The sequence below is a fragment of the Cupriavidus sp. GA3-3 genome (assembly GCF_000389805.1).
GTDB lineage: Bacteria > Pseudomonadota > Gammaproteobacteria > Burkholderiales > Burkholderiaceae > Cupriavidus > Cupriavidus necator_D.
On sequence record NZ_KB944465.1, the window covers coordinates 1 to 55,069 of the forward strand.

The window sequence follows — 55,069 nt, forward strand, 5'->3', positions numbered from 1 at the left end:
GCGATGGAAGAAATCAGCCGCGCCTCGGCGTCGGTCGGCCTGTCGTACGGCGCGCATTCCAACCTGTGCGTGAACCAGATCCACCGCAACGGCACGCCGGCGCAGAAGGCGAAGTACCTGCCCAAGCTGGTCTCGGGCGAATGGATCGGCGCGCTGGCCATGAGCGAGCCCAATGCCGGCTCCGACGTGGTCAGCATGAAGCTGCGCGCCGAGTTCAAGGGCGACCGCTACGTGCTCAACGGCACCAAGATGTGGATCACCAACGGCCCGGACTGCGACGTGCTGGTGGTCTATGCCAAGACCGAGCCTGAGCTGGGCGCGCGCGGCATGACCGCCTTTATCGTCGAAAAGGGCATGAAGGGCTTCTCGGTGGCGCAGAAGCTGGACAAGCTGGGCATGCGCGGCTCGCACACCGGCGAACTGGTGTTCCAGGACGTGGAAGTGCCGGTCGAGAACATCCTTGGCGCCGAGAACGGCGGCGCCAAGGTGCTGATGAGCGGGCTGGACTACGAGCGCGCGGTGCTGTCCGGCGGCCCGGTCGGGATCATGCAGGCGTGCATGGACGTGGTCACGCCGTATATCCACGACCGCAAGCAGTTCGGCCAGAGCATCGGCGAATTCCAGCTGATCCAGGGCAAGGTGGCCGATATGTACACCACGCTGCAGGCCGCGCGCAGCTACCTGTACACGGTCGGCAAGAACCTGGACGCGCTGGGCAGCGGGCACGTGCGCCAGGTGCGCAAGGACTGCGCCGCGGTGATCCTGTACACCGCCGAGAAGGCCACCTGGATGGCGGGCGAGACCGTGCAGATCCTGGGCGGCAACGGCTATATCAATGAATACCCGGCCGGCCGCCTGTGGCGCGACGCCAAGCTGTACGAGATCGGCGCCGGCACCTCGGAAATCCGCCGCATGCTGATCGGCCGCGAGCTGTTCGCCGAAACCATGTAAAGCGCAAGGGGGGCGCCGAAATCACCCGGAGCCCCCGCCCGAACCCCATTACAATCTCAGTACCCGTCGCAAGACCGCTCGCCGCACATTTCTCCCGGCCCCCGTCGACCCATGTCCCACTTCCCCAAACTGCTCTCCTCGCAGATTGCCTTCGATGTGGCGAGAACGATGCTCGACGGGTTCGACAAGCATTACCGCCTGTTCCGCGAGGTCAGCCACCAGGCCAAGCTCAAGTTCGAGGCCGGCGACTGGCACGGGCTGCAGCAGATCCAGCGCGACCGCATTGCGTTCTACAACGAGCGCGTGCGCGAATCGAGCGTGATCCTGGAAGACGAGTACGACGCCGAGAACATCGAGGACGAGATCTGGCAGCAGATCAAGCTGCACTACATCGGCCTGCTGACCAACCACCACCAGCCCGAGCTGGCCGAGACCTTCTTCAACTCGGTCTGCACGCGCATCCTGCACCGCTCGTACTTCAACAACGATTTCATCTTCGTGCGCCCGGCGATCTCGACCGAGTACATCGAGAACGAGGAATCGCCCACGCGCCCCACCTTCCGCGCCTACTACCCGGGCAGCCGCGAGGGCATGGCCGCGTGCTTCGAGCGCATCGTGCACAACTTCCAGCTGGAGAGCCCGTTCGAGGACCTGCAGCGCGACATCGGCTACGTGGTGCGCGCGGTCAGCGAGCATTTCGGCGACCTGCGCATCGCGCCGAATTTCCAGGTCCATACGCTGTCGTCGCTGTTCTTCCGCAACAAGTCGGCCTTTATCATCGGCCGCATCCTGAACGGCGACCGCACTTTCCCGCTGGCGATCCCGATCGTGCACGGCCCCTCGGGCAAGCTGACGCTGGACACCGTGCTGCTGAAGAAGGAACAGTTGCTGATCCTGTTCTCGTTCACGCACTCCTATTTCATGGTCGACATGGAGATCCCGTCGGCCTACGTGACCTTCCTGCGCGACATCATGCCGCGCAAGCCGCGCGCCGAGATCTATACCTCGCTGGGCCTGCAGAAGCAGGGCAAGAACCTGTTCTACCGCGACTTCCTGCACCACCTGCAGCATTCGTCGGACAAGTTCATCGTCGCGCCCGGCATCCGCGGGCTGGTGATGCTGGTGTTCACGCTGCCGTCGTACCCGTACGTGTTCAAGGTCATCAAGGACTTTTTCCCGGCGCCCAAGGAAACCACGCGCGAGCTGGTCAAGTCCAAGTACCAGCTGGTCAAGCAGCACGACCGCGTCGGCCGCATGGCCGATACGCTGGAGTATTCCGACGTGGCCTTCCCGCTCTCGCGCTTCGACGAGGCGCTGGTGCGCGAGTTCGAGCAGCACGCGCCGTCGATGATCGAGTACCAGCGCGGCAAGGATGGCGGCGAAGAGATCGTGGTGCGCCACGTCTATATCGAGCGCCGCATGACGCCGCTGAACATCTACCTGACGGAGGGCACTGACGAGCAGGTCGAGCACGGCGTGATTGAATACGGCAACGCCGTCAAGGAGCTGATCGCTGCGAACATCTTTCCGGGAGACATGCTGTACAAGAACTTCGGCGTCACGCGCCACGGGCGCGTGGTGTTCTACGACTACGACGAGATCGAGTACCTGACCGACTGCAACATCCGCGACGTGCCGCAGCCGCGCAACGAGGAAGAGGAGATGTCGGGCGAGGTCTGGTACACGGTGCGTCCGCACGACATCTTTCCCGAGACCTTCCGCACCTTCCTGCTGGGCGACACGCGCGTGCGCGCGGCGTTCCTGCGCCACCATGCGGACTTTTTCGACCCTGCCATGTGGCAGAGCCACAAGGACCGGCTGCTGGCCGGACATGTTCATGACTTCTTTGCCTATCACAGTTCAGAGCGATTCATTCACCGCTACAGCGAAGCTGGCAGCGCGCAGGGTACCGCTGCCGTTCCCGATCCTGGTCCTGCAAGGAGGGTCGCATGACTGACGCCATCGCCCAGCTGTTCCGCAACAACCGCGAGTGGGTCGACCGCGTCAACGCCGAAGACCCCACCTTCTTCATGCGCCTGGCCAACCAGCAGGCGCCCGAGTACCTGTGGATCGGCTGCTCCGATTCGCGCGTGCCGGCCAACCAGATTCTGGGCCTGGCCCCGGGCGAGGTGTTCGTCCACCGCAATATCGCCAACGTGATCGCGCACAGCGACCTGAACGCGCTGGCGGTGATCCAGTTCGCGGTAGAGGTGCTCAAGGTGCGCCATATCACCGTGGTGGGCCACTACGGCTGCGGCGGTGTCAAGGTCGCGCTCAAGCGCGAGCGCATCGGCCTGGCCGACAACTGGCTGCGCCATGTGCGCGACGTGGCCGACAAGCACGAGGCCTATCTCGGCACGCTGCTGCGCGAAGACGATGCCCATACCCGGCTGTGCGAGCTCAATGTGATCGAGCAGGTCAACAACGTCTGCCAGACCACCGTGCTCCAGGACGCCTGGAGCCGCGGCCAGGCGGTGACCGTGCATGGCTGGGTCTACGGCGTGTCCGACGGCCTGCTGCGCGACCTGGGCATGGCCGCCAGCAGCAACGACGAACTGCGCGAGCAACTGGCCGCGGCCTACCGCCAGTACGGCGATCCGCCGCAGGCGTCGATCCGCTGACCGGACGCACACACCGCTTCTTCATCCACCGATCCAGGAGACCCGACATGGAAGAGATCGTCATCGTTTCAGCCGCCCGCACGCCGATGGCTGCGTTCCAGGGCGAATTCGCCAGCGTCACCGCGCCGCAGCTGGGCGCCGTGGCCATCCGCGCCGCCGTAGAGCGCGCCGGCCTGAAGCCCGAGCAGGTGGAAGAGGTGGTGTTCGGCTGCGTGCTGCCGGCCGGCCAGGGCCAGGCCCCGGCGCGCCAGGCCGCGCTGGGCGCGGGCCTGCCGCTGGGCGTGGGCTGCACCACCGTCAACAAGATGTGCGGCTCGGGCATGCGCGCGGCCATGACCGTCCACGACGGGCTGATCGCGGGCTCGTTCGATATCGCCATTGCCGGCGGCATGGAGAGCATGACCAATGCGCCGTACCTGGTGCCGAAGGGCCGCGGCGGCTACCGCATCGGCCACGGCATGATCTACGACCACATGATGCTGGACGGCCTGGAAGACGCGTATGACAAGGGCCGCGCCATGGGCACCTTCGGTGAGGACTGCGCCGCCAAGTACGGCTTTACGCGCGAGCAGCAGGACGAATTCGCGATGGAAAGCGTGCGCCGCGCCCAGCAGGCCACCGAGAACGGCGACTTCCGCTGGGAGATCGCGCCGGTGACGGTGTCCGGCAGGGGCGGCGACACCGTGATCGACACCGACGAAGGCCCGCGCCGCATCAAGCTGGACAAGATCCCCTCGCTCAAGCCCGCGTTTGCCAAGGACGGCACCATCACGGCGGCCTCGTCGTCGTCCATCAACGACGGCGCCTCGGCGCTGGTGATGATGCGCGCCTCCACCGCGAAGAAGCTGGGCCTGCAGCCGATCGCGCGCATGCTCGGCCACACCACCCACGCGCAGGCGCCGGGCTGGTTCACCACCGCGCCGGTGGAAGCGATTTCCAAGCTGTACCGCAAGCTGGACTGGACCACCGACAGCGTCGACCTGTTCGAGATCAACGAGGCCTTCGCCGTGGTGCCGATGGCGGCCATGCACGACCTCAAGATCCCGCGTGACAAGGTCAATATCCATGGTGGCGCCTGCGCACTGGGCCACCCGATCGGCGCTTCGGGCGCACGCATCATGACCACGCTGATCGGCGCGCTGCGCAAGACCGGGGGCAAGCGTGGGGTGGCGAGCCTGTGCATTGGTGGTGGCGAGGCGACTGCGGTGGGGATCGAGATCCTGTAACGCGTTCCTTCCCGCTTGTTTTCTCCCCTCTCCCGCTTGCGGGAGAGGGAGCAAGACAGAGGCAGTTTGCTGAACCCGTGGCCGGGCGAGCCGTTTCGCGCTCCGGCCAGCCCGACAAAGGAGCACAGCCTTGCCAACCGTCCTGATCCTCGGTGCCTCGCGCGGCATCGGCCTTGAATTCGTGCGCCAGTACCGTGCCGACGGCTGGCGCGTCATTGCGGCGGCGCGTACGCCTGAAGGCGTCGGCGCATTGCAGGCGCTGGGCGCCGAAGCCCATCAGGTCGACCTGTCCGATGCCGGCGCGGTCGCGGGCCTGGGCTGGAAGCTCGACGGCGAAGCCCTCGACGTGGCGATCTACAACGCCGGCGTGCTGGGACCCCGCACCGAAGGCGCGCAACCGGTCACGCCGCAGGAATTCGACCGGGTGATGCATGTCAACGTGCTGGGCCCGATGATGGCGCTGCCGCTGCTGCTGCCCTACGTCGAAGCGGGCCAGTCCGGCCACGGCGGCGTGCTGGCGGTGCTGTCCTCGCGCATGGGCAGCATCACCGCGATGGAGCACAGCACCAGCTGGCTGTACCGCGTCAGCAAGGCCGGCGCCAATGCGGCGCTGCGCGCGGTCTCGCTCGATGCGCGCCACGCCACCTGCGTCGCGCTGCACCCGGGCTGGGTCAAGACCGACATGGGCGGCCAGGAAGCCGACCTGACCGTGCAGCAGAGCGTCAAGGGCATGCGCCAGTTGCTCGCCGGCGTCAAGCGGCGCGACAACGGCACCTTCCACAATTACGACGGCACGCCCATCCCCTGGTAAGCGCGCACGCACACTGAGCATCGAACCGACATGCTGCTGACCCCCGAACAGGAAATGATCCGCGACGCCGTGCGCCAGTTCGCGCAGGAAGTGATCGCGCCGCAGGCCGCGCAGTGGGACCGCGACAAGACCTTCCCCAAGGACGTGCACCGCGAACTGGCGGCGCTGGGCGCCTACGGCGTGGCGGTGCCGGAGGCATACGGCGGCGCCGGACTGGACTACCTGTCGCTGGCGCTGATCCTGGAAGAGATCGCGGCCGGCGATGGCGGCACCTCCACCGTCATCAGCGTCAATAACTGCCCGGTGTGCAGCATGCTGATGTCGTTCGCCGGCGAGGCGCAGAAGCAGCAGTGGCTGGTGCCGCTGGCGCGCGGCGAGATGCTGGGCGCGTTCTGCCTGACCGAGCCGCACGTGGGCTCGGATGCGTCGGCGCTGCGTACCACTGCGGTACGCGATGGCGACCACTACGTGCTCAACGGCGTCAAGCAGTTCATCACCAGCGGCCAGAACGCCGACGTGGCGATCGTGCTGGCCGTGACCGACAAGGCCGCAGGCAAGCGCGGCATCAGCGCCTTTATCGTGCCGACTTCGACCCCGGGCTACGTGGTGGCGCGGCTGGAGGACAAGCTCGGCCAGCATTCGTCGGACACCGCGCAGATCCTGTTCGAGGACTGCCGCGTGCCGGCGGCCAACCTGCTCGGCGACGAGGGCGGCGGCTACAAGATGGCGCTGTCGGGACTGGAAGGCGGGCGCATCGGCATCGCCTCGCAGAGCATCGGCATGGCGCGCGCCGCGTTCGAGGCGGCGCTGGCCTATGCCAAGGAGCGCGAGAGCTTCGGCCAGCCGCTGTTCCAGCACCAGGCGGTGCAGTTCCGCCTGGCCGAGATGGCCACCCGCATCGACGTGGCGCGCCAGATGGTGTGGCACGCCGCCGCGCTGCGCGACGCCGGCCGCCCGTGCCTGAAGGAAGCGGCCATGGCCAAGCTCTTTGCCAGCGAGATGGCCGAGCGGGTGTGCTCGGATGCGATCCAGGTGTTCGGCGGCTACGGCTACGTCAGCGACTTCCCGGTGGAGCGCATCTACCGCGACGTGCGCGTGTGCCAGATCTACGAGGGCACCAGCGATATCCAGAAGATCCTGATCGCGCGCGCGCTGGCCTAGCGATGCGCGTACGATGGGGTGTGTGCCGCGAAGGCGGCGCGCTTCCCTGATCCCCGTACCGGCAACCACAACAAGAAGGGCCCCGACATGACCGCAGCGATCGACTTCTACTTTGATTTCTCTTCGCCCTACGGCTACTTTGCCAGTACCCGCATCGACGACCTGGCGCAGAAGTACGGGCGCATCGTCGCCTGGCATCCCATCCTGCTGGGCGTGGTGTTCAAGACCACCGGCGCCTCGCCGCTGCCGCAGCTGCCGCTCAAGGGCGATTATTCGTGGCGCGATTTCGAGCGCACCGCGCGCTTCCACGGCATCGAGTACAAGCGCCCCACGCATTTCCCGCTGCCCACCACGCACGCCGCGCGTGCCATGCTGTGGCTGCAGAACCACCACGGCGATGACATCGCCGCGGCCTTTGCCAAGTCGGTGTACCGCGCGCTGTTCGTCGACGACATCAATATCGCCGAGCCGGCCGAGATCATGAAGCTGGCCGAGCCGCTGGGCGTGGACGTGCAGGCGCTGGATGCCGGCGCCACCAGCTACCAGATCAAGGACCAGCTCAAGGCCGAGATCGACGTGGCGATGGCCAAGGGCGTGTTCGGCTCGCCCTTCGTCATCATCGATGGCGAGCCGTTCTGGGGCTTCGACCGCTTCGACCAGGTCGAGGCCCACCTGAAGAGCCGCCGCCAGACTGAACTCCGGGCTGTGCCGAGCCTGGACACCAAGGAAAAGAAACCCGCATGACTGCAGCAACCCGTGGCCATTCCGGCCGATTCGATTGCGTGATCTTCGACTGCGACGGCGTGCTCGTCGACAGCGAGCCCATCGTCAACCGCGTGCTCAACCAGATGCTGAACGAGCTTGGCATCGAGATCTCGCTGGAAGACTCCACGCGCCTGTTTCTCGGCCGCGCCGTGCGCGAAGAGCTGGAGATGATCGAGCGCATGCGCGGCGCGCCGCTGCCCGAGAACTGGCTGTCGACCTGGCTGGCGCGCCGCAACGCGGTGCTGGAAGCCGAAGTCGCTGCGGTCGCCCATGTGCGCGAGGCGATTGGCAAGATCGCCGCCACCGGCATGCCGGTGTGCGTGGCGTCGGGTGCGGACCGCGTCAAGGTCAAGCTGCAACTGACCAGGACCGGCCTGGTCGAGCTGTTCCAGCAGGATGAGCGCGAGCATATCTTCTCCGCCACCGAAGTGGCACGCAGCAAGCCCGCGCCCGATGTGTACCTGCTGGCCGCGCGCACCATGGGCGTTGAGCCGGCGCGCTGCGCCGTGGTGGAAGACAGCCCGACCGGCGTGACCGCGGGCGTTGCCGCCGGCATGACGGTGTTCGGCTACGCCGAGCGCAACGATGCCGCGCTGCTGCGCGAGGCCGGCGCGGGCACCATCTTCACCGATATGCGCGACCTGCCGGAGCTGGTGGGATGACCGCGAAAGCGGCAGGCCGCCTGCCCAAGGCCGGACCGGTGCCGTGCCCGTGCGGCAGCGCGGACTATGCCGCCTGCTGCGGCCGCTTCCATCGTGGCGAGGCACTGCCGCCCAATGCCGAGGCACTGATGCGCTCCCGCTACAGCGCCTATGTGCTGAACGACATGGAATGGTTGCGGCAGACCTGGCATGCATCGACCTGCCCGGCCGACCTGTTGCCGGATACCGCCACGCGCTGGCTCGGGCTCACGGTGAAGGCGCATGCGCAGCAGGACGATGCGCATGCCGAAGTGGAGTTCGTGGCGCGCTACAAGGTAGGCGGGCGCGCCATGCGGCTGCACGAACGCAGCCGCTTTGTACGCGAGCCGCGCGCGCCTGGCGAGGCACCGCGCTGGCTCTATGTGGATGGCGACATGATCGGGGAGACATCATGAGCATCGAGAAGCGGAATGAGCCTGAGTACCTGCTGTATTGCTTTGCCCAGTCCGGCAATGCCTACAAGGTGGCGCTGCTGCTGGAGACCGTCGGCGTGCAGCGCGGCCAGCAGCTGTGGCAGCCGCGCTTCGTCGATTTCTTCAACGGCGAGACCCGCACGCCCGAATACCGCGCCATCAACGTGATGGGCGAGGTGCCGGTGCTGGAGTGCGGCGGCCAGCGCCTGTCGCAGTCCGGTGCCATCCTGGAAACGCTGGCCACGCGCCTCGATGCCTACGGCCCGCGCGACGAGGCCGAGCGCGCCGAGGTGCTGCGCTGGCTGCTGTTCGACAACCACAAGTTCACCTCCTACACCGCCACCTATCGCTTCATGCGCACCTTTGCCAGGTCGCCGGACCCGGCCGTGCTGGAGTTCTTCCGCGCGCGCTGCGAAGGCGCGTGGAACGTGCTCAACGCGCAACTGGCCGGGCGAGCGTTCCTGCTGGGCGAGCGCGCCACCATCGCGGACTTCTCGCTGTCGGGCTACGTCTTCTTCGACGACGAGATCGGCGTGCACTGGCGCAAGGAGTATCCGCATATCCACGCCTGGGCCGAGCGCATTCGTGCGCTGCCGGGCTGGAAGCACCCCTACGACCTGATGCCGGGGCACCCGCTGCCCAGGCACGCAGGCTGAGCCCGGCCGCTGGCAGGACGGCGAAAACCAATATCAAGCAGGAAGAGACACAGATGCCCACCCTGGAAACCAAACTCAACGCCCGCTCCGAATCCTTCCAGGCCAACGCCGAGTCGATGCAGGCCCTGGTGGCCGACCTCAAGGCCAGGATCGCGAAGCTGGCCGAAGGCGGCGGCGACGACGCGCGCAACAAGCACCTGTCGCGCGGCAAGCTGCTGCCGCGCGACCGCGTGCAGCAACTGCTGGATCCGGGCACCCCGTTCCTGGAGCTGTCGCAGCTGGCCGCGTACGACATGTACGACAATGCCGCGCCGGGCGCGGGCATCATCACCGGCATCGGCCGCGTGGCCGGGCAGGAGTGCGTGATCGTCTGCAATGACGCCACCGTCAAAGGCGGCACCTACTACCCGATGACGGTCAAGAAGCATGTGCGCGCGCAGGAGATCGCCGAGCAGAACAACCTGCCGTGCATCTACCTGGTCGATTCCGGCGGCGCCAACCTGCCCAATCAGGACGATGTGTTCCCCGACCGCGACCACTTCGGCCGCATCTTCTACAACCAGGCCAACCTGTCCAAGCAGGGCATCCCGCAGATCGCGGTGGTGATGGGCTCGTGCACCGCCGGCGGCGCCTACGTGCCGGCGATGAGCGACGAGTCCATCATCGTCAAGAACCAAGGCACCATCTTCCTGGGCGGCCCGCCGCTGGTGAAGGCCGCCACCGGCGAGGAGGTCAGCGCCGAAGACCTGGGCGGCGCCGACGTGCATACGCGCCTGTCGGGCGTGGCCGACTACTTTGCGCAGAACGACCATCATGCGCTGAGCCTGGCGCGCAATATCGTGCAGCACCTGAACCGCCGCAAGCCGGACCAGATCCGCCTGCACGAGCCGGTCGAGCCGCTGTACCCGGTGGAAGAACTGTACGGCGTGATCCCGACCGACACGCGCAAGCCCTACGACGTGCGCGAGGTGATCGCGCGCCTGGTCGACGGCTCCGAGTTCGACGAGTTCAAGGCGCGCTACGGCACCACGCTGGTGTGCGGCTTCGCGCGCATCTGGGGCTACCCGGTCGGCATCATCGCCAACAACGGCATCCTGTTCTCCGAGTCCGCGCTCAAGGGCGCGCACTTCATCGAGCTGTGCTGCCAGCGCAAGATCCCGCTGGTGTTCCTGCAGAACATCACTGGCTTCATGGTCGGGCGCAAGTACGAGAACGAAGGCATCGCGCGCAACGGCGCCAAGATGGTGACCGCGGTGGCCACCGCGCAGGTACCCAAGTTCACGGTGATCATCGGCGGCTCGTTCGGCGCCGGCAACTACGGCATGTGCGGGCGCGCGTATTCGCCGCGCTTCCTGTGGATGTGGCCGAACGCGCGCATCTCGGTGATGGGCGGCGAGCAGGCCGCCAGCGTGCTGGCCACGGTGCGCCGCGACGGCATCGAAGGCAAGGGCGGCAAGTGGAGCGCGCAGGAGGAAGAGGCGTTCAAGCAGCCGATCCGCGACCAGTACGAGCACCAGGGCCATCCGTACTACGCCAGCGCGCGGCTGTGGGACGACGGCGTGATCGACCCGGCGCAGACCCGCACCGTGCTGGGCCTGGGTCTTTCCGCCAGCCTGAACGCACCGATCGACGAGATGAAGTTCGGCGTGTTCCGCATGTAATCCCGGCCACGCCGCTACTGTCACATTACCGCCTTCCACCCCATGCGCAGCGTCGCCCGCCTGCTTTGCAGCCCAGCCCTGGTTACGGCGCTTGCCTTGCTGGCGCCGCTGTCGGGGCATGCGCAGAGCGCGAACGGCAACGGCAATCCTGCGCCGCGCATGCGCTTCCAGGAGCAGGTGGTGATGCTGCCCAAGGCGGCGATCCCGTCGCGCATCGACCTGGAGGCCACGGTATTCAAGCCGGCTGGCGATGGGCCGTTCCCGCTGGTGGTGATCAACCACGGCAAGGCGCCGGGCCGGCCCGCGATGCAGGGGCGCGCGCGCTTTCCGGCGCAGAGCCTGGAATTCCTGCGCCGCGGCTACGCCGTGGTGCTGCCGATGCGGCAGGGTTTTGCGCGCTCGGGTGGCGCCTATGTGGGCGGCAGCTGCGACATCGAGACCAACGGCATGATGCAGGCCGACGATGTCGTCGCCACGCTCGACTTCATGGCCACGCAGCCCTATGTGGACATGGACCGCATTGTCGTGATCGGCCAGTCGCACGGGGGCCTGACCACGATGGCGTTCAGCACCATCGGCTATCCGGGGGTGCTGGGCGTGGTCAACTTCGCGGGCGGGCTGCGCAACCTGAACTGCGCGGACTGGGAAGAGCGCCTGGTCGATGCCTTTGCCAGCTATGGCGGCCTGGCGCGCTACCCGTCGCTGTGGGTGTACGGCGACAACGACAGCTACTGGCCGGTGCCCTTGCCCGGCCGCATGTTCAACGCCTTCAAGGCGCGCGCCACCGGTCCCGCGGCCAGATCGCGGCTGGTGGACGTGGGCGAGTTCGGCAACGACTCGCATCGCGTCTTCAGCGCGCGCGAAGGCATCCCGGTGTGGTTGCCTGAAGTCGGCAACTTCTTCCGCTCGCTGGGGCTGCCGTTCGACGCCGGGACCTGAACCGCACCAGACAACTTAATCCGCCAACGGAGCGAACCATGGAATTCACCGCCCTGACCGTCAATATCGCCAGCCACGTCGCCACCGTCACGCTGAACCGGCCCGATGTGCGCAACGCCTTCAACGAGACCGTGATCGCCGAGCTGACCGGCGCCTTCCGCGCGCTGGGCGACATGGACGAGGTGCGCGCCATCGTGCTGGCCGGCAACGGCCCTGCCTTCTGCGCCGGCGCCGACCTGAATTGGATGAAGAAGATGGCCGGCTATTCCGACGACCAGAACCGCGCCGATGCGCTGACCCTGGCGCAGATGCTGCACACCATCTGGTCGTGCCCGCGCCCGGTGATCGCGCGCATCCAGGGCGACACCTACGCCGGCGGCATGGGCCTGGTGGCCGCGTGCGATATCGCGGTGGCTGCCGAGCACGCGCACTTCTGCCTGTCCGAGGCGCGCCTGGGACTGCTGCCCGCCACCATCAGCCCGTATGTGATCCGCGCGCTGGGCGAGCAGGCCGCACGCCGCTACTTCATCACCGCCGAGCGCTTCGATGCCGCCGAGGCGCTGCGGCTGGGCTTTGTGCATACGGTGGTGCCGGCCGAGGCTCTGGACGCCAAGGTCGCCGAACTGGCGACTGCGCTGGTGGCCAACAGCCCGAACGCCGTGCGCGAAAGCAAGCGACTGGTGCAGGACATCGCCGGGCGCGCGATCGACAACGACTTGCTGGCCGATACCGCGGACCGGATTGCAAAGATCCGGGCGTCGGAAGAGGGGCGTGAAGGGGTGAAGTCGTTCCTGGAGAAGCGCTCGCCGTCGTGGCGGCCGGCTTGAGGCAAAAGACTGGCTTACCGCTTGTTTGCTCCCCTCTTCCGCGCGCGGGAGAGGGGCTGGGGGAGAGGGCGGGCTTATGCCAAGCATGAGGCGCCTGACTTCGTGGGAAGGCCTGCCCTCTCCCCCCACCCCTCTCCCGCAGGCGGGAGAGGGGAGTTCCGTAGCAGCATGCGACAGCATGCCTCCGTAAATAAAGATTGCGTGTAGATCGCAGCACGCTAGCAACAAGAACAAGGCTTCATCATGGAAACATTCGTCAAGTTTCGCTAACGCGCCGCTAACTTGGAAATTCCATTGTCATTGCCAACCTGAAAGAGACATTCCTAACATGACCCTCCCCAACCTGTCCGCCACCGTCGCACAGCCCGGCCTTGCCGGCAACGGCGCGCGCGCGGACGGTCAACAAAGGAGGGCTACCTTGGATCACCTGTCCCTTTCCCCAGGCAGAGACGCGCAGGCACTCGGCCAGCGCAGCCGCAACGCCGTCTGGCATCCATGCACGCGGCTGCGCCCCGACGACGACGCGGTGCCGCTGGCGATCGTGCGCGGCGTCGGCCCGTGGCTGCATGATGCCGACGGCCGCCGCTATTTCGACGCCACCAGTTCGTGGTGGGTCAACCTGTTCGGCCACGCCAACCCGCGCATCAACGCCGCGCTGGCCAGCCAGCTGGAAACGCTTGAGCACGTGATGCTCGCCGGCTGCACCCATGCCCCGGCGGTGGAGCTGGCGGAGCGCCTGTCGGCGCTGACCGGCGGCGCGCTCGGCAATGTCTTCTACGCTTCGGACGGCGCCTCGGCGGTCGAGATCGCGCTGAAGATGAGCTTCCACTACTGGCGCAATACCGGCCTGCCTGCCAAGCGCGAGTTCGTCTGCCTGCGCCACGGCTACCACGGCGAGACCGTGGGCGCGCTCGCGGTGACCGACGTGGAAGTCTTCCGCGATGCCTATGATCCGCTGATCCGCCGCGCACACGTGGTGATGTCGCCCGACGCACGCCAGGCCGCACCCGGCGAGAGCGCTGCGGACGTGGCCGCCCGCGCCCTGGCGGAGCTGGAAACCCTGCTGCGCGAGCGCGCCGGCCAGATCGCCGCGCTGATCGTCGAGCCGCTGGTGCAGGGCGCCGCCGGCATGGCGATGTACGACCCGTCGTATCTGGATGGCGCGCGCGCTTTGTGCGACCGCTACCGGATCCACCTGATCGCCGACGAGATCGCGGTGGGCTGCGGGCGCACCGGCACCTTCTTCGCGTGGGAACAGTCGCGCGCCGGGGAGGCGCCGCTGCCCGCGCACCTGTGGCCCGACTTCCTGTGCCTGTCCAAGGGCATCAGCGGCGGCTACCTGCCGCTGTCGCTGGTGCTGTCGCGCCCGGAGATCCAGCGTGCCTTCGTCGCCGACGAGCTGGCCCGCAGCTTCCTGCATTCGCACTCCTACACCGGCAACCCGCTGGCCTGCCGCGCCGCGCTGGCCACGCTGGACTTGTTCGCGCAGGACGACGTGCTCGCGCGCAACCGCGAGCGCGCGCACTGGCTCGCCGACGGCATGGCCGCGCTGGCCGCCGACGCGCGCCTGCGGCACGTCCGCCAGCGCGGGCTGATCTGGGCCGCCGATGTGCGCGATGACGTCGCCGGCGCCGACTTTGCCGCGCGCTTCCATCACGCCGCGCGCGAGCGCGAGCTGCTGGTGCGCCCGATCGGCAATACGCTGTACGTGATGCCGCCCTACGTCTTCGATGCCGCGCAGGCACGCTGGCTGGGCGAGCAGATGATGGCCACGCTCGACGATGTGACCACCGATGTGACCACGAGCGGGGAGGTGCGCCATGCTGCTTGAACAACTGAGGCGGGCCGCCGAACAGCGCCACGCGCTGGCCCTGACGCGCCGCCGCCGCGTTGCCCACACTGCCTGCGCGCCGCACCAGGCCGTGGGCGAGGACGGGTCCGAGCCGGAATCGCTGCTGACCTTCTGCAGCAACGACTACATGGGGCTGGCCAACCACCCGGACGTGATCGCCGCGCTGGTGGAAGGCGCGCAGCGCTATGGTGCGGGCAGCGGTGCCTCGCACCTGGTCAGCGGGCATTCGCTGGCGCACACCCAGCTGGAAGCGGAACTGGCGCGCTGGCTCGCCCCGCATATCCCGCATGCGTGCACGCTGTATTTCTGCACCGGCTACATGGCCAACATGGCGGTGCTGACCGCGCTGGGCACCGCGGGCGCCACGCTGTTCTGCGAGTCGCTCAACCATGCCTCGCTGATCGATGGGGCGCGGCTCGCGCGCGCCGACGTGCAGCGCTACCCGCATTGCGACACCGCCGCGCTGGAAGCGCTGCTGGCGGCCAGCACCAGCGAGCGCAAGCTGATCGTGACCGACAGCGTGTTCAGCATGGACGGCAATGTCGCGCCGCTGCGCAAGCTGCTGGAACTGGCCGAGCGCCATGACGCCTGGATCATTGTCGATGACGCCCACGGCTTCGGCGTGCTGGGCGAGCAGGGCCACGGCGTGCTGGAAGCGCTGGGGCTGTCGTCCGAGCGGCTGATCTATATCGGCACGCTCGGCAAGGCCGCCGGCGTGGCGGGCGCCTTCGTCGCCGCGCACGAGACCATCATCGAACACCTGGTCAACACCGCGCGGCCGTATATCTACACCACGGCCGCGCCGCCGGCAGTCGCGCATGCGCTGCTGGCCAGCCTGGCGATCATCGAAGGAGAAGAGGGCACGCAACGCCGCGCGCAACTGACGCGCTGCATCGGCATGCTGCGCGAGGGGCTGGCCCAGCTGGCTGCCATCGCGGGCTGGACGCTGGGCGACAGCGAGACCGCGATCCAGCCGCTGATCGTCGGCGACAACGGCGCCGCGCTGGCGCTGTCGGCCACGCTGGAGGCGGATGGCATCCGCGTCGGCGCGATCCGGCCGCCGACCGTGCCGGAAGGGACCGCGCGGCTGCGCATCACGCTGTCGGCCGCGCACACCGAAGACGATGTGCGGCGCCTGCTGGATGCCCTGAGCGCCGCCGTGGCGCAGCGGGAGGTCGCATGAGCACGCGTGCGCCTTTCGCCTGCTTTGTCACCGGCACCGATACCGGCATCGGCAAAACCCACGCCAGCGCCACGCTGCTGCATGCGCTCCATGCCGCCGGCTACCGCACCGCGGGCATGAAGCCCGTGGCCAGCGGCAGTGAGTGGCGCGACGGCCATTGGCACAACGACGACGTGGCGCAGCTGCGCGCCGCCAGCTCGGTGGCGGTGCCGCTGGGCCAGACCTGCCCGTTCCTGCTGCGCACCCCGTGCTCGCCGCACCTGGCCGCCGCGCACGAGGGCGTGCGCATCACGCGCGCGCCGGTCCGTGACGCCTTCGACGCGCTGCGCCGGCAGGCCGATGCGGTGGTGGTTGAGGGCGTGGGCGGCTTCAATGTGCCGCTCGACGCAGGCGCGGTGCGCTGGAACACCGCCGACCTGGCGGTGATGCTGGCAGTCCCGGTAGTGATGGTGGTCGGCATCCGGCTCGGCTGCCTGAACCACGCCGTGCTGACCGCCGAAGCCATCCGCGCGCGCGGCCTGCCGCTGGCGGGCTGGATCGCCAACCGGGTCGACCCGGACATGCTGCTGGCCGACGAGAACATCGCCACGCTGCACGCGTCGCTGGACGCGCCTTGCCTCGGTGAATTGCCCTGGCAACTGGCGCCCGCCGCTGCCGCTGGCCGGCTCGACCTTGCGCCGTTGTTCGCCGCCGCCACCCAATACCAAGCCGAGGCCGCCGGCCTTGCTGCCTGAACCAGAATTCGCATCGATCATGACTCAAGCTCACACCGCTACCACCGTTACTACCGTTTCCGTCGATTCCCTGCGCCAGAGCGCGCGCTCGCACGCACTGCCCGATGACGCCGCGTGGCGCGTCGATGACGTTGCCGCGCTGTTCGCGCTGCCGTTCAACGACCTGCTGTTCCGCGCCCAGCAAGTGCACCGCGAGCACTTCGACGCCAATACCGTGCAGCTGTCCACGCTGCTGTCGATCAAGACCGGCGGCTGCGAAGAGGATTGCGGCTACTGCCCGCAGAGCGCGCACCACGATGCCGGCGTGAAGGCCGAAAAGCTGATGGCGCTGGACGAAGTCCTGGACGCCGCGCGCGCGGCCAAGGCCAATGGCGCCACCCGCTTCTGCATGGGCGCCGCCTGGCGCAGCCCCAAGGACCGCCACCTGGAGCCGGTGATGGACATGGTGCGCGAAGTCAAGGCCATGGGCCTGGAGACCTGCGTCACGCTGGGCATGCTCAAGGCCGAGCAGGCCCAGCAGCTCAAGGAGGCGGGGCTGGACTACTACAACCACAATCTGGATACCTCGCCTGAGTTCTACGGCAAGATCATCACCACGCGCACCTACCAGGACCGGCTCGACACCATCGGCCATGTGCGCGACGCCGGCATCAATGTCTGCTGCGGCGGCATCGTCGGCATGGGCGAGGCGCGCGAAGCGCGCGCCGGCCTGATCGCGCAGCTGGCCAATATGGACCCGTATCCGGAGTCGGTGCCCATCAACAACCTGGTCCAGGTCGAAGGCACGCCACTGGCGGGCACCGAGGCGCTGGACCCGTTCGAGTTCGTCCGCACCATTGCCGTGGCACGCATCACCATGCCGCGCGCCATGGTGCGCCTGTCCGCCGGCCGCGAGGCCATGGACGAAGCGTTGCAGGCGCTGTGCTTCATGGCCGGCGCCAATTCCATTTTTTACGGCGAAAAGCTGCTGACCACCGGCAACCCGCAGGCCGACCGCGATCGCGCCCTGCTGGCCCGCCTCGACATCCGCGCAGAGGGCTACGCGGGATGACGAGGTAAGGAAGCCCACCGGTAATCAGCTGGCTCGCCGTCCTGTCGAAAAACTAGGAGGAGCCATGTTCAGCAAGATCCTGATCGCCAACCGCGGTGAAATCGCCTGCCGCGTGGCCGCCACCTGCCGCCGGCTCGGCATCCGCACCGTCGCGGTGTACTCGGATGCCGACGCCGACGCGCGCCACGTCGCCTTCTGCGACGAGGCCGTGCATATCGGCGGCGCGGCCGCGCGCGACAGCTACCTGCGCGCGGACCACATCATCGAGATGGCGAAGGAGGCCGGCGCCCAGGCCATCCACCCCGGCTACGGCTTCCTGTCCGAGAACGAGGCCTTTGCCGAGGCCTGCGCCGCGGCGGGGCTGGTCTTCATCGGCCCGCCGGCGTCCGCCATCCACGCGATGGGCAGCAAGAGCGCGGCCAAGCAATTGATGGAGAAGGCCGCGGTGCCGCTGGTGCCCGGCTACCACGGCGAGGACCAGGGTCCGGCGCTGCTGCGCCGCGAGGCCGACCGCATCGGCTACCCGGTGCTGCTCAAGGCCAGCGCAGGCGGCGGCGGCAAGGGCATGCGCGTGGTCGAGTCGGGCGACGCCTTCGAGGCCGCGCTGGCCTCGGTCAAGCGCGAGGCCAGCGCCAGCTTTGGCGATGACAAGGTACTGGTGGAGAAGTACCTGACGCGCCCGCGCCATATCGAGATCCAGGTGTTTGCCGATACCCATGGCAACTGCGTCTACCTGTTCGAGCGCGACTGCTCGGTGCAGCGCCGCCACCAGAAGGTGCTGGAAGAAGCCCCCGCGCCAGGCATGACCGAGGCGCGTCGCCGCGCCATGGGCGAAGCGGCGGTGGCCGCGGCCAAGGCGGTCGGCTATGTCGGCGCCGGCACGGTGGAGTTCATCGCCAACCAGGACGGTTCGTTCTACTTCATGGAGATGAACACGCGCCTGCAGGTGGAGCACCCTGTTACCGAGATGATCACCGGGCAGGACCTGGTCGAATGGCAGCTGCGCGTCGCCGCCGGCGAAGCGCTGCCGCTCACGCAGGACCAGCTGCGCATCGACGGCCACGCCCTGGAAGCACGCATCTACGCCGAGAACCCCGACAAGCAGTTCCTGCCATCAACCGGCACGCTGCGCTTCCTGCGCACGCCGCCGGCGGTGCAGTTCATGCGCGGTGAGGATGTGCACGGCCCGGCCGGCATCCGCATCGACGCCGGCGTGCGCGAAGGCGACACCATCAGCCCGTTCTACGACCCGATGATCGCCAAGCTGATCGTCTGGGGCAAGGACCGCGACGAGGCGCTGGCGCGCATGCGCCAGGCGCTGGCGTCGTATCACGTGGTGGGGTTGTCGACCAACGTGGCCTTCCTGCAGCGGCTGGTGTCGTCCCAGGCGTTCCGCACGGCGGACCTCGACACCGGCCTGATCGAGCGCAACGAGAAGGTCTTGTTCCCGCCGCCGGCGCCGGTCGGCCTGGAAGTCATCGCGCTGGCGGTGGCGGCGCTGTTCGACCGCGAGGCCCGCGAGCGTCGCATCGACGCCGCCGACCAGCATTCGCCGTGGACCCATGGCGGCGCGTGGCGGCTGAACGGCGGCGTGTCGCGCACGCTGCGCTTCGGCTATGGCGAGCAGGTGCTGGAGGTGACGCTGAGCACCAATGAGCGCGGCAGCACGCTGATCTATGCGGACCAGGCGGCGCCCTTTGCCTGCACCTGCCAGGCCGACGATATCCGCATCAACCTCGGCACCCGGCGCGCGCACGGGCAGGTGCATGCGGATGGCGAGACCTTCCACGTCTTCTATGCCGGACGGCATGTGAGCCTGGCCTGGCTCGATCCGTTGGCCCATGCCGGCGAGACCGAAAGCGAAGGCGGCAAGCTCACTGCGCCGATGCCCGGGAAGGTCATTGCCGTGATGGTCGAGGCGGGCAGCACCGTCACGCGCGGCACGCCGTTGCTGGTGATGGAGGCCATGAAGATGGAGCACACCATCAGCGCACCGGTGGACGGGGTGGTGAGTGAGGTGCTTTACGGGGTCGGGGAGCAGGTTGTGGAGGGGGCGCAGCTTCTGGCGTTCGAGGGGAAGTCGGGGGCTTGATGCCGACAGGGGGCAGGGGCGCGGTCACCGTTGCCCCAACCAACCCCACGTCCGTTCCTCTGCCAAAATACGTATTTAACCCCACCAGATTCCCCTGGAGACAAAATGAAGTTGCAGTTGTACGTCCCCGATGGCCGCTACGACGCCTGGATCGCAGGATTCGCCGAGGCACTGCCCGAAGCGCAATGCGTGACGTGGGAGGACAGCCGTGGCGAACCGGCCGACTACGCCGTGGTCTGGCGCCCGCCGGTGGAGATGCTGCGTGGCCGTACCGAGCTGAAGGCGGTGTTCAACCTGGGCGCCGGCGTCGACGGCATCCTGCGCCTGCGCGATGAAGCCCCTGACGCCTTGCCCGCGGGCGTGCCGATCGTGCGGCTCGACGATGCCGGCATGGCCGCGCAGATGGCCGAGTACGTCACCCACGCCGTGCTGCGCTATTTCCGCAAGATGGACGCCTACGAGGCCCAGCAGCGCGCCGGCAACTGGAAGTTCCTCAAGCCGCATCGCCGCGCGGACTTCACCATCGGCGTGATGGGGGTGGGCACGCTCGGCACGCATATCGCCCGCACGCTGGCGGGCTTCGGCTTCCCGGTGCGTGGCTGGAGCCGCACCGCGCGCGCCATCGAAGGCGTGAGCGGCTTCTATGGCGATGCCGGGCAGGCGCCGTTCCTCGATGGCCTGCGCGTGCTGGTCAATGTGCTGCCGCTGACACCGCAGACCGAGAACATCCTCAACGCCGCGCTGTTCGCGCGGCTGGCACAGGGCGCGTATGTGATCAACGTCGCGCGCGGGCAGCACCTGGTCGAGGAAGACCTGCTCGCCGCGGTGCAGTCGGGGCAGGTTGCGGGTGCCACGCTCGACGTGTTCCGCACCGAGCCGCTGCCTGCCGAACACCCGTTCTGGCAGGAGCCGCGCATCACCGTCACGCCGCATATCTCGGCGCTCACGCTGCGCGAAGACAGCATCGCGCAGATCGCCGGCAAGATCCGCGCGCTGCGCGCGGGCCAGCCGATCGCGGGCGTGGTCGACGTGCAGCGCGGCTACTGAGCGCCCGACCAATACGAATCAAAGACAGGAGATTGCCATGACCATGCCGAACTACGTGAAGATCGTTGAAGTCGGCCCGCGCGACGGCTTGCAGAACGAGAAGGCGATGGTGCCGACCGAGGTCAAGGTCGCGCTGATCAACCAGCTGACCGATGCCGGCTTCGTCAATATCGAGGCCGCGTCGTTCGTGTCGCCCAAGTGGGTGCCGCAGATGGCCGACGGTGCCGACGTGATGGCGCGCATCCAGCGCCGGCCCGGCACACTGTTTTCGGCGCTGACGCCGAACATGAAGGGGTTTGAAGGCGCGATCGAGGCCGGTGCCGACGAGGTCGTGATCTTCGGCGCCGCCAGCGAGGCGTTCTCGCAGAAGAACATCAACTGCTCGATCGCCGAGTCGATCGCGCGCTTTGCGCCGGTGGCCGCCGCAGCCAAGGAGAAGGGCGTGCGCCTGCGCGGCAGCATCTCGTGCGCGCTGGGCTGCCCGTACCAGGGCGAAGTACCGGTGCACGCGGTGGTCGACGTGGTGCGGCGCATGCGCGAACTGGGCTGCGACGAGATCGACATTGCCGACACCATCGGCGTGGGCACTCCCGTGCGCGTGCAGGAAGTGATGCGCGCCGCGGCGGCGGAGTTTGCGCTGGACCGCCTGTCGGGCCATTTCCACGATACCTACGGACAGGCGCTGTCCAATATCCTGGCCAGCCTGGAAGTGGGTATCTCGATCTTCCATGCGTCGGTGGCGGGGCTGGGCGGCTGCCCGTACGCAAAGGGCGCGACCGGCAACGTGGCGACCGAGGACGTGCTGTACATGCTGCACGGCATGGGCATCCACACCGGCATCGACCTGGAAGCGGTGGTGCGCACCGGCGACTATATCTCGCAGGCAATTGGCCGCGCCAACAGCTCGCGCGTGGGCCGTGCCTTGCTGACCAAGTGGGCCGCCGCCAGCGATGCGGCGCCTGCCTGCGCGTAAGTGCGGATCAGGCGCGGGCCACGGAACAAGGAGAAGTACGCATGACGGTGAATGACGAAGCGCTGCCCGAGTCCGCGCAGCGCGTGGCGGACCTGCTGGCCGGGCTTGGCCATGACCGGCCCGTGGTGATGCTGCCGGCCACCGGCAAGACCTCGGCCGAGGCCGCGGCGGGGCTGGGCTGCAGCGTGGCCGAGATCGCCAAGTCCATCATCTTCCGGCGCGTGGCCGACGATGCGCCGGTGCTGGTGATTGCCAGCGGCAGCAACCGCGTCGACGAGGCCAAGGTGGCCGCGCGCGTAGGCGCGCTGGGCAAGGCCGACGCGCGCTTCGTGCGCGAGAAGACCGGCTACGCCATCGGCGGCGTCTGCCCGATCGGACATGCGGTGGCGCCGGTGATGCTGCTGGACCAGGACCTGTTCCGCTATGACAGCTTGTGGGCCGCGGCGGGGCATCCCCATGCGGTATTCAACCTGACGCCGCACCAGTTGCAGCAGATGACGGGCGCTGAAGTGGCCGACGTCGCGGCAGGCTCAGTGGCATGAGTCCCGACCTGCGCCCCGGCCTGACCTTCAGCTGGCAATACACGGTGCCGCCCAAGGCCACCGTGCCGCGCCTGTACGACGATATCCCGGGCTGCCCCGAGATGCCCGACGTGCTGGCCACCGGCTATATGGTCGGCATCATGGAGTGTGCCTGCCTGCAGATGCTGCGCGAACACCTGGACTGGCCGCGCGAGCAGTCGCTCGGCACGCTGGTCAGCTTCTCGCACCTGGCGCCGACGCCGCCCGGCATGACGGTGACGGTCAAGGGCGAACTGGTGGCGGTGGACGGGCGCCGCCTGCGCTTCCAGCTGAGCGCCTGGGACGGCGAGGACAAGATCTCCGAGGGCGTGCATGAGCGCCACCTGATCGACGCCGGCCGCTTCAATGAGAAGGTCGCCGCCAAGGCCGCGCGCGCGGCGGGCTGAGCGCTGTCCGATGGCCACCATGCCCACGCCCGTCCCCTCCGCGGCTGAACTGGCGGCGCAAGCCGACCTCGCGCTGCGCGCGTCGCCTGTGCCTTCGCCATGCCGCAACATTTGCCACATGGACCCGTTCAGCGGCTACTGCGCAGGTTGCCTGCGCACGATCGACGAAATCGCCGGCTGGTCCTCGGCCAGCGACGAAGACAAGCGCCACGTGTGGGCGCAACTGCCGCAGCGCGCAGCATGGCTGGCAGGCGAGGAGGCATCCCCTTGAGCGCAAGCCCGGTTCCGCAGTTGCCGCCATCCATGCGCGTGTTCGAGCGCGGCTGGCTGTCGGCTAACAATATCCTGTTCGTGGACGGCGACGATACGGTGCTGGTCGATACCGGCTACGTCACCCACGCGCCGCAGACGGTGGCGCTGGTGGCGGCCGCCTTGCAGGGCCGGCCGCTCGCACGCGTGATCAATACCCATCTGCACTCCGACCACTGCGGCGGCAATGCCGCGCTGCAGGCGCGCTGGCAGCCGCGCACCGCTATCCCCGCGGCCGAGGCCGCTGCCGTTGCCGCGTGGGATACGGAAGCGCTCAGCTACAACGCCACCGGCCAGCAGTGCGACCGCTTCACCTTCGACAGCGTGCTGAGCGACGGCGACACGCTGCGCCTGGCCGGCATCGACTGGCAAGTCGTGGCCGCTCCCGGCCATGACCCGCACGCGGTGATGCTGTTCGCACCGGCCGGGCGCATCCTGGTTTCCGGCGATGCGCTGTGGGAGAACGGTTTCGGCGTGATCTTCCCCGAGCTGGATGGCGAGAGCGGCTTCGCCGAGCAGGCGGCGGTGCTGGAGCGCATCGCCCAGCTCGACGCGCGGCTGGTGATCCCGGGCCATGGCCGGATGTTTACCGATGTGGCGGCGGCGGTCGAACGCGCCCAGGGGCGCCTGGCCTACCTGAGCGCCGACCCGGCGCGCAATGCCAGCCATGCGGTCAAGGTGCTGGTGAAGTTCAAGCTGCTGGAGCAGCAGCGCATGGCCCAGGACGCGCTGGTGGCATGGATGGAGGCCGCGCCGCTGATGGTGCGCATCCGCCAGCGCTTCATGCCGGGGCTGGAGATGGCCGAGGTCTGCGCGCAGACGGTGCGCGCGCTGGCGGGAGTGAAGGCGCTGGCGGTGGAGGGGGAGTGGGTGGTGAATCGGGATTGATTCACCACGCCTGCCTGCATCCTCAGAACGACGTCCTGAACCCCACCTTCACACTGCGCCCGGCCAGCGGTGCGATATCACGCAGGATCGAAGCCGAGTTGCGCGCATCCTGGTTGGTCAGGTTGTCGCCGCGCAGGTACACCAGCGTCTGCGTGCCCGACACCTTGAACTTGTAGGTCAGCGCCAGGCTCAGCAGCGTATAGGCATCGGTCTGCGTGTCGTTGGTCGGCACGCGGGTCTGCTTTGCGGCGTAGGTCACGTCGACGCGCGCGCCCCACGGGCCCGCGCCATACACCAGTGCACCGCCCAGGCGCAGCGGTGCCAGGCGCGGCAGCGGTTCGCCGGTATCGCGGTTCTCGCCGCGCACGTAGTCGGCGCGGGCCTCGAAGTCCAGCGTGTCGCTGGTGGTCAGCATTTTCTGCAGCAAGCGCGTCTTGCCTTCCACCTCGAAGCCGTACAGCGTGGCCGGCACACCCAGGTACTGGAACTCCGGCAGCGCGTCCGGGCTGCCGGCGGCGACCACATCGCCCGCCTCGTCACGCGTGCGGCCGGTGGCGTTCAGCGCGAGGTAGTTGGCGAAGCGGCTGTAGTAGCCCGACACGGCGGCGCTGTGCGCGCCGGACTTGAAGCGCACGCCCAGGTCGATAGAGGTGGCCCGTTCCTTGTTGGCATTGGGATCGCCCAGCTCCCACGCGCCGGTGGCCACGTGGGGGCCGTTGGCATACAGCTCGTAGAAGGTCGGCGCGCGCTCGGTGTACGACAGGTTGCTGGTCAGCGACCACAGCGGGTTGACCTTGTAGAGCAGGCCGGCCGACGCGCTGGTGGCGTTGAAGCTGCGGCTGGCATCGGTAAAGCGGTCGTTGCCGTTGGCGCTGGCCTTGATGCTGCTGTGGTCCAGGCGCCCGCCCAGGTTCAGCTTGAGGTCGCCGGAAGCGGTCAGCGGCAGTTCCTCGAACACGAACAGCGCCGCGTTATCCGTATTGGTGCTCGGCACGAATGCCTCTTCGCCCAACGCGGAGAAGTCGGTATGGCCGAACTGTGTGCCGATCACGCCCGTCATGTTGCCGATCTTCGCGTGCCTGGCCTCCAGGCGCGCATCCCAGCCGCGGTTCTTGAAGATCGTGCCGGTCTCGCCGCCCTCGATCTCCTTGTGTTCGTAGTCGGTGTAGCCGAACTTGCCCTTGACCGATTCGAGCCAGCCGGCGGTGTTGCCGGCCAGGTTGCGTGCCTCGCCTTCCAGCGCAAAGCGGTCCTGCCGCATTTTCAGCCGCACGTCGTCCTCGGCGGGCGTGCCGTACTCATTGCGGTAGGCGCTGTAGTTGGCGCCGATGAAGCCATCGGCCCAGGTGTAGGAGCCGCCCATCGCGCCGCCTTCCTGCTGCGCGCTGGTGTTGGGCAGGCGGCCATAGGCTTCGGTCTCGCCTTCCGGCAGAGGATCGGCGCTGCGCAGGCGGTCGCTGCGGGCGTAGCCGGGGATGCGCAGGTCGCTGGTCTTGCGCGCAAAGGCGTCGGCGTGGACGGCGAACTTGCCGTTGCCGGCCTCGATCAGCGCGCTGGCGTTGCGCGCCTGGTCGCCGCCCGCGGTGGCGCTGGCATCGACCGCGCCGCCGATGCCTTCGATCGGCTCCTTCGGAATCCGGTTGTCGATCACGTTGACCACGCCGCCGATGGCGTTGCCGCCGTACATCAGCGCTGCCGGGCCGCGCACGACCTCGATGCGCTCGGCCACGAGCGGGTCCACCGGCACTGCGTGGTCGTAGGACAGCGTGGAGGCGTCGACGGTGGTGCCGCCGTTCTGCAGCACCTTGATGCGGTCGCCGTCCAGGCCGCGGATCACCGGCCGGCTGGCATTGGGGCCGAAGTAGCTGGACGAGACCCCGGGCAGCTTGTCGAGCGTGTCGCCCAGCGTGCTGCCCTGGCGCACGGCCAGGGCGTCGCCGCCGAGCGTCGATACCGGTGCCACCATGTCGTTGAGGTCGCTGCCGAGCGGATTGGCGGTGACCACGACTTCGCGCAGCATGGCGCCGGCTGGCGCGGTGGCGGTGGCGGTGGCCGTGGCCGTGGCGGGTGCGCTGTCGGCGGCAGGTGCCGTGGCCTGTGCCAGCGCGGCGGGCGCGACGAAGGCGGTGGCCATGGTGGCGGTGAGGGACGCGGCAAGGGCCGCCAGCGGGGTCAGGCGCGGTGCGCTGGTTGGTGCGGTGTAACGATTCTTCGACATGGCGCGCGGAGTGAGGCAATGGCAATCGGCCCGGCTGGCACGGCAGCTGCCCGGCACTGCGCCGGCCGCCCGCGATGGGCGTGGCCGCGCAGCCGGAATAGGCAGGCGTTCAGCTCGGAATTGGTCAGGCCGGGTGCGCGGCGAGGGCCGCTTCCCGGATCAGGCGAGGGCGATGGCAGGCGCCGGCGGCGCGCGCGATTGGAAGGGGTGGGTGGCGGGCAGGTCGGGCCAGCGCCAGGCCAGGTTGGCCGGCTTGACCGGTTTGCCAAAGGCAAGCTGCGGCAGCGGCAGCTTGCCGCACAGGGTGTCGGCAACCGTGGCGCCATCGAACAGCACGCACGAGTGGCCGCTGAATTTCTGCGCCAGCGGGTGCGGCTCGGGGTCGTTGGCCGAGGCGGCGTCGGCCGTTGTCACGGAGGCCGACGGCGCAAGCAGGCTGCCATGCACGATGCGGTGGGTCAGCCCGGCGTGCTGCGCCAGCAGCAGGCATAGCGTCAGCCACAGCGCGGACCAGAGGCCCGGGCCATGCGCGCGCAGGCGGGCGAACCAGTCAGTGCGCATGCGGATGGCCGGCGTGGTTGCCGTGGTGGTGGTCGGGATCGCCGCAGCCGCAATCATCGCCATGGTCATGATCGTGGTCGTCGTCAAAGTCGTCGACCCAGGCGGGGAAGGGATCCGCATAGCCCGCCCAGGCTTCCGCGCCCGCGGCCATCTCGGCATCGGTCAGCAGGCAGGCGTCGAGCCGGGCCTGCAGCGCCGCATGGTCCAGGTCCAGGCCGGTCAGCACCAGTTCCTGGCGGCGGTCGCCGAAGGCTGCCGGGGCACCGTCGACCTGCATGTCGGCTTCGACTTCGGCGCGTTCGGCGCTGTCGGCCGGCCATTCGGCCGGATCCAGCGCGGCCCACCAGGCGCCGGCGCCGCCATGGCGGCAGACGCCGCCGGACTGGTTCCAGTCGCCCGCGGTGTCCATGCGGCTGGCCAGCCAGAACAGGCCCCTGGAACGCAGCACGCTGCCGTGCTCGCGCAGCCATTCGGTATGGATCAGGTCGGCGAAGCGCTGCGGGTGGAACGGGCGGCGGCGGCGGTAGACCAGCGTGGAGACGCCGCTGGCGTCGGCAGCCGGCAACTCGCCGCGCAGCGCGGCGAGCCAGCCCGGTGCGTCCGCGGCGGCTTCGAAGTCGAAGCGGCCGGTGCCTTGCACGCGCTCGGGCGCGACCTTGCCAAAGCTGGCTTCGACGATATCGGCACGCGGGTTCAGCGCCTGCAGCACGGCGTGCAGCCGCGCCAGTTCGGCCGCGCTGGCGAGGTCGGCCTTGTTCAGCACGATCACGTCGCTGCATTCGACCTGCGCCACCAGCACTTCAGCCACGGTCCGGTCATCGTCCGTGGCCGGCGCCAGCCCGCGGTCGGCCAGGAACTCGGCCTCGTTGAGATCGCGCAGGAAGGTGGCGGCATCGATCACCGTCACCAGCGTGTCGGGTTGCACCGCCGCGTCGGGCCCGGCGCCATGCTCGGCCTCGAACAGGAAGCCTTCGGCAATCGCGAGCGGCTCGTCCAGGCCGTCGGCTTCGATCAGCAGCGAGTCAAAGCGGCCCTCGGCGGCAAGCCGGGCGGCTTCGCCGAGCAGGGCGTCGCCCACGGGCAGCAGCGTGGCCTCGCAACCGGGCGGCAGCGGCGCCAGCGCCTGCCCATGCTGCGGCCCGCAGACCAGCACGGCCAGGCGCCGGCCCGCGCTGTGCGCAAGCAGGTGGTTCAGCAGCGTGGTTTTGCCGGCGCCGGGGAAGCCGGACAGCACGGTGACGGGCAGGCGATCAGCCATGGCAGGAGAGATGGAAGTGACGAGGGACCACGCAGCCCAGGCGAGGGGCGCGTTGTTGCAACAAGGTTGCGAATTTACCAGAAAGGCCGGGTCGGCAACAGCCGGACGATTCTCAATGGTAGGCCGTGGCGACGGCACGACAAGGCGGACGCGGCCCGCCAAAGCAAACGGCCCGGGTAACCGGGCCGTCACGTTACGCCTGCCGCACCGTCCGTGCCGGCGCGCGGCGTATCAGTCGCCGAACAGCTTCTGGCGCAGTTCGCGGCGTTGCTGCGCTTCCAGCGACAGCGTGGCGGTGGGACGGGCCAGCAGGCGCGGCACGCCGATCGGCTCGCCGGTTTCCTCGCACCAGCCGTAGTCGCCGGACTCGATGCGCTGCAGCGACTGCTCCACCTTCTTCAGCAGCTTGCGTTCGCGGTCGCGCGTGCGCAGTTCCAGCGCATGCTCTTCCTCGATGGTGGCACGGTCGGCCGGATCCGGCACGATGACCGTTTCGCGCAGGTGTTCCGTGGTCTGGTCAGCGTTCTTCAGGATTTCGTCGCGCAGCTGCTCAAGACGGTGCTTGAAGAAGGCGAGCTGCGCTTCGTTCATGTAATCCTTGTCGCTCATCTTCAGGATTTCAGCTTCAGTCAGAAGTTTGTTGCTGCTCATGGTTGCTGCTGATTCTCTTGTTGATGCGGCCGGCGGCGTCTGGGTCCGCTCGGGTGCGCTGTCCGCGCGCTTGCGCGCCTCGGTTGTTTCACTCTGGCTGGCTGCAGTCTTGCTGCTTCGCGGGCCTCCCTTCGTTGCGCCCGCTTCGGCGTTCGCCGTACTGCCGCGGGGAGCGGGCGCTGCCTTCACAGGCTGCGCCTTGAGCGTCTCTGCCGCTGCAGTACCAGTCTTGCTGCGGCTTTCTTTCGTCTTCGTTGCGGCTGTCATGGGGACACCTCTCTCTCGCGTCAGTCAGTGACGGCGCGCGTCGGGGCACCCCAGGCGGAAAAAGGCGGTCTCCGCACGAAGCACTGCGACCGCACCTGCCGGCGGCCTGCCTCATGCTGACGACAACCGCCGCCCTGCAAGTCCACCAGATCCGATGGACCAAATGCCGGCAGCGGGAAAAAGGTGCGCCACCGGTATCAAATCCGGCCTATTGTACTTGAACAAATTTTTCCGAGATACGGGGAAAACCGGCTGGCGCTTCGGTATTTCCCCGGTACCCCGAACGGGGGGCGGCCGCGGAGCGGGGTTCGAGGGGGCGTCGCCGATGGGGCGACTGGTGCACTCAGGCCAGGCAGTTCTCCAGGCCCTTGAGGATGGCGTCGCGGGGCAGGTCCACGCCGATGAACACCATGCGCGTGCCCGGGGTCTCTTCCTCCCACTTGGCGCCGATGTCGCTGCCCATCAGCTGGTGGACCCCCTGGAACACCACTTTGCGGTCCACACCGTCCATATATAGTACGCCCTTGTAGCGCAGCAGTTTTTCCCCGTATACGGCCAGGATGCCGGACAGGAATTCCTCCAGCTTGCCGTAGTGGAAGGGCTTGTCGCTGCGGAAGACGAACGACGCAATGCGGTCGGTATGGTGGTGGTGGTGGTGGTCGTGCGCGTGGCCATGGCCGTGCGCATGGTCGTGCCCGTGGTCATGGCCGCAGTCGTCGCCGCAATGCTCGCCATGCTCATGGTCATGATCGTGGTCATGGTCGTCGGCGCGCAGGAATTCCGGGTCGATCTCCAGCTTGGCGTTCAGGTTGAAGCCGCGCAGGTCGAAGATGGTGTCGATCGGCGCCTCGCCGAAGTTGACCAGACGGATCGGCGCGCGCGGGTTCATGTGCAGCAGGCGGTGGCGCAGCTCGGCCACGTCGGCTTCGGTCACCAGGTCGGACTTGGTGATGAAGATGGCGTCGGCAAAGCCAACCTGGCGCTGCGCCTCTTCCTGCTTGTCCAGCTGCAGGTGGGCATGCTTGGCGTCGACCAGCGTGATCACCGCGTCGAGCAGGTAGCGCGAGGCAATTTCCTCGTCCATGAAGAAGGTCTGCGCCACCGGGCCCGGGTTGGCCACGCCCGTGGTCTCGATCACCACGCGGTCGAAGTCGATCTCGCCGGCGTCGCGGCGCGTCAGCAGCGTCGACAGCGCCTGCACCAGATCGCCGCGGATGGTGCAGCAGATGCAGCCGTTGCTCATCTGCACGATCTGCTCGCGGCCGTCCTGCACCAGGATCTCGTTGTCGATGTTCTCTTCGCCGAACTCGTTCTCGATCACGGCGATCTTCATGCCGTGCTGCTCGTTCAGGATGCGCTTGAGCAGGGTGGTCTTGCCGCTGCCGAGAAAGCCGGTCAGGATCGTGACCGGGGTCAGTTTGGACATTGTTGTTCTCCGGGTATGAGAGATTGCCGTTCAGTGCGAAGCGCCGCCAGGCGAGGCGGGCGCACGCTTGCCGCACTCGGCGCAGACGCCGTTTACGGTCAGTTCGACATGTTCGATGGCAAAGCCGCTGGGCACGCGCGGCGCGGCCGGCGGAGCCGGCGCGCTGGCATCGTCCAGGCAGAAGGTGCGGTCGCAGCGGGTGCAGTGGAAATGGCTGTGCTGGCGGTGCTCCTGCGCGCGCGCGGCCTCGTGTTCAACCAGGCTGAAGCGGAACACGCGGTCGTTGCCGGCACGCTTCTGCGCCACGCCCTGTTCCACCAGCCAGTCCAGCACGCGGTAGACGGTGACGCGGTCTATGGTCTCGCCCGGTTCGGGCAGGCGGTCGATCACGGCCTGGTGCGTCAGCGCCTCTTCGCTGCCGATCAGGCAGGCCAGGATGCACAGCCGCGGCTGGGTCACGCGCGCGCCCAGCTGGCGCAGGCGCTCGTGGGCGGCTTCCAGGGACTCAGGGGTGGGGATCGCCGGTTCCGGCACAGCGGCCGGCCGGTCCGGACTGGGACGGGTCATGGGCGGATTTAACCATAGGCCCCCGGTTGATGCAATTCAGTTGCGTCAGCTGGCCGAATGGCGAAGCCGGCGCAGCCACGCCGATGAGGCGGTTTGCGCCTATGATCGGCACAGGACGACCCTTAGAAGCGGAGACGACCCATGCTGAATGACGCCAGCGCGCTGCTGTTCCCGAACTTCGAACCCTTCCGGCAGCGTGTCGGCGAGGTCGAGATCGCCGGCGTGCGCGGCGGTTCGGGACCGCCGCTGCTGCTGTTGCACGGGCACCCGCAGAGCCACCTGATCTGGCACCGGGTGGCGCCGGCGCTGGCCGATCACTTCACGGTGATCGCCACCGACCTGCGCGGCTACGGCAGCAGCTCGGCCCCGCCCGGCAATGCCGGCCACGAGCACTACAGCAAGCGCACCATGGCGCAGGACCAGGTGTCGCTGATGACGGCGTTCGGTTTCGAGCGCTTTGCGCTGTGCGGCCACGACCGCGGTGCCCGCGTCGCGCACCGGCTGTGCATGGACCATCCGGACGCGGTCAGCCGCGCCATGCTGCTGGACATCGCGCCCACGCTGGCGATGTACGAGCGCACCAGCATGGCCTTTGCCGCCGCCTACTGGCACTGGTTCTTCCTGATCCAGCCGGCGCCGTTCCCCGAGACGCTGATCAACGCCGAGCCCGATTTCTACATCGAGAAGCTGATGGGCCTGCGCCACGCGGGCCTGACGCCCTTCGCCCCCGACGCCATGGCTGCCTACACCGCGGCGATGCGCGACCCGGCGCGCGTGCATGCCATGTGCGAGGACTACCGCGCCGCCGCCACCATCGACCTGGAGCACGACCGCGCCGACCGCGAGGCCGGGCGCCGGCTGGCGCTGCCGCTGCGCGTGCTGTGGGGCGAGCACGGCGTGGTGGCGCGCTGCTTCGAGCCGCTGGCGCTTTGGCAGGAGGTGGCGACCGACATCAGCGGCCAGGCGCTGCCGTGCGGGCACTACATCCCGGAAGAGGCCGCCGAACCTCTGCTTGAGGAAATGCTCGGTTTCTTCCGTTAGGCCGCACCGGGTGTCACAAACGCATGCCTTTGCATCCGATCTCTGCCATATCCTCCCCGTTTCCCGCCATATGCGGCTGATTGCAAGCGGGTTAGCCCCTATACCTGCGTATTGTCTGGAGTTGCTAACATCAAGGCCCGCCCTTGCCGTTTTACGGCAGGGGCAGCCGAGCCAGCCGGCATGGTCCAAGAGCGCCGCCACAGAGACCGCGCCAGATGCGCCCCGCACAAGCAGGGGCCGGGCCGGCGGCAACGCATTGCAAGACGGGTATCAAAGGGAATCAGGAGAAGAGAGCATGAAACGAGTAATAAAGATGGTCGCGGCCGCGCTGGCAGTCAGCGCAATGGGTGTGGTGTCGGGCGCGTACGCCCAGGAATATCCTGGCGGCAAGCCGGTGTCGGCGGTGGTGCCGTTTGCCGCGGGTGGTCCGACCGACAAGCTCTCGCGCGAGCTGACCGCGATCATGTCCAAGCATCTGGGCGCGACCATGATCATCGAGAACCTCGGCGGCGCCGGCGGCACCATCGGCGCCAAGAAGGTGGCCCAGGCCAAGAACGACGGCCACACCCTGCTGATCCACCATATCGGCATGGCCACGGCCCCGGCGCTGTACCGCAACCTGGGCTTCGATCCGCTCAAGGACTTCGAGATGGTCGGCGAAATCGCCGACGTGCCGATGATCCTGGTCGGCAACAAGCAGCTGCCGCCGAACACCTTCAAGGACCTGCTGCCGTACCTCAAGGCCAACGCCAGCAAGCTGTCGCTGGCCAATGCCGGCATCGGCTCGGCTTCGCACCTGTGCGGCCTGCTGTTCCAGAGCGCGATCCAGACCGAACTGACCACCGTGCCGTACAAGGGCGCCGCGCCGGCACTAACCGATATCCTGGGCGGCCAGGTCAACCTGCTGTGCGACCAGACCACCAATCTCGCAGGCCACCTCAAGGCCAACTCGGTCAAGCCGTACGCGGCCATGCAGGCACGCCGCGTGGAAGCGTTCAAGGATATCCCGACGGCGGCCGAGCAAGGCCTGCCGGGCGTGGAAGTGAAGGTCTGGCACGCCATGTACGCGCCCAAGGGCACGCCCAAGCCGGTGATCGACAAGCTGTCGGCTGCGCTGCAGAAGGCCGTGGCCGACCCGACCTTCCGCTCCAAGATGGCCGAGCTGGGCGCCGAAGCCGCGCCGGCACAGCGCGCCACGCCGGATTCGCTGCGCACCCTCCTGACCGCCGAGATCAACAAGTGGACCCCGGTGATCAAGAAGGCCGGCGTGTATGCGGACTGATCTGGTGGAGTGATGCGCGAGGCGCGCGGGCCAGTGGCCCCGCGCGTCGCGGACAAGGGCCATGCGGCAACGCATGGCCCTTTTTGTTTGGGCGCGGCGCCGGGCAACGTGGCGGCAGGCATCCTATATTGGTCAGACCGCGCCCGGCGCACGCGAGGGCCTTGAAACCCGCCGGGGGCGTCGCCAACTAGGGTCCTGACATATTCACGGAAGCCACCATGGAACAGTATCACGGCACTACCATCGTCAGCGTCCGCCGCGGCAATCAGGTCGCACTCGGCGGTGATGGTCAGGTCACTCTCGGCAATATCGTGATGAAGGGCACCGCGCGCAAGGTGCGCCGCATCTACAACGGCAAGGTCTTGGTCGGGTTTGCCGGCAGCACCGCCGATGCCTTCTCGCTGCTGGACCGCTTCGAGGCCAAGCTGGAAAAGTACCAGGGCAACCTGACCCGCGCCGCGGTCGACCTGGCCAAGGACTGGCGTTCGGACCGCGCCCTGCGCCGGCTGGAAGCCATGCTGATCACCGCCGACCGCGACACCACGCTGGTCATCACCGGCAACGGCGACGTGCTCGACCCCGAGGGCGGCATCGCCGCGATCGGCTCGGGCGGCGCGTATGCGCAGTCGGCCGCCAAGGCGCTGGTCGAGAACACCGAAATGGCGCCCAAGGACGTGGTCGAGAAGGCGCTGACCATTGCCGGCGAGCTCTGCATCTATACCAACACCAACTTCGTCATCGAGACGCTGGAATAAGCGCAGGCCGGCCACCGCGCAGGCCGGCGCGCCCCCACTGAACGGATACCATGTCGCACACCATGACCCCGTCGGAAATCGTTTCCGAACTCGACAAGCACATCATCGGCCAGAACAAGGCCAAGAAGGCCGTGGCGGTGGCGCTGCGCAACCGCTGGCGCCGCCAGCAGGTGGCCGAGCCCCTGCGCCAGGAAATCACTCCCAAGAACATCCTGATGATCGGCCCGACCGGGGTCGGCAAGACCGAGATCGCGCGCCGCCTGGCCAAGCTGGCCGACGCGCCCTTCATCAAGATCGAGGCCACCAAGTTCACCGAGGTGGGCTATGTCGGCCGCGATGTCGACACCATCGTGCGCGACCTGGCCGAGATGGCGATCAAGCAGACGCGCGAGTCCGAGATGAAGAAGGTGCGCACCAAGGCCGAGGACGCGGCCGAGGACCGCCTGCTCGATGTATTGCTGCCGCCGGCGCGCGATATCGGTTTCTCGCAGCCGGAAGAGAAGGATTCCAACACGCGCCAGGTGTTCCGCAAGAAGCTGCGCGAAGGCTCGCTCGACGACAAGGAAATCGAGCTGGAACTCTCCGCCGGCATGCCGAGCATGGATATCATGGGCCCGCCGGGCATGGAAGACATGACCGAGCAGATCCGCACCATGTTTGCCGGGCTGGGCCAGGGCAAGAAGGCGCGCCGCAAGATGAAGGTCAAGGAAGCCTTCAAGCTGCTGATCGACGAAGAGGCTGCCAAGCTGGTCAATGACGAGGAGCTCAAGCACAAGGCCATCGCCAATGTCGAGCAGAACGGCATCGTGTTCCTGGACGAGATCGACAAGATCGCCAGCCGCAGCGAGATCGGCGGCGGCGAGGTGTCGCGCCAGGGCGTGCAGCGCGACCTGCTGCCGCTGGTGGAAGGCACCACGGTGAGCACCAAGTACGGCATGATCAAGACGGACCACATCCTGTTCATTGCCTCGGGTGCGTTCCACCTGTCCAAGCCGAGCGACCTGATTCCCGAACTGCAGGGCCGCTTCCCGATCCGGGTCGAGCTGGATTCGCTGTCCGTGCAGGACTTCGAGGCCATCCTGACGCAGACCGATGCGAGCCTGACCAAGCAGTACCAGGCGCTGCTGAGCACGGAATCGGTCGACCTGGTGTTTGCCGATGACGGCATCCGCCGGCTGGCGGAGATCGCCTTCTCGGTCAATGAGAAGGTGGAGAACATCGGCGCGCGCCGGCTGTACACGGTGATGGAGCGGCTGCTGGAAGACCTGTCGTTCCATGCGACCAAGTCGTCGGGCGAGACCGTGACGATCAACGCGGCATATGTCGATGAGCGCCTGGGTGACCTGGCGGTCAATGAGGATTTGTCGCGCTACGTGCTGTAAGGCAATACGGGCGGAATGCGGGAGGGGCGCACCACGGTGCGCCCTTTTTGCGTCTGTGGGCCAGTTTCCGCCCCTGGCGGGAACGGATTTCACATATCCGTACGTATCCGGCTGCCACATGCGGGTAAGGAGCGTAAGCATTGGTAAGCACGCTGGCGCGCAACGGCCCGACAATGCGACCCTTCGTCACCTTGACGGTCGATTGACCGGTGCGGGAGCCACCGCATCCCACTCAACTCACTGGCAGGAGAAATCGAATGGTCCATTACAAGACCCGCCGTGTCGTGCTGGCCACAGGCGGCCTGCTGGCCGCGCTGGCCGCCGCGACGGCCTTCCTTTGCATCCGTCCCGCCGTGCCCGCCGCCGAGGCTGCGCAATCGGGCTCGCGCGGCGCGGCCACTGCCGCGGCCGCGAAGCTGGCGCTGGATTCTGGCGGCCTGTTCACGCTGGCCGACCGGCATGCCGGCGATGCCATGCGCATCGTCGCGCAGGGCAGCACGCCGCAGGGCAGCGCCGACGGGCTGGACTGGGACTACGTCCAGTTGCGCCTGTAACGCCGGCAGCAGTTGCCACCGGAAGGGCCGCGCAATCCGCGCGGCCTTTTTCTTTACCGCGACACCGGCCGCTTTCCCAGCTTGCGCTGCAAGGTGCGCCGGTGCATGTTCAGCGCCCGTGCCGTGGCGGAGATATTGCCGTCATGCTCGGCCAGCACGCGCTGGATATGCTCCCATTCCAGCCGCGCCACCGACAGCGGCACCGGCTCTTCCAGCGCGGCCTGCGCCGCATCTTCGGACACGCCCGCCATCAGCGCGGTCAGGATCGAATCGACATTGGCCGGCTTGGCCAGGTATTCGTCCGCGCCTTGCTTGACCGCCGCCACCGCGGTGGCGATGCTGGCGTAGCCGGTCAGGATCAGGATGCGTGCGTCCGGCAACGCCTGGCGCAGCGGCGACACCAGCTGCAGCCCCGATTCGGCGGGCACGGTGCTGCCGGCATCCGGCGGCGGCTCCAGGTGCAGGTCCAGCGTGACATAGGCAAACTCGATGCGTGATGCCAGCGCCAGTGCGGTGCGGCCGTCATGCGCCACCTGCACGGCATAGCCGCGTCGCGTGAGCGCGCGGGCCAGGGTGCCGGCAAAGACCTCGTCGTCGTCGATGATCAGGAAGGGCGTGCCAGCCGGTGCGGTGGCTTCGGGTACCGGGGTGAGGGTGTCGGTCATGGGGTTCGTGGTGCCGTGGCGGCGGCGGATGCGGAAAGGGTGGACAGCGCGGGCAGGCGCAGCTCGGCAACGGTGCCGCCGCCGGCGCGGTCATGCCAGGCCAGTTCGCCGTCCATCTGCCGGGCGGCGCTTTGCGCCAGGTACAGGCCGATGCCCTGGCCGCCGTGCTGGCTGGCCACCGGGGTTTCGCCCAGTTGGCCGCGCAGCATCTCGGGAATGCCGTCGCCGTGGTCGGCGATGCGGAACGACAGCCACGGCGCGGTATTGCCGGGCGCCATGGCGATCTGCAGCTGCAGCGGCTCCTGGCCGCGGCCGGCGGCTTGCTGGCTGCGCGCGGCGTTGTCCAGCAGGATGGTCAGGATCTGGCCCACGCGCGCGGTTTCCACCGCCTGCGCGCCGGCGCCCGGCGTGGCGCTGGCCTGCAGGCTGGCGTTGGGGTGGCGCAGCTGCCAGCGCTCGGCAAAGGCCGGCAGCCAGCCGTCGATGCGCTGCGGCGCCAGCGTGGCCGGGTCTTCGCGCAGGCGCGCGAGCGTGGTGCGGCACAGCGCCAGCTGCTGCTCCATGGTCTGCAGGTCGGGCAGGTAGCTGTTGATTGCGGAGGTGCCGCGGCCCGCGTCGGAGGCATCGGCACGCAGCTCGCCAGCGATGACCGCCAGCGTGGCCAGCGGCGTGCCGATCTCATGCGCGACCGCGGCGGCCTGGCCGTTCAGGTCTTCTACGCGCGCCTCGCGCAGCAGCTGCTCGCGTGCCAGGTTCAGCTGCGCCTCGCGCTGGCGCAGCACGCCGGACAGGCGCGCCACGAACAGCGCGATCATCACCGCGCTGGCAACGAAGTTCAACCACATGCCGGCCAGGTGGTAGTTCACCGCGTTGTCCGGGTTGTGCAGGTCCAGCGGCACATATTCGAACAGCAGCAGCGTGTAGCAGGCGATCGCGTACAGCGCCAGCGCGATCACCTGGCGCCACGGCAGGATGGCGGCGGCAATGGCCAGCCCCGGCAGGTAGAACGAGACAAAGGGGTTGGTCGCGCCGCCGGTGTAGAACAGGATGGCCGACAGCGCGGTTAGGTCCACCAGCAGCTGGCCCATCAGCTCGGCCTCGCCAGGGGCGCTGTTGCGCCGCGTGTGCTGGCGCAGGCGCAGGCCGGTCAGCAGGTTGAACAGCGCCTGCAGGCCGAACACCACCAGCAGCGGCCCGTAGGGCAGGCGGATGCCGGCGATGGGCTCGCAGCTCAGCACGGTCAGCGCCTGTCCCGCCAGCAGTGCCCAGCGCAGCCAGAACAGCCGGCGCAGCGTCACCTGGCCATGGCGGGCGGAGGTGCCCGCCGGCAGTGGCGACAGGAAGGGGAGGTCGGGCAAGCGGGTCACGGCTGCGGCGGTGGTCATGGCGCGAGTGTATCAATGCGGCCGCGGGGCGCCGGTGCGTGCGACACCTTGCCGCATTGGCGCCGAGCTTGTCGGGCTGCCAGACTAGCCGGCTGTGCGCCGCATGGCGGGGTTGCCTGGGGCATGCACGGGCGGGCATCGCCATGGTCTAATGTCTGCTTTCAGGAGAGCCTTTCATGCAAGCCAAATTCCGCTCGGCCACGCTGGCCGCATCGGTCGCCCTCGCCGCCGCGCTGGCGTCCGGCGCCGCGCTGGCCCAGGTCGATGTCAGCAATGCCTGGGTGCGCGGCACGGTGCCGACCCAGACTGCCTCCGGCGCCTTCATGGTGCTGCACGCGCACGACAACGCGAAGCTGGTCGGCGTGTCGTCGCCGGTGGCCGCGGCCGAGCTGCACGAGATGAAGATGGAAGGCAACGTGATGCGCATGCGCCAGGTCAAGTCGCTGGACCTGCCAAAGATGAAGGACGTCGAGCTGAAGCCGGGCGGCTACCACGTGATGCTGATGGACCTGAAGGCGCAGCTCAAGAAGGGCGACACCGTGCCCATCACGCTGAAGATCGAGCAGGGCGGCAAGATGATCGAGCAGAAGGTCACGGCTGAAGTGCGTGACATGGTGCCCGCCGCCGCCGGCGCGAGCGGCGGCCACGGCGAACACAAGCACTGAGCGCCTGACGGGGCCGGCCTCGTCCATCCACCCATCCAGCCATCATGGCCAACAAGCAGCACGGCACCCGGCAGAAGCTGGTCTTTCGCGGCGACACGCGCCCCGCCAGGCCACCTGCTGTTCCCGCGCAGCGCCGTGATGCCCAGCCCCCGGCGCCAGCCAAGCCGGGGGTGCGCCGTCAGCCGCGCAAGCTGATCGGCTCTTCCGATTCCTGACTGGCCGCCGCGGCCAGCACGCGCTCGCGCAGCCAGGCGTGGGCGGGATCGGCTTCGGTGCGCTCGTGCCAGATCATGCTGAAGGTGAAGTCGTCCAGCGCAAACGGCGGCGCGAACACGGCGTAGCGCGGGTCCTCTTCCAGCGCGGCCAGGCTGCGCCGTGCCGTGGTCAGCACCAGGTTGGTCCCGGCGATCAGCGCCGGCGCCACGCTCCAGTGCGGCACCACGCAGGCGATCTTGCGCCGTCCCCCCAGCTTGGCCACCGCCGTGTCGATCGCGTCCATGCGTTCGCTGTGCGTGGCCACCAGCACGTGCGAGCGCGCCAGGTAGGCCACCTGGTCAAGCCGGCCGCTGTCGCGCACGGTGGCGGCATCCACCGCGCAGGCATAGCTCTCGCAGAACAGCTCGGCGGATTTCACGCCTTCCGGCTGGTGGGTGAACACGCCCAGCGCCATGTCGATCTCGCCATCGGCCACCTGGGCGGTCATGCCTTCGCGGCTGGCCTGCGACACCACCAGGTCGATATTGGGCGCGGCCTTGCGCACCGCGCGCAGCAGCCGCGGCAGCACCACCAGCGCACCGTAGTCGGACATGGCCAGGCGGAAGCTGCGCCGCGCGGTGGCCGGCTGGAAGCCGCTCGGCCCCAGCAGGATGCGCACCTGCGCCAGCGCCTCGGCCAGCGGGCCGGACAGCTCATGGGCGCGCGCGCTCAGCACCAGGCCGCCCTTGCCGCGCACCAGGATGGGGTCGTCGAGCAGCTGCCGCAGGCGCCCGAGCGCGTGGCTGACCGCCGGCTGGCTCAGGTGCAGCCGCAGCGCGGCGCGGGAGATATGGCGCTCGGCCAGCAGTGCTTCGAGCACCACCAGCAGGTTGAGGTCGATTCCGCGTAGGCTATTCATTCGGCGAATAATAAACGTACGAAAGCAGAATTGGAAATTCGCATTGCGATATTTCAAACTGCTGGCATCGCATCTTGCCCTATGGAGCGCTTCATGTCAGGCACCCAGTTGCCGTTTTCCTTCCCGGTTTCACTCTGGCTGCCGCTTGGCACGGCCGTGCTGGCCGGCGCGGCGATCCCCTTCCAGGCCGGCGCCAACGCCACCCTCGGGCGCACACTCGGGCATCCGCTGTCGGCCACGCTGGTGTCGCTGCTGGTCAGCCTGGCGGCGCTGCTGCCCGTGCTGTGGCTGATGCGCGTGCCGCTGCCGGCGCCAGCGGCACTGGCGCGCGCGCCGGGCTGGCTCTGGATCGGCGGGGTGCTTGGGGTGTTCTATATTTCGGCCGCGCTGATGATGGCGCCGAAGCTGGGCGCCGCGGGCTTTATCGCCGCGGTGGTGGCGGGCCAGGTGCTGGCGGCGCTGCTGGTGGACCAGTTCGGGCTGGCCGGATTTGCGGTGCGCGCGCTCACGCCGGCGCGGCTGGCGGGCGCGGCGCTGATCGTGGCGGGGATGCTGGTGATGCAGTGGGGCAGTGCCGCAGGGCCCGGGCCGGCGCCTCAGCCAGCGGCGGAATCAGGTTCCTGAGCCGCTTGCCGGCGCGCTGCCAGGCAGGCCGGACACAGGCAATGCTGGCCCGGCACGATGCGCCGCGCCGGCAGCAGCGGCTGGCTGGCGCACCAGCACTCGGGCAGCCCCGCCACGTAGCCGCAGACAAAGCCCGCGCCGCAGTGGCTGCAATGTTCGACCGGGCGCAGCTGGCCGGTCAGCACGGTCGAGGCGTCGCTCATGGCTGGCTTCCCGGCGCTGGCGGGAAATCGGGGATGCGGGCTGGGATGCGGGCTGGCAAGAGGCGGCTGGCGGCGGGCATGATGGTCAAGGTGGGGAACGCTGTGCCGCGGCGCAGGCCAAACGGCTGAGTGGTGGCACGTTGTTGCGTGGACGGAACGCGTTGGTGCCCCGTGGGGCGCTTGCAGGCGGTTCGCGGGACCACGTTCGGCCGGTTGACTCGCGCCCCGCGCGGTTTCTTGTAAAATCGGCGCCTGCCATGGCCGGATGGCGCACTTTCGGGCGATCCCCGTTGGTTATCCCTGGCTACGTGGCCGATTAGCCATCATACCTGTTGATTCTCACGGATGTCCCCCATGAACGCCGACAACCCCGGGCCTGCCGCAACCACGGTGGCCGCCATTGCTCCCGCGCTGAAAGCCGAGATCCTCGCCGAGGCCCTGCCGTATATCCGCAAGTTCCACGGCAAGACCATCGTGGTCAAGTACGGCGGCAATGCCATGACCGAAGAGAAGCTCAAGCATGGCTTCGCGCGCGACGTGATCCTGCTCAAGCTGGTCGGCATGAACCCGGTGGTGGTGCACGGCGGCGGCCCGCAGATCGATGAGGCACTGAAGAAGGTCGGCAAGGTCGGCACCTTCGTGCAGGGCATGCGCGTCACCGACGAAGAGACCATGGAAGTGGTCGAGTGGGTGCTGGGCGGTGAGGTCCAGCAGGACATCGTGATGCTGATCAACCAGTACGGCGGCCAGGCCGTGGGCCTGACCGGCAAGGACGGCGGCCTGATCCGCGCCAAGCGCTTGCAGATGCCGGACCGCGAGAACCCGGGGGCGTTCATCGATATCGGCTACGTCGGCGACATCGAGGCGATCAACCCCGCGGTGGTCAAGGCGCTGCAGGACGACGCCTTTATCCCGGTGATCTCGCCGATCGGCTTCTCCGACGACGGCCAGGCCTACAACATCAACGCCGACGTGGTTGCCGGCAAGATGGCCGAGATCCTGAAGGCCGAGAAGCTGGTGATGATGACCAACATCCCGGGCGTGATGGACAAGAAGGGCAACCTGCTGACCGACCTGTCCGCGCGCGAGATCGAAGAGCTGTTCGCCGACGGCACCATCTCGGGCGGCATGCTGCCGAAGATCTCGTCGGCGCTGGATGCGGCCAAGAGCGGCGTGCATTCGGTGCACATCATCGACGGCCGCATCGAGCATTCGCTGCTGCTGGAAATCCTGACCGAGCAGGCCTTCGGCACCATGATCCGCTCGCACTGAGCGGAGCCTCGGGGCGGTGCCGGCAGCGGCCGGCCGCCCCGGTTATCCCATCACCCTCCGAGTTTGCCCGGCGTGCCTTCCAGTCTTCCTTCTCCGCGCCGTGTCCGCGCTCGCCTCTGCCGCCGCCCCGCGGGCAATACCTCGGGCGATACGGTCTGGCTGTTCGATCTCGACAACACCCTGCACGACGCCTCGCACGCGATCTTCCCGGCCATCAACCGGCTGATGACCGACTACGTGGCGCGCGTGCTCGGCTGCGACGAGGCCACCGCCAGCCGCGTGCGCGTGGACTACTGGCAGCGCTACGGCGCCACGCTGCTCGGCATGATCCGGCACCACGGCGTGGATCCGGCTGACTTCCTGCGCGCCGCGCATGAATTCCCGGCGCTGGCCGACATGGTGCGGGTGCGGCGCGGGCTGGCCGCGCACCTGCGGCGCCTGCCGGGGCGCAAGATCCTGGTCACCAATGCGCCGCAGGACTACGCGCGGGCGGTGCTAGAGATAGCGGGCATACGGCATTGTTTCGAGCGCGTGGTGGCAATCGAGCAGATGTGGGTGCATGGCCACCTGCGGCCCAAGCCGGACCGCCGCATGCTGCGCCGGTTGCTGGTGCAGACCCGCATCGCGCCACATCGCGCGGTGCTGGTGGAAGACACCGTGTCGCACCTCAAGCGCTATGCCGGCACCGGCATCCGCACCGCGTGGGTGACGGGCTACCTGCGCACGATCGCGCCATCGCGCCCGCATGAGGTGCCCGCGGTGCGCGACGACGGCAGCCGGCGCGATGCCGCGGTACGCTCGACGCTGGAGGCGGAGGACCGGCGCCATGTCGGCCACGCCGCGCAGGAGCAGTCGGTGACGCTGGTGGCCGCGGAGACCCAGGCACCGCAGGCGCAGCCCGACAACGTGCGGCGCGTGCGCGCCCGCGTGCCGAACCGGCCGGCCTATGTGGACATAAAAGTACAATCGATGCATCAACTCCAACGACGAATGCGGAGAATCGGGTCATGACGCAAAGCAACGGGCGCGAGCCAGAGGCGGTCATTTCAGGCAGTGCGCAGGATGCGCAGGACGGAGGCCAGCCGCCGGCCACGCCGGCGCGCAAGCGCCCGCGCCCGGGCGAGCGCCGCGTGCAGATCCTGCAGACCCTGGCCACCATGCTGGAGCACCCGCGCGGGGAGAAGATCACAACGGCGGCGCTGGCCGCGCGCCTGAGCGTGTCGGAGGCGGCGCTGTACCGCCATTTCGCCAGCAAGGCGCAGATGTACGAGGGCCTGATCGGCTTTATCGAGCAGACCGTGTTCGGCCTGATCAACCAGATCACCGACAAGGAAGAGCACGGCCTGCGCCAGGCCCACGCCATTGTGCGCATGCTGCTGTCGTTTGCCGAGAAGAACCCTGGCATGACGCGCGTGCTGACCGGCGAGGCGCTGGTGGGCGAGCACGAACGCCTGCAGGAGCGCATCAACCAGGTGGTGGACCGCATCGAGGCCTCGCTGCGCCAGTGCCTGAAGATGGCGGTGACGCAGGCCGCGTTCCCGGCGGATGCCGATATTCCCGCACGCGCGGCGCTGATCATGGCGGTGGTGCAGGGCCAGTGGCACCGCTATGCCAAGAGCGGCTTCCGCAAGTCGCCGTCGGACCATGCCGAGGCGCACCTGAGGGTCTTGCTGGGTTAAGAACCCATTTCACAATGAAGAAGGGGCCCGGCAGCAGCCTTCCCTTCGGGTTCAAGCCAGGCGCGGCGCATGCGTCGTTACGGGCCTTGACCTTGGAATGACCAAGGCCGGCGGCCCGCGCCTAGCCTGCGCCGCGCCTGGCTTGAACGCGTCCCCATCTTCATTGTGAAATGGGTTCTAAATCAACATGCCGGGCCGATTGCTCTATAATTGCCCGGTCGCGCCGATTTGATGACTGGCTTGCGGGCGCGCGGCAGCCAAGGGACCAAGTTCCGGGTTGCCACTACAAATGCGGCTAAAGAGGTTGGGTCGGCGCCCCATGCCTCCACGGTAGTGGATGGCGCCGGCACGCGGAATCCCGCAAGGAATCCAGTGAATCCCGACTTGGCTGCGACGCTTTATACGCAAATGCCGGTCGGGTTTTTTTATGCCCGTTCGCCACGGGCCGGATTCCATGACTGATGTCGCCCTGCCGACCGCCGCGCCTGCCGCGTTCGACCTGCCGCCCGATTCGGTCGGCGTGGTTGCGCCGCAGCGCATGCACTTTGCCGAGCCGCTGAAGCTGCGCAACGGCTCGTCCATTGCCGGCTACGACCTGATGGTCGAGACCTATGGCACGCTCAATGCGGCCCGCTCCAACGCGGTGCTGGTGTGCCACGCGCTCAATGCCTCGCACCATGTGGCCGGCGTCTATGCGGAAGACCCGCGCGACGTGGGCTGGTGGGACAACATGGTCGGGCCCGGCAAGCCGCTCGATACCAATCGCTTTTTCGTCATCGGCGTCAACAACCTGGGCTCGTGCTTCGGCTCGACCGGCCCGATGAGCCTCAATCCGGCCACCGGCGCGCCCTACGGCGCGGCGTTCCCGGTGGTGACGGTGGAAGACTGGGTCAATGCGCAGGTGCTCGTGGCCGACGCGTTCGGCATCACGCAGTTCGCCGCGGTGATGGGCGGCAGCCTGGGCGGCATGCAGGCGGTGGCCTGGAGCCTGCTGTACCCGGAGCGCCTGCGCCACTGCATCGTGGTCGCGTCCACACCCAAGCTCTCGGCGCAGAATATCGCCTTCAACGAGGTCGCGCGCAGCGCCATCCTGTCGGACCCTGATTTCCACGGCGGCAACTACTACGCGCATGGCGTCAAGCCCAAGCGCGGCCTGCGCGTGGCGCGCATGATCGGCCATATCACCTACCTGTCGGACGAGGACATGGCCGAGAAATTCGGCCGCGAGCTGAAGACCGACGACATCCGCTTCTCCTTCGATGTCGAGTTCCAGGTGGAGAGCTACCTGCGCTACCAGGGCGACAAGTTCGCCGAGTACTTCGACGCCAACACCTACCTGCTGATCACGCGCGCGCTCGACTACTTCGACCCGGCGCTGGCCTTCGGCGGCGACCTGACGCGCGCGATGGCGCAGACCCAGGCCAGCTTCCTGGTGGCGAGCTTCGGCACCGACTGGCGCTTCGCGCCCAGCCGCAGCCGCGAGCTGGTCAAGGCGCTGCTGGACAACAAGCGCCCGGTCTCGTACGCCGAGATCGATGCGCCGCACGGCCACGATGCCTTCCTGCTCGACGACCCGCGCTATCACAACCTGATGCGCGCCTACTACGACCGTATCGCAGAGGAGATCGGCGCATGAACGCACTGGCCAATCCCAATATCCTGGCGCTGCGCCCCGATTTCCGCGCAATCGCGCGCTGGATCGAACCCCATTCCACCGTGCTCGACCTGGGCTGCGGCGACGGCAGCCTGCTGCGCGTGCTGCAGGACGAGCTCGACGTGCAGGCCTACGGCATCGAGATCCGCGACGAAGGCGTGCTGGCGTGCGCGCAGAAGGGCGTCCATGTCATCCAGCAGAACCTGGAGGGCGGGCTGGCGCTGTTCGAGGACAAGAGCTTCGACACGGTGATCCTGTCGCAGACGCTGCAGACCATCCACAACACCGCGCAGGTGCTGCGCGACACGCTGCGGGTGGGGCGCGAGTGCATCGTCTCGTTCCCGAACTTCGGCTACTGGCCGCACCGGCTGTCGGTGTTCCGCGGCCGCATGCCGGTATCGGAATCTCTGCCCTACCAGTGGTACAACACGCCCAATGTGCGCGTGCTGACCATCAGCGACTTCGAGGCGCTGGCGCCCAAGGTCGGCCTGCGCGTGATCGACCGCGTGGTGATGCACGAAGGCGTGACCGTCAACTGGGGCGGCAACTGGCGCGGCAGCCTGGCGGTGTACCGGGTCTGCGCGGCCTGAGCCAGGCGCGTCAGCTAGGCAGCGCGCCCGCCTCGTACTGCGCGGCAAACTCCCCCGACGGCGGGATCGGCTTGATGATGTCGATCAGCACGCCGTTCGGGTCGGCGGTAATGAAATGCCGCTGCCCGAAGGCCTCGTCGCGCAGCGGCAGCAGGATCGGCAGCCCGGCCGCCCGCAGGCGGTCATGGACCGCATCCGGGTCTTCCACTTCGAAGTTCAGCAGCAATCCCCTGGCGCGCTGGCCCCGGGCCGGGGCGGGGATGGTCTCGTGGGTGCCGTCCAGCACCGCGAGGTTGACCGACGGATCGCCGGCCAGTTGCAGGTGCACGTACCAGTCGCTGGTGAACAGCGCCACAAAGCCGAAATGGCGCTGGTAGAACGCGGCCGTGCCGGCAACCTCGCCGGTCATGATGACGGGGTAGTAGCTGGTGATTTTCATGGATGCTCCTCTGTTATTCAGATACATGCAGCCTGTATGTAAATCCATATTAAGATACAGGCTGCATGTATGCAAGGAGGCAATGGTGGCCAGATCCAACCGCGAACGTACCGGGGCAACCCGGCAGGCGCTGCTCGATGCCGCGCGCACGCTGTTTGTCAGCCGCGGCTACGGGGAGACCTCTACCCCTGACATCTGCGCCGCCGCCCGCATCACGCGCGGCGCGCTGTACCACCATTTCGCCGACAAGCGCGACCTGTTCCGGCACGTGCTGGCGGAGGAGGCTGCCGCGGTGGCGGACGATATTGAAGCCGCGGCGCCCGCGGGGCTGGATGCCGCGGACGCCCTGATCGCCGGGGCGCAGGCCTACCTGGACGCAATGACGGTGCCGGGCCGCACGCGCCTGCTGCTGGTGGAAGGGCCGGCGGTGCTGGGACTGCGCGAAATGCTCGCGCTGGACGACGCCAACGCCGCCCGCACGCTGCGCGAGGGGCTGGAGGCCGCGGGCGTGGACCCGCAGGGCGATGTGGCGCCGCTGCTGTCGGCGGCATTCGACCGGGCCGCGCTGGAGATCGAGGCCGGGGCCGATGCCGTGCGCGTGCGCGGCGCGATGCTGTGGTTGCTGCGCCGGGTCCTGGGCCAGTCGGCGCGGTGATCAGCGCGGCGCGTCGTCGGCGGTGCCGGCCAGGTGATCGACAAAGGCGCGCACCTTGGGCGGTACATGCCGGGTGGGCGTGTAGACCGCGTAGGCCGTGCCGATGTAGGGTTCGAGGATGTCCCAGTCGGCCAGCACGGTGACGACCCGGCCCTGGTCCAGCGCATCGCCCAATGAGAAGTCCGGCACCAGCCCGATGCCGGCATCGCGCTCCACCATGCTCATGATCGCCAGGCTGTTGTTCAGCGTCAGGCGCGGCGGGATGCGCACCTCCACTTTCTCGCCGCCGGCCTGGTGGCGCATGGCCCAGCGCTCGCCGAAGTTGCCGTAGCCCAGGTACAGGCAGCGTGCGGCGGGCAGGTCGGCGGGCGTGGCCGGCGTGCCGTGGCGGGCCAGGTAGCCGGGCGAGGCCACCAGCCGGTAGCGCACCTCGCGCAGCGGGCGCGCAGCCAGCCCGGGCGCCAGTTCGCGCGCGATGCGTACGGCCACGTCCATCCCTTCTTCGACCAGGTCGACCATGCGGTCGGCCAGCGTCAGCTGCAGGTCCAGCCCCGGGTATCTGGCCAGCAGCGCCGGCAGCCGCGGCGCCAGCCAGGCCTGCCCGAACGAGACCGGCGCGCTCACGCGCAGCACGCCATGCGGCGTGCCGCCGTGCTCGCCGGCCAGCGCGGTGACGTCGCGCGCTGCCGCGGTCATGCGGGCGCAGGCGGCGTAGACCGACTGGCCCAGCTCAGTCAATGCAAAGGCGCGCGTGGTCCGCTGCAGCAGGCTGGCGCCGAGCGTGGCTTCCAGCCGGGAGACGTGCCGGCTGACCGCCGACGGCGTCATGCCCAGGTCGAGTGCGGCAGCCGAAAAGCTGCCGCACTCGACCACGCGCGCAAACACGGCCATCGCATTAAGTGGCATATCCGGCATGGCACGTCCTCTTTCTTTGACTTCAGATCAAATACTAATTGAGCTCTGAGGGGATTGTTGAGCAGATCGCATGATGGAACAATGCGGCCATTGTCTGACCGGAGTCCGTCATGCCCTCGCAACAACCCTTGCCAGGCGGCGCCTGGCGCATGGTCGCGGCCATGCTGCTGTCCGGCACCATCGGCTGGTTCGTGGTCACCAGCGGCCAGCCGCCGCTCGATGTGGTCTTCTTCCGCTGCCTGTTCGGCGGCGCGGCGCTGCTGGGCGTGCTGACGCTGCAGCGCGGCTGGGTGCGGATGAGCCGCGCGCAGCTTGGCTGGCTGGCGCTGGGCGGCGTCACGCTGGTGCTCAACTGGCTGGCCTTGTTCTCGGCGTATGCGTACAGCGGCATCGCCATTGCCACGGTGGTCTACCACACCCAGCCGTTCTTCCTGCTGCTGCTGACCTCGGTGATCCAGCGCGAGCCGTTCCCGTTCGCGCGGCTGCCATGGCTGGTGCTGGCCTTTGCCGGGGTGATGCTGATCACCGGGCTGGAGCATGGCGCCACTGGCACTGCGATGCTGGCCGGCATCGGCCTGGGCCTGCTGGCGGCACTGCTGTATGCGGTGACGACCCTGGCCACGCGGCGGCTGCAGGCCATCCCGCCAGGCCAGATCGCCGGGCTGCAGATGGTGCTGGGCGTGCTGATGCTGGCGCCGCTGGCACATCCCGCGGCCGGCAGCTATGGCACCGGCACCTGGGCCGCGCTGCTGGCGCTGGGGCTGGTGCATACGGGCGTGATGTACACGCTGCTGTATGGCGCGTTCCAGCGGCTCAACGTCGTGTCGATCGCCACACTGTCCTTTATCTATCCGCTGGTGGCGATCGTGATCGACGTGATGGTGTTCGGCGTGGTGCTGGGCCCGCTGCAGATCGCCGGCATGGCGCTGGTGCTGCTGGGCGTGGTCGCCAACCAGCTGGGCTGGAGCCTGCCGCTGCGGCGGCGGGTGCAAGGCTGATGCGGGCGCCACGGTGCCAGCGGCTGGAATACTGGCGTCTTGACCCGAACGCTGACTACGGTTAGTGTAGGCAGAGCGATCGAACGATCGTGCTATTCCCTGCGAGTCACCAACCCATACCAGCCATGTCCACTGCGCCCCAGACCCGGGCGGCCACCGCCGCCAGGCCGCTCCATCCCTTTGACGACGCGCTGGCGCTGGAGCCGGCCGGCGAGCACCGCTTCCTGGGCCGCACCACGCCCGAGTACTGGAACATGATCGGTCCGTTCGGCGGCATCACCGCCGCCACGCTGCTGCAGGCGGCGCTGGACCATCCGCAGCGCCTGGGCGACCCGGTCTCGCTGACGGTCAACTTTGCCGGGCCGATCGCCGAGGGTCCGTTCGAGATCGAGGCGCGCCCGGTGCGCACCAACCGCTCGACCCAGCACTGGACGCTGGAGCTGCGCCAGGGCGATGCCGTGGCCACCACCGCCACCGCCATGTTTGCGGTGCGCCGCGAGACCTGGGCCTGCGGCGAGGCGCTGATGCCGGAGGTGCCGGCGGCCGAAGCCCTCGTGGCGATGAGCGGGTTTGCGCCGGTGCGCTGGCTCAAGTCCTACGACATGCGCCCGGTGCGCGGCGCCAAGCCGACCGCCGAGGCCGGCACCGAGCACCCGGACAGCCTGACGCAGTTCTGGCTGCGCGACGCGCCGGCGCGCACGCCGGACTTTGCCGCGGTGGCGGCCTGGGCCGACAGCTTCTACCCGCGCATCTTCCTCAAGCGCGCGGGCTTCGTGCCGGCCGGCACGGTGTCGATGACCACCTATTTCCATGCCGACGCGGCCACGCTGGCGGCGCTGGGCGACAGCCACGTGCTGGCCAGCGCGCAGGCGCAGGTGTTCAGGCAGGGCTTCTTCGACCAGCGCGCGCAGCTATGGAGCGCCGGCGGCGAGCTGATCGCCAGCTCGCACCAGATCGTCTACTACAAGGAGTGAGGCAGGCGCGGGCTCAGGCGATCGCTTCGCGCGCCTGGGCCTCGTAGCGATGCACGGTGTGGCGCATGGCCCAGAGCAGCATCACGCCGGGCAGCGCCACCACCACGGTGCCCAGGTAGAACGGCGCCCAGCCCCAGGCCTCGACCATATAGCCGGAAGTGGGCCCCACATAGACCCGGCCCACCGACGCCAGCGCCGACAGCAGCGCGTACTGCGTGGCCGAGAACGAGCGGTTGCACAGCGTCATCAGCAGCGCCACGAAGGCCGCCGTGCCCATGCCCCCGCACAGGTTTTCGACCGCAATGGTCGCTCCCATGGTCCACAGGTGCGGCGGCGTCACCGCGAGGATCCAGTAGCCCAGGTTAGACACCGCCTGCAGCACGCCGAACAGCATCAGCGAGCGGTACAGGCCCAGGCGCACCATCAGCGTGCCGCCGAACAGCGCGCCGATGATGGTGGCGGCCAGCCCCAGGGTCTTGTTGACGATGCCCACCTCGCCCGCCGAGAAGCCCACGCCGCGGATCAGGAAGGTGGTCGACAGGCTGCCGGCAAAGGCGTCGCCGAGCTTGTACAGCACGATCAGCAGCAGCAGCCACCACGCGCCCTGGCGGCCAAAGAAGTCGCGCAGCGGCCCGACCACCGCCTCTTCCAGCGAGCGCGGCGCGCGTGCGGGCACGTCGGGTTCCGGTGCCCACAGCAGCGTGACGATACCCACGCCCATCAGCGCCGCCATCAGCAGGTAGGTCTGCTGCCAGCCCAGCACGCGGTCGGCCAGCCATAACGCCAGGCCGCCCGAGACCAGCATCGCCAGCCGGTAGCCCAGCACCTTGACCGCCGCGCCGGCGCCGCGCTCGGGCGGGCGCAGCACGTCGGTGCTGTAGGCGTCGAAGACGATGTCCTGCGAGGCCGACAGGAAGGCCACCAGCGTGGCCAGCGCCGCCAGCGTCCACAGCGCCTCGCGCGGCGGGCAGAAGGCCATGCCGGCGATGCCCAGCACCAGCCCCAGCTGCGTCACCAGCAGCCAGCCGCGCCGGCGCCCCAGCAGCGGCGGCGTGTAGCGGTCCATCAGCGGCGCCCACAGGAACTTGAAGATATAGGCCTGGCCCACCAGCGAGAAGAAGCCGATGGTCTTGATATCCAGCCCCTCGACCGTCATCCATGCCTGCAGGGTGCCGGAGGTCAGCGCCAGCGGCAGCCCGGAGGCGAAGCCCAGCGCCAGCATGGCGCCGATGCGGCGGTTGCGGAAGATATCGAGATAGGTCTGGAAGGTCATGAACGGGCCGGCGTGAAGCGCCGCGCGGCTGCGCGGGCGCCGTGTATTATTGCATCACCTGTTTGCCTGCCCGCCACATCCGGCACGGCATCGTTGCCGCGGATCACCGATCCGCCTGCCTGGTCTTCCACTGCGTCCGAGGAACCGCAAATGCTCCGCCGCCTGCAAGGTGTTCAGCGTCCTACCCGTGACCGGCTGGTCCGCGCGCTGGCGCTGGCCGCGGTGGCGGCGCCCATGGCCTGGTGCCTGCCCGCCCAGGCGCAGGACAGCGAGGCTGGCGGCATCCGGCTGGACCGCAGCGGCTCGGCCGTGCGCAAGATCGTGCCGGTCGAGGCCATCGAGCAGCAGGCCGCGCAGGAATACGAGCAGCTCAAGCAGGAAGCCATCGCCAAGCATGCACTGGCCGCCGCCGACAACCCTCAGCTGGTGCGCCTGCGCACGATCGGCAAGCGGCTGCTGCCGCAGACCGCACGCTGGAACGAGCGCGCGCGGCAGTGGCAGTGGGAGATCAACCTGATCGGCTCCAGGCAGGTCAATGCGTTCTGCATGCCGGGCGGCAAGATCGCTTTCTATACCGGGTTGCTCGACCAGCTCAAGCTGACCGACGACGAGATCGCCATGGCGATGGGCCACGAGATCGCCCACGCGCTGCAGGAGCATGCGCGCGAGCGCGCCGCCAAGTCCGAGATCACCAACCTCGGCGCCAACGTGATCTCGCAGCTGTTCGGCTTCGGCAACCTTGGCAATATGGCGCTCGGCACCGGCGCCCACCTGCTGACGCTGCGCTTCTCGCGTGCGGATGAATCCGAGGCGGACCTGATCGGCATGGATATCGCCGCGCGCGCCGGCTATGATCCGCGCGCCGCGGTGTCGCTGTGGCAGAAAATGGGCAAGGTGAGCCAGTCCGGCACCGAGTTCCTGTCCACGCATCCGTCCGGGCGGAGCCGCATCGCCGACCTGGAGAAGCACCTGCCGGAGGTGCTGCCGCTCTATGCGCGCGCGAGCAATACCACGGTGGAGAAGCTGCCGCCATACCGCGCCAATATGGCGGGCCTGGGCGGCGCGCCGGTGGACAGCGGCGACGACGACCGGCAAAAGCCGCTGCAACGCTGAGCGGTCCGCTGACGCCAATGAAAAAAGCCGGCAATGCCGGCTTTTTCCTCATTCAGGGCTGGCTGCAGCGTCAGGCGCGCAGCCCCGTGGCCTCGTCGGCGCCCACATGCACGTTCATGCATTGCACCGCGGCGCCGGCCGCGCCCTTGCCCAGGTTGTCCAGGCGAGCCACCAGGTTCAGGCGCTCGGCATTGCCGAACACGAACAGGTCGACACGGTTGGTGTCGTTGTTGGCCTGCACGTCGAAGAAGCCGCCGTCGAGGTTGTCGGCGCTGTTGTACGGCATCACGCGCACGAACTGCTCGCCTTCATAGTGCTTGCGGTAGATCTCGACGATCTGCTCGGCGCTGACCTTGCGCGCCAGCCGGTCCGTGAACACCGGCACCGTCACCGCCAGGCCCTTCAGGAAGTTGCCGACGATCGGGTTGAAGACCGGCGCCTGCGCCAGGCCGGCCTGCACGCGCATCTCGGGCAGGTGCTTGTGTTCCAGGCCCAGCGCGTACGGACGCGGGCTGTCCAGCTTCGGGTTACCGCCGGCTTCGAACTCGGCAATCATCGACTTGCCGCCGCCGCTGTAGCCGGTCAGCGAGAACGCCGAAACCGGGTAGTCGGCTGGCAGCACGCCGGCGTCCACCAGCGGACGCACTGCCAGCACGAAGGCGCTGGCGTGGCAGCCCGGCACCGCAATGCGCTTGCTGTCGCGGATCTTCTCGCGCTGGCCGCGCGCCAGCTCGGGCAGGCCGTAGGCCCAGCTGTCGGCGGTGCGGAACGCCGTGCTGGCGTCGATCACGCAGGTGTTCGGGTTGGTCACCAGCGATACCGCCTCGCGCGAGGCCACATCGGGCAGGCACAGGAAGGCGACGTCGGCGGCATTCAGGAATCGTGCTCGTTCGGCCGGGTCCTTGCGCTTGTCATCGGCAATGCGCAGCAGTTCCACGTCGGAACGGCCGGAAAGATAGTCAAGCAGCCGGAGACCGGTGGTGCCTTCCTGACCATCGACGAACACTTTGAAAACCATGGCTGACTCACTCAATGAAGTGCGGGGGAATGCTTTGGATATGAGAAATCTCCCCTGCCGGGCGCTGTGGGGAACCTGCATTGTAGCGGGGATGGGGGCCGGTCGCAGGGGTTTGTACGGATTGGATTATTGCGATTTGGCACAGTTCGCGGCTTGCAGCTTCTAACCAAGTAGGTTAATTTGCATGGGGAAGGGAACGGCGCATTACCCGCTGTGGCGGGTCCGGGAGTTGATTGCGGCAGGGCGGGTCAGCTTGACGATGGCAGCGTTCCAGGGCGCCAGGAACATGTGTCTCGCCCGCGGCGACGTCCTTGATGTAGTCGCCAGGATCCAGCCCGCCGACTTCTACAAAAGCATGACGACCTACGTCGACCATACCGTCTGGCAGGATGTGTATCGCCCATGCACATCGTATGGAGCGATATACCTGAAGCTGACAGTGACCGAGGAAGTCCTGATTGTGTCGTTCAAGGCGCGCTAGCGCGTGCGCCGCCTTGCCAGAGGAGCTGTCTATGCGATGCCCAGTATGTGGAGGCGCCGAACTCGAAAGGGGGCGGAAAGACTTTGTCTATACCTACCGTGGCGAGTCCACGGTAATCGAAGCGGTCCTTGCCGACTGGTGTGCTCAGTGTGGAGAAGGTGTGCTGGGCCAGGAAGAGGAAGAGCGGATCGGACCGCTGGCGCTCGCCTTCAACAAGCAAGTCAACGCCTCGCTTGTCGATCCGACTTACATCATGCAAGTCCGCAAGAAACTCCACCTCGACCAGCGCGAAGCCGCAGAGATCTTCGGCGGCGGGGTCAATGCATTCTCGCGCTACGAGACTGGCCGGACCAAGCCGCCGCTTGCGCTGGTAAAACTGCTCAGGCTGCTGGACCGCCACCCGGAACTGCTTGAGGAGGTCCGGGCGGCCTGATGGCTGCGCTCAGAGCGGATAGGCGTAATCGATCGACAGCGGCGCGTGGTCGCTGAACTTCTCGTCCTTGTAGATCGAGCAAAGCCGCGCGGTATCGGCGATCTTCGGCGTGGCCAGGTGGTAATCGATCCGCCATCCCACGTTCTTGGCATAGGCCTGGCCGCGGTTGCTCCACCACGTGTACTGCTCGGGGCGCGGATCCAGCTTGCGGAACACGTCCACATAGCCATGGACGTCGAACAGTTCGCCGATCCAGGCGCGCTCCTCCGGCAGGAAGCCTGAGTTCTTCAGGTTGCCCTTCCAATTCTTGATGTCGATTTCCTTGTGCGCGATGTTGACGTCGCCGCACAGCACGATCTCGCGCCCGCTCGCCTTGAGTTGCAACAGGTGCGGCAGGAACGCTTCCATGAAGCGGAACTTGGCAAGCTGGCGTTCCTCGCCGCTGGAACCCGACGGCACGTAGACCGAGATCACTGCCAGGTGCGGATACTGCACTTCGACGTAGCGGCCCTCGCTGTCGAACTCGGAATTACCGAAGCCGGTGACCACCCGCTCCGGCTTGTGCCGCGTGTACAGGCCCACGCCGCTGTAGCCCTTCTTCTCGGCGTAATGGAAAAAACCATGGTAGCCATGTGGCGCCAGGAACGCTTCGGTCATGTCGGCCTCCTGGGCCTTCAGTTCCTGCACGCAGACCATGTCCGCGTCCTGCTTGCCCATCCAGTCGAAAAAGCCCTTCTTCGACGCGGAGCGGATGCCGTTGAGGTTGGCGCTGATAATCCGTAACATTCGGGGAAATTTTGAATTCAGAGAGAAATGATGACGCAGCAGAAACCGCCCGCGGGTGCCGATCTCAGCCAGACCTTTATCCGCTTTGCGCTCGATGCGGGCGTGCTGTCGTTTGGCGAGTTCGTCACCAAGGCAGGCCGCAAGTCGCCTTACTTCTTCAATGCCGGCCTGTTCAACCAGGGTGCGATGCTGGGCGAGGTGGCGCAATTCTATGCCAAAACGCTGCTGGCCTCGGGCGTGCAGTTCGACGTGCTGTTCGGGCCGGCCTACAAGGGCATCACGCTGGCGTCGGCCACCGCGGTGGCGCTGGCTGGCATGGGACGTGACGTCGGCTTCGCCTACA

At 68.0% G+C, this 55,069-nt stretch carries 58 protein-coding genes (1 of these 58 cut by a window edge); 43 read left to right on the forward strand and 15 right to left on the reverse strand.

The window, feature by feature from the left end; translation table 11 throughout:
- The 24 genes from C265_RS06225 to C265_RS06340 all read left to right on the forward strand — a co-directional run.
- Positions 1–951: acyl-CoA dehydrogenase family protein (locus tag C265_RS06225; RefSeq protein ID WP_010813235.1), on the forward strand; the 951-nt coding region annotated here is incomplete at its 5' end.
- Positions 952–1,062: 111 nt separating this feature from the next.
- Positions 1,063–2,904, forward strand: a complete 1,842-nt coding sequence (aceK, locus tag C265_RS06230; protein ID WP_010813256.1) for a bifunctional isocitrate dehydrogenase kinase/phosphatase — start codon at positions 1,063–1,065, stop codon at positions 2,902–2,904.
- Positions 2,901–3,572 (forward strand): carbonate dehydratase, encoded by a 672-nt coding sequence (can, locus tag C265_RS06235; protein WP_010813257.1) that lies wholly within the window; start codon positions 2,901–2,903, stop codon positions 3,570–3,572. The genes aceK and can overlap by 4 nt, the downstream gene beginning before the upstream one ends.
- A 47-nt stretch (positions 3,573–3,619) precedes the next feature.
- Positions 3,620–4,798, forward strand: a complete 1,179-nt coding sequence (locus C265_RS06240; RefSeq protein ID WP_010813258.1) for an acetyl-CoA C-acetyltransferase — start codon at positions 3,620–3,622, stop codon at positions 4,796–4,798.
- A gap of 130 nt (positions 4,799–4,928) precedes the next feature.
- Complete coding sequence (locus C265_RS06245; RefSeq protein ID WP_010813259.1) at positions 4,929–5,609, forward strand: SDR family oxidoreductase; 681 nt, start codon at positions 4,929–4,931, stop codon at positions 5,607–5,609.
- Positions 5,610–5,639: 30 nt separating this feature from the next.
- Positions 5,640–6,770 carry an acyl-CoA dehydrogenase family protein gene (locus C265_RS06250; protein ID WP_010813260.1) on the forward strand — a complete coding sequence of 377 codons (1,131 nt, stop codon included), beginning with the start codon at positions 5,640–5,642 and terminating at the stop codon, positions 6,768–6,770.
- 87 nt (positions 6,771–6,857) lie between these two features.
- Entirely contained in the window at positions 6,858–7,514 is a 657-nt protein-coding gene (locus C265_RS06255; protein ID WP_010813261.1) for a 2-hydroxychromene-2-carboxylate isomerase, read from the forward strand.
- Entirely contained in the window at positions 7,511–8,197 is a 687-nt protein-coding gene (locus C265_RS06260; RefSeq protein ID WP_010813262.1) for an HAD family phosphatase, read from the forward strand. Before C265_RS06255 ends, C265_RS06260 begins: the two co-directional genes overlap by 4 nt.
- Positions 8,194–8,631, forward strand: coding sequence for a YchJ family protein (locus C265_RS06265; RefSeq protein WP_010813263.1), 438 nt, complete (start codon positions 8,194–8,196; stop codon positions 8,629–8,631). Before C265_RS06260 ends, C265_RS06265 begins: the two co-directional genes overlap by 4 nt.
- Positions 8,628–9,305 carry a glutathione S-transferase family protein gene (locus tag C265_RS06270; protein ID WP_010813264.1) on the forward strand — a complete coding sequence of 226 codons (678 nt, stop codon included), beginning with the start codon at positions 8,628–8,630 and terminating at the stop codon, positions 9,303–9,305. Before C265_RS06265 ends, C265_RS06270 begins: the two co-directional genes overlap by 4 nt.
- A 53-nt stretch (positions 9,306–9,358) precedes the next feature.
- A complete protein-coding gene (locus tag C265_RS06275) occupies positions 9,359–10,966 on the forward strand; it encodes a carboxyl transferase domain-containing protein (RefSeq protein ID WP_010813265.1) in 1,608 nt (535 codons plus the stop codon).
- A 42-nt stretch (positions 10,967–11,008) separates the two neighbouring features.
- On the forward strand, positions 11,009–11,905 hold the full coding sequence (locus tag C265_RS06280) for a dienelactone hydrolase family protein (RefSeq protein ID WP_037023757.1): 897 nt from the start codon (positions 11,009–11,011) through the stop codon (positions 11,903–11,905).
- Positions 11,906–11,943: 38 nt separating this feature from the next.
- Positions 11,944–12,732 carry an enoyl-CoA hydratase/isomerase family protein gene (locus C265_RS06285; protein WP_010813267.1) on the forward strand — a complete coding sequence of 263 codons (789 nt, stop codon included), beginning with the start codon at positions 11,944–11,946 and terminating at the stop codon, positions 12,730–12,732.
- A 418-nt stretch (positions 12,733–13,150) separates the two neighbouring features.
- Positions 13,151–14,563 carry an adenosylmethionine--8-amino-7-oxononanoate transaminase gene (gene bioA, locus C265_RS06290; protein WP_010813268.1) on the forward strand — a complete coding sequence of 471 codons (1,413 nt, stop codon included), beginning with the start codon at positions 13,151–13,153 and terminating at the stop codon, positions 14,561–14,563.
- Entirely contained in the window at positions 14,553–15,767 is a 1,215-nt protein-coding gene (gene bioF, locus C265_RS06295; protein ID WP_010813269.1) for an 8-amino-7-oxononanoate synthase, read from the forward strand. Before bioA ends, bioF begins: the two co-directional genes overlap by 11 nt.
- Positions 15,764–16,501 carry a dethiobiotin synthase gene (gene bioD, locus C265_RS06300; protein WP_010813270.1) on the forward strand — a complete coding sequence of 246 codons (738 nt, stop codon included), beginning with the start codon at positions 15,764–15,766 and terminating at the stop codon, positions 16,499–16,501. The genes bioF and bioD overlap by 4 nt, the downstream gene beginning before the upstream one ends.
- Before the next feature lie 19 nt (positions 16,502–16,520).
- Positions 16,521–17,552: a biotin synthase BioB gene (gene bioB, locus C265_RS06305; protein ID WP_010813271.1), complete on the forward strand. Its 1,032-nt coding sequence runs from the start codon at positions 16,521–16,523 to the stop codon at positions 17,550–17,552.
- Positions 17,553–17,616: 64 nt separating this feature from the next.
- Complete coding sequence (locus tag C265_RS06310) at positions 17,617–19,644, forward strand: acetyl/propionyl/methylcrotonyl-CoA carboxylase subunit alpha (RefSeq protein WP_010813272.1); 2,028 nt, start codon at positions 17,617–17,619, stop codon at positions 19,642–19,644.
- A gap of 105 nt (positions 19,645–19,749) precedes the next feature.
- Positions 19,750–20,691, forward strand: coding sequence for a glyoxylate/hydroxypyruvate reductase A (locus C265_RS06315; RefSeq protein ID WP_010813273.1), 942 nt, complete (start codon positions 19,750–19,752; stop codon positions 20,689–20,691).
- Between the two features lie 37 nt (positions 20,692–20,728).
- On the forward strand, positions 20,729–21,664 hold the full coding sequence (locus C265_RS06320) for a hydroxymethylglutaryl-CoA lyase (protein ID WP_010813274.1): 936 nt from the start codon (positions 20,729–20,731) through the stop codon (positions 21,662–21,664).
- Positions 21,665–21,705: 41 nt separating this feature from the next.
- Positions 21,706–22,206, forward strand: coding sequence for a YbaK/EbsC family protein (locus C265_RS06325; RefSeq protein ID WP_010813275.1), 501 nt, complete (start codon positions 21,706–21,708; stop codon positions 22,204–22,206).
- Positions 22,203–22,631, forward strand: coding sequence for a thioesterase family protein (locus C265_RS06330; RefSeq protein WP_010813276.1), 429 nt, complete (start codon positions 22,203–22,205; stop codon positions 22,629–22,631). The genes C265_RS06325 and C265_RS06330 overlap by 4 nt, the downstream gene beginning before the upstream one ends.
- Positions 22,632–22,641: 10 nt before the next feature.
- A complete protein-coding gene (locus C265_RS06335) occupies positions 22,642–22,902 on the forward strand; it encodes a DUF1289 domain-containing protein (protein ID WP_010813277.1) in 261 nt (86 codons plus the stop codon).
- Positions 22,872–23,828 carry an MBL fold metallo-hydrolase gene (locus C265_RS06340; protein ID WP_052181600.1) on the forward strand — a complete coding sequence of 319 codons (957 nt, stop codon included), beginning with the start codon at positions 22,872–22,874 and terminating at the stop codon, positions 23,826–23,828. The genes C265_RS06335 and C265_RS06340 overlap by 31 nt, the downstream gene beginning before the upstream one ends.
- Positions 23,829–23,850: 22 nt before the next feature.
- Here the strand turns inward: C265_RS06340 and C265_RS06345 are convergent, their stop codons facing one another.
- The 6 genes from C265_RS06345 to C265_RS06370 all read right to left on the reverse strand — a co-directional run bounded on the left by C265_RS06345 (position 23,851) and on the right by C265_RS06370 (position 30,776).
- Complete coding sequence (locus C265_RS06345; RefSeq protein ID WP_010813279.1) at positions 23,851–26,046, reverse strand: TonB-dependent receptor; 2,196 nt, start codon at positions 26,044–26,046, stop codon at positions 23,851–23,853.
- Positions 26,047–26,205: 159 nt separating this feature from the next.
- Positions 26,206–26,664 (reverse strand): hypothetical protein, encoded by a 459-nt coding sequence (locus C265_RS06350; RefSeq protein ID WP_081225787.1) that lies wholly within the window; start codon positions 26,662–26,664, stop codon positions 26,206–26,208.
- The gene (locus C265_RS06355; protein ID WP_010813281.1) at positions 26,597–27,865 is read right to left on the reverse strand and encodes a GTP-binding protein; all 1,269 of its coding nucleotides are present in this window, start codon (positions 27,863–27,865) and stop codon (positions 26,597–26,599) included. The genes C265_RS06350 and C265_RS06355 overlap by 68 nt, the downstream gene beginning before the upstream one ends.
- Positions 27,866–28,096: 231 nt before the next feature.
- Positions 28,097–28,516, reverse strand: coding sequence for an RNA polymerase-binding protein DksA (dksA, locus tag C265_RS33150; RefSeq protein ID WP_010813282.1), 420 nt, complete (start codon positions 28,514–28,516; stop codon positions 28,097–28,099).
- A gap of 610 nt (positions 28,517–29,126) precedes the next feature.
- The gene (locus C265_RS06365) at positions 29,127–30,209 is read right to left on the reverse strand and encodes a GTP-binding protein (protein WP_010813283.1); all 1,083 of its coding nucleotides are present in this window, start codon (positions 30,207–30,209) and stop codon (positions 29,127–29,129) included.
- Positions 30,210–30,239: 30 nt separating this feature from the next.
- Positions 30,240–30,776 (reverse strand): Fur family transcriptional regulator, encoded by a 537-nt coding sequence (locus C265_RS06370; protein WP_010813284.1) that lies wholly within the window; start codon positions 30,774–30,776, stop codon positions 30,240–30,242.
- 141 nt (positions 30,777–30,917) lie between these two features.
- Between C265_RS06370 and C265_RS06375 the strand changes: the two genes are divergently transcribed.
- From C265_RS06375 to C265_RS06395, 5 genes are all read left to right on the forward strand, one after another.
- The gene (locus C265_RS06375; protein WP_010813285.1) at positions 30,918–31,817 is read left to right on the forward strand and encodes an alpha/beta fold hydrolase; all 900 of its coding nucleotides are present in this window, start codon (positions 30,918–30,920) and stop codon (positions 31,815–31,817) included.
- A gap of 295 nt (positions 31,818–32,112) precedes the next feature.
- On the forward strand, positions 32,113–33,099 hold the full coding sequence (locus C265_RS06380) for a tripartite tricarboxylate transporter substrate-binding protein (protein WP_037023759.1): 987 nt from the start codon (positions 32,113–32,115) through the stop codon (positions 33,097–33,099).
- Between the two features lie 218 nt (positions 33,100–33,317).
- Complete coding sequence (gene hslV / locus C265_RS06385; RefSeq protein ID WP_010813287.1) at positions 33,318–33,854, forward strand: ATP-dependent protease subunit HslV; 537 nt, start codon at positions 33,318–33,320, stop codon at positions 33,852–33,854.
- A gap of 50 nt (positions 33,855–33,904) precedes the next feature.
- Positions 33,905–35,236, forward strand: coding sequence for an ATP-dependent protease ATPase subunit HslU (hslU, locus tag C265_RS06390; protein WP_010813288.1), 1,332 nt, complete (start codon positions 33,905–33,907; stop codon positions 35,234–35,236).
- 257 nt (positions 35,237–35,493) lie between these two features.
- The gene (locus tag C265_RS06395; protein WP_010813289.1) at positions 35,494–35,790 is read left to right on the forward strand and encodes a hypothetical protein; all 297 of its coding nucleotides are present in this window, start codon (positions 35,494–35,496) and stop codon (positions 35,788–35,790) included.
- A 53-nt stretch (positions 35,791–35,843) separates the two neighbouring features.
- Here the strand turns inward: C265_RS06395 and C265_RS06400 are convergent, their stop codons facing one another.
- Together C265_RS06400 and C265_RS06405 are read right to left on the reverse strand one after the other, a co-directional pair.
- Positions 35,844–36,455 carry a response regulator transcription factor gene (locus C265_RS06400; protein ID WP_010813290.1) on the reverse strand — a complete coding sequence of 204 codons (612 nt, stop codon included), beginning with the start codon at positions 36,453–36,455 and terminating at the stop codon, positions 35,844–35,846.
- Complete coding sequence (locus C265_RS06405; RefSeq protein ID WP_010813291.1) at positions 36,452–37,840, reverse strand: ATP-binding protein; 1,389 nt, start codon at positions 37,838–37,840, stop codon at positions 36,452–36,454. Before C265_RS06405 ends, C265_RS06400 begins: the two co-directional genes overlap by 4 nt.
- Positions 37,841–38,016: 176 nt before the next feature.
- Between C265_RS06405 and C265_RS06410 the strand changes: the two genes are divergently transcribed.
- The gene (locus C265_RS06410; protein WP_010813292.1) at positions 38,017–38,505 is read left to right on the forward strand and encodes a copper chaperone PCu(A)C; all 489 of its coding nucleotides are present in this window, start codon (positions 38,017–38,019) and stop codon (positions 38,503–38,505) included.
- Positions 38,506–38,683: 178 nt separating this feature from the next.
- Here C265_RS06410 and C265_RS06415 read toward each other — a convergent pair whose 3' ends face one another.
- Complete coding sequence (locus tag C265_RS06415; RefSeq protein ID WP_010813293.1) at positions 38,684–39,619, reverse strand: LysR family transcriptional regulator; 936 nt, start codon at positions 39,617–39,619, stop codon at positions 38,684–38,686.
- A 93-nt stretch (positions 39,620–39,712) separates the two neighbouring features.
- On the opposite strand from C265_RS06415, the gene C265_RS06420 reads away from it, so the two are divergent.
- On the forward strand, positions 39,713–40,243 hold the full coding sequence (locus tag C265_RS06420) for a DMT family transporter (RefSeq protein WP_011614400.1): 531 nt from the start codon (positions 39,713–39,715) through the stop codon (positions 40,241–40,243).
- Here the strand turns inward: C265_RS06420 and C265_RS06425 are convergent.
- Entirely contained in the window at positions 40,216–40,446 is a 231-nt protein-coding gene (locus C265_RS06425) for a cysteine-rich CWC family protein (protein WP_010813295.1), read from the reverse strand. The two genes, C265_RS06420 and C265_RS06425, sit on opposite strands and share 28 nt — an antisense overlap.
- A 354-nt stretch (positions 40,447–40,800) precedes the next feature.
- Between C265_RS06425 and argB the strand changes: the two genes are divergently transcribed.
- The 5 genes from argB (at position 40,801) to metW (ending at position 45,641) form a co-directional block, all read left to right on the forward strand.
- Positions 40,801–41,718, forward strand: coding sequence for an acetylglutamate kinase (gene argB / locus C265_RS06430; RefSeq protein WP_010813296.1), 918 nt, complete (start codon positions 40,801–40,803; stop codon positions 41,716–41,718).
- Positions 41,719–41,790: 72 nt separating this feature from the next.
- Complete coding sequence (locus tag C265_RS06435; RefSeq protein ID WP_010813297.1) at positions 41,791–42,729, forward strand: pyrimidine 5'-nucleotidase; 939 nt, start codon at positions 41,791–41,793, stop codon at positions 42,727–42,729.
- Positions 42,726–43,397, forward strand: coding sequence for a nucleoid occlusion factor SlmA (gene slmA, locus C265_RS06440; protein ID WP_010813298.1), 672 nt, complete (start codon positions 42,726–42,728; stop codon positions 43,395–43,397). Before C265_RS06435 ends, slmA begins: the two co-directional genes overlap by 4 nt.
- Before the next feature lie 454 nt (positions 43,398–43,851).
- Positions 43,852–45,033 (forward strand): homoserine O-acetyltransferase, encoded by a 1,182-nt coding sequence (locus C265_RS06445; RefSeq protein ID WP_010813299.1) that lies wholly within the window; start codon positions 43,852–43,854, stop codon positions 45,031–45,033.
- The gene (gene metW, locus C265_RS06450; protein ID WP_010813300.1) at positions 45,030–45,641 is read left to right on the forward strand and encodes a methionine biosynthesis protein MetW; all 612 of its coding nucleotides are present in this window, start codon (positions 45,030–45,032) and stop codon (positions 45,639–45,641) included. The genes C265_RS06445 and metW overlap by 4 nt, the downstream gene beginning before the upstream one ends.
- 10 nt (positions 45,642–45,651) lie before the next feature.
- On the opposite strand, the gene C265_RS06455 is transcribed toward metW, so the two are convergent.
- On the reverse strand, positions 45,652–46,080 hold the full coding sequence (locus C265_RS06455; protein ID WP_010813301.1) for a VOC family protein: 429 nt from the start codon (positions 46,078–46,080) through the stop codon (positions 45,652–45,654).
- An 82-nt stretch (positions 46,081–46,162) separates the two neighbouring features.
- Here C265_RS06455 and C265_RS06460 point away from each other — a divergent pair, with 82 nt between their 5' ends.
- Positions 46,163–46,735, forward strand: a complete 573-nt coding sequence (locus tag C265_RS06460) for a TetR/AcrR family transcriptional regulator (RefSeq protein ID WP_010813302.1) — start codon at positions 46,163–46,165, stop codon at positions 46,733–46,735.
- On the opposite strand, the gene C265_RS06465 is transcribed toward C265_RS06460, so the two are convergent.
- On the reverse strand, positions 46,736–47,650 hold the full coding sequence (locus tag C265_RS06465) for a LysR family transcriptional regulator (protein WP_011614405.1): 915 nt from the start codon (positions 47,648–47,650) through the stop codon (positions 46,736–46,738).
- Between the two features lie 110 nt (positions 47,651–47,760).
- On the opposite strand from C265_RS06465, the gene C265_RS06470 reads away from it, so the two are divergent.
- Entirely contained in the window at positions 47,761–48,648 is an 888-nt protein-coding gene (locus C265_RS06470; RefSeq protein ID WP_010813304.1) for a DMT family transporter, read from the forward strand.
- Positions 48,649–48,773: 125 nt separating this feature from the next.
- On the forward strand, positions 48,774–49,622 hold the full coding sequence (locus C265_RS06475) for an acyl-CoA thioesterase II (protein ID WP_010813305.1): 849 nt from the start codon (positions 48,774–48,776) through the stop codon (positions 49,620–49,622).
- A 13-nt stretch (positions 49,623–49,635) separates the two neighbouring features.
- Here the strand turns inward: C265_RS06475 and C265_RS06480 are convergent, their stop codons facing one another.
- Complete coding sequence (locus C265_RS06480; protein ID WP_010813306.1) at positions 49,636–50,895, reverse strand: muropeptide transporter; 1,260 nt, start codon at positions 50,893–50,895, stop codon at positions 49,636–49,638.
- Positions 50,896–51,045: 150 nt separating this feature from the next.
- Between C265_RS06480 and C265_RS06485 the strand changes: the two genes are divergently transcribed.
- Positions 51,046–52,008: a M48 family metallopeptidase gene (locus C265_RS06485; RefSeq protein WP_010813307.1), complete on the forward strand. Its 963-nt coding sequence runs from the start codon at positions 51,046–51,048 to the stop codon at positions 52,006–52,008.
- A 70-nt stretch (positions 52,009–52,078) separates the two neighbouring features.
- Here C265_RS06485 and argC read toward each other — a convergent pair whose 3' ends face one another.
- Positions 52,079–53,026: an N-acetyl-gamma-glutamyl-phosphate reductase gene (gene argC / locus C265_RS06490; protein WP_010813308.1), complete on the reverse strand. Its 948-nt coding sequence runs from the start codon at positions 53,024–53,026 to the stop codon at positions 52,079–52,081.
- Between the two features lie 184 nt (positions 53,027–53,210).
- Here argC and C265_RS06495 point away from each other — a divergent pair, with 184 nt between their 5' ends.
- Positions 53,211–53,507 (forward strand): type II toxin-antitoxin system MqsR family toxin, encoded by a 297-nt coding sequence (locus C265_RS06495; protein ID WP_010813309.1) that lies wholly within the window; start codon positions 53,211–53,213, stop codon positions 53,505–53,507.
- Between the two features lie 31 nt (positions 53,508–53,538).
- A complete protein-coding gene (locus tag C265_RS06500) occupies positions 53,539–53,940 on the forward strand; it encodes a type II toxin-antitoxin system MqsA family antitoxin (RefSeq protein WP_010813310.1) in 402 nt (133 codons plus the stop codon).
- 9 nt (positions 53,941–53,949) lie between these two features.
- Here the strand turns inward: C265_RS06500 and C265_RS06505 are convergent, their stop codons facing one another.
- Positions 53,950–54,726, reverse strand: a complete 777-nt coding sequence (locus tag C265_RS06505) for an exodeoxyribonuclease III (protein ID WP_010813311.1) — start codon at positions 54,724–54,726, stop codon at positions 53,950–53,952.
- A gap of 27 nt (positions 54,727–54,753) precedes the next feature.
- On the opposite strand from C265_RS06505, the gene pyrE reads away from it, so the two are divergent.
- Positions 54,754–55,069, forward strand: partial view of an orotate phosphoribosyltransferase gene (gene pyrE, locus C265_RS06510; RefSeq protein ID WP_010813312.1) — the 5' end (the start) only. It continues 371 nt past the right edge of the window; only the first 316 of its 687 coding nucleotides appear in the window; the start codon lies at positions 54,754–54,756; the stop codon falls past the right edge of the window.

What these genes read in the sequence shown, in the direction of transcription:
- C265_RS06460 (WP_010813302.1), top strand. Translation starts at nt 46,163, where the DNA reads ATGGTGGCCAGATCCAACCGCGAACGTACCGGGGCAACCCGGCAGGCG.
- C265_RS06365 (WP_010813283.1), bottom strand. Translation starts at nt 30,209, where the DNA reads ATGTCCAAACTGACCCCGGTCACGATCCTGACCGGCTTTCTCGGCAGC.
- can (WP_010813257.1), top strand. Translation starts at nt 2,901, where the DNA reads ATGACTGACGCCATCGCCCAGCTGTTCCGCAACAACCGCGAGTGGGTC.
- C265_RS06410 (WP_010813292.1), top strand. Translation starts at nt 38,017, where the DNA reads ATGCAAGCCAAATTCCGCTCGGCCACGCTGGCCGCATCGGTCGCCCTC.
- C265_RS06340 (WP_052181600.1), top strand. Translation starts at nt 22,872, where the DNA reads ATGGCTGGCAGGCGAGGAGGCATCCCCTTGAGCGCAAGCCCGGTTCCG.
- C265_RS06280 (WP_037023757.1), top strand. Translation starts at nt 11,009, where the DNA reads ATGCGCAGCGTCGCCCGCCTGCTTTGCAGCCCAGCCCTGGTTACGGCG.
- C265_RS06480 (WP_010813306.1), bottom strand. Translation starts at nt 50,895, where the DNA reads ATGACCTTCCAGACCTATCTCGATATCTTCCGCAACCGCCGCATCGGC.
- C265_RS06260 (WP_010813262.1), top strand. Translation starts at nt 7,511, where the DNA reads ATGACTGCAGCAACCCGTGGCCATTCCGGCCGATTCGATTGCGTGATC.
- C265_RS06470 (WP_010813304.1), top strand. Translation starts at nt 47,761, where the DNA reads ATGCCCTCGCAACAACCCTTGCCAGGCGGCGCCTGGCGCATGGTCGCG.
- C265_RS06420 (WP_011614400.1), top strand. Translation starts at nt 39,713, where the DNA reads ATGTCAGGCACCCAGTTGCCGTTTTCCTTCCCGGTTTCACTCTGGCTG.
- argC (WP_010813308.1), bottom strand. Translation starts at nt 53,026, where the DNA reads ATGGTTTTCAAAGTGTTCGTCGATGGTCAGGAAGGCACCACCGGTCTC.
- bioD (WP_010813270.1), top strand. Translation starts at nt 15,764, where the DNA reads ATGAGCACGCGTGCGCCTTTCGCCTGCTTTGTCACCGGCACCGATACC.
- C265_RS06255 (WP_010813261.1), top strand. Translation starts at nt 6,858, where the DNA reads ATGACCGCAGCGATCGACTTCTACTTTGATTTCTCTTCGCCCTACGGC.
- C265_RS06485 (WP_010813307.1), top strand. Translation starts at nt 51,046, where the DNA reads ATGCTCCGCCGCCTGCAAGGTGTTCAGCGTCCTACCCGTGACCGGCTG.
- C265_RS06455 (WP_010813301.1), bottom strand. Translation starts at nt 46,080, where the DNA reads ATGAAAATCACCAGCTACTACCCCGTCATCATGACCGGCGAGGTTGCC.
- hslV (WP_010813287.1), top strand. Translation starts at nt 33,318, where the DNA reads ATGGAACAGTATCACGGCACTACCATCGTCAGCGTCCGCCGCGGCAAT.
- dksA (WP_010813282.1), bottom strand. Translation starts at nt 28,516, where the DNA reads ATGAGCAGCAACAAACTTCTGACTGAAGCTGAAATCCTGAAGATGAGC.
- C265_RS06250 (WP_010813260.1), top strand. Translation starts at nt 5,640, where the DNA reads ATGCTGCTGACCCCCGAACAGGAAATGATCCGCGACGCCGTGCGCCAG.
- C265_RS06375 (WP_010813285.1), top strand. Translation starts at nt 30,918, where the DNA reads ATGCTGAATGACGCCAGCGCGCTGCTGTTCCCGAACTTCGAACCCTTC.
- C265_RS06425 (WP_010813295.1), bottom strand. Translation starts at nt 40,446, where the DNA reads ATGAGCGACGCCTCGACCGTGCTGACCGGCCAGCTGCGCCCGGTCGAA.
- C265_RS06475 (WP_010813305.1), top strand. Translation starts at nt 48,774, where the DNA reads ATGTCCACTGCGCCCCAGACCCGGGCGGCCACCGCCGCCAGGCCGCTC.
- C265_RS06370 (WP_010813284.1), bottom strand. Translation starts at nt 30,776, where the DNA reads ATGACCCGTCCCAGTCCGGACCGGCCGGCCGCTGTGCCGGAACCGGCG.
- C265_RS06505 (WP_010813311.1), bottom strand. Translation starts at nt 54,726, where the DNA reads ATGTTACGGATTATCAGCGCCAACCTCAACGGCATCCGCTCCGCGTCG.
- C265_RS06395 (WP_010813289.1), top strand. Translation starts at nt 35,494, where the DNA reads ATGGTCCATTACAAGACCCGCCGTGTCGTGCTGGCCACAGGCGGCCTG.
- C265_RS06350 (WP_081225787.1), bottom strand. Translation starts at nt 26,664, where the DNA reads ATGATTGCGGCTGCGGCGATCCCGACCACCACCACGGCAACCACGCCG.
- metW (WP_010813300.1), top strand. Translation starts at nt 45,030, where the DNA reads ATGAACGCACTGGCCAATCCCAATATCCTGGCGCTGCGCCCCGATTTC.
- C265_RS06495 (WP_010813309.1), top strand. Translation starts at nt 53,211, where the DNA reads ATGGGGAAGGGAACGGCGCATTACCCGCTGTGGCGGGTCCGGGAGTTG.
- C265_RS06315 (WP_010813273.1), top strand. Translation starts at nt 19,750, where the DNA reads ATGAAGTTGCAGTTGTACGTCCCCGATGGCCGCTACGACGCCTGGATC.
- C265_RS06415 (WP_010813293.1), bottom strand. Translation starts at nt 39,619, where the DNA reads ATGAATAGCCTACGCGGAATCGACCTCAACCTGCTGGTGGTGCTCGAA.
- hslU (WP_010813288.1), top strand. Translation starts at nt 33,905, where the DNA reads ATGTCGCACACCATGACCCCGTCGGAAATCGTTTCCGAACTCGACAAG.
- C265_RS06325 (WP_010813275.1), top strand. Translation starts at nt 21,706, where the DNA reads ATGACGGTGAATGACGAAGCGCTGCCCGAGTCCGCGCAGCGCGTGGCG.
- C265_RS06335 (WP_010813277.1), top strand. Translation starts at nt 22,642, where the DNA reads ATGGCCACCATGCCCACGCCCGTCCCCTCCGCGGCTGAACTGGCGGCG.
- slmA (WP_010813298.1), top strand. Translation starts at nt 42,726, where the DNA reads ATGACGCAAAGCAACGGGCGCGAGCCAGAGGCGGTCATTTCAGGCAGT.
- C265_RS06355 (WP_010813281.1), bottom strand. Translation starts at nt 27,865, where the DNA reads ATGGCTGATCGCCTGCCCGTCACCGTGCTGTCCGGCTTCCCCGGCGCC.
- C265_RS06345 (WP_010813279.1), bottom strand. Translation starts at nt 26,046, where the DNA reads ATGTCGAAGAATCGTTACACCGCACCAACCAGCGCACCGCGCCTGACC.
- argB (WP_010813296.1), top strand. Translation starts at nt 40,801, where the DNA reads ATGAACGCCGACAACCCCGGGCCTGCCGCAACCACGGTGGCCGCCATT.
- C265_RS06445 (WP_010813299.1), top strand. Translation starts at nt 43,852, where the DNA reads ATGACTGATGTCGCCCTGCCGACCGCCGCGCCTGCCGCGTTCGACCTG.
- C265_RS06500 (WP_010813310.1), top strand. Translation starts at nt 53,539, where the DNA reads ATGCGATGCCCAGTATGTGGAGGCGCCGAACTCGAAAGGGGGCGGAAA.
- C265_RS06400 (WP_010813290.1), bottom strand. Translation starts at nt 36,455, where the DNA reads ATGACCGACACCCTCACCCCGGTACCCGAAGCCACCGCACCGGCTGGC.
- bioB (WP_010813271.1), top strand. Translation starts at nt 16,521, where the DNA reads ATGACTCAAGCTCACACCGCTACCACCGTTACTACCGTTTCCGTCGAT.
- C265_RS06270 (WP_010813264.1), top strand. Translation starts at nt 8,628, where the DNA reads ATGAGCATCGAGAAGCGGAATGAGCCTGAGTACCTGCTGTATTGCTTT.
- C265_RS06310 (WP_010813272.1), top strand. Translation starts at nt 17,617, where the DNA reads ATGTTCAGCAAGATCCTGATCGCCAACCGCGGTGAAATCGCCTGCCGC.
- C265_RS06275 (WP_010813265.1), top strand. Translation starts at nt 9,359, where the DNA reads ATGCCCACCCTGGAAACCAAACTCAACGCCCGCTCCGAATCCTTCCAG.
- C265_RS06330 (WP_010813276.1), top strand. Translation starts at nt 22,203, where the DNA reads ATGAGTCCCGACCTGCGCCCCGGCCTGACCTTCAGCTGGCAATACACG.
- C265_RS06380 (WP_037023759.1), top strand. Translation starts at nt 32,113, where the DNA reads ATGAAACGAGTAATAAAGATGGTCGCGGCCGCGCTGGCAGTCAGCGCA.
- aceK (WP_010813256.1), top strand. Translation starts at nt 1,063, where the DNA reads ATGTCCCACTTCCCCAAACTGCTCTCCTCGCAGATTGCCTTCGATGTG.
- bioF (WP_010813269.1), top strand. Translation starts at nt 14,553, where the DNA reads ATGCTGCTTGAACAACTGAGGCGGGCCGCCGAACAGCGCCACGCGCTG.
- C265_RS06405 (WP_010813291.1), bottom strand. Translation starts at nt 37,840, where the DNA reads ATGACCACCGCCGCAGCCGTGACCCGCTTGCCCGACCTCCCCTTCCTG.
- C265_RS06265 (WP_010813263.1), top strand. Translation starts at nt 8,194, where the DNA reads ATGACCGCGAAAGCGGCAGGCCGCCTGCCCAAGGCCGGACCGGTGCCG.
- C265_RS06320 (WP_010813274.1), top strand. Translation starts at nt 20,729, where the DNA reads ATGACCATGCCGAACTACGTGAAGATCGTTGAAGTCGGCCCGCGCGAC.
- C265_RS06240 (WP_010813258.1), top strand. Translation starts at nt 3,620, where the DNA reads ATGGAAGAGATCGTCATCGTTTCAGCCGCCCGCACGCCGATGGCTGCG.
- C265_RS06465 (WP_011614405.1), bottom strand. Translation starts at nt 47,650, where the DNA reads ATGCCGGATATGCCACTTAATGCGATGGCCGTGTTTGCGCGCGTGGTC.
- C265_RS06285 (WP_010813267.1), top strand. Translation starts at nt 11,944, where the DNA reads ATGGAATTCACCGCCCTGACCGTCAATATCGCCAGCCACGTCGCCACC.